Raw genomic sequence first — 57,671 nt, 5'->3', positions numbered from 1 at the left:
ATCAGAGACCCACGTGCTCGGTTTTTGATTTGGTTGGCCCTGATACATCTTGCTTATAGGATGGGTCATAGTTCCAATGAATACTATCCGTCAATACTTTTCCGTCTTTTTGCGTTAGCTGAGCTTCAATCTTGTTTGCTCCCTTCGTAAGTTTGACATTGTCAAAGATGTAATGCACATCTGTTTGCCCTTTTCTAACACCTTTTATAATAGTTCCGTTAACCAGTAGTGTTGGTTCGCCTCTATTGGAATAGATGGTTACCGGGGTAATTTCATTGCCACGATTGATCATACGGCGTTGGGTGATATACAATACAGGTTCTTTGCTCCAGTTGGCTTTGTACCAATAGAAGCCATCTTTCTTCAGTTTTCTGTCAAAGGAAACCAAGCCTTTATAATTTCTGGGATTGACATTCAATGCCGTAATTGGTGTAGCAAAATCAAAGGTGTTCCAAACGTATGATCCAAGGAAAATAGGGCTTTTAGAGATGACGCCCCAATGGACTTCATGGAATTTTGTCGCATATTCTTCTGGAAAAAATGATGGATTGCTCCATTGATTTCCGAAATTGCCTACTTCTTCCGCCTGATCCTCTGGAACTGCTTCGGCACCGTATTCAGAAAAGATGATCTTGTAATCTTTGAACTCTTGGCTGATGCGTTTTGCCCAGGTCGCGACATCATCATCCTTTGCGGATTTGTCTTCCAGTTCACCATTATACCAGCCGAAATAATGGTTAATTCCTTGTACATCTGCATTGTTGTTAACCGGATGATCAATTACATTGTACCCGCTTACGGACACTGTGTAACGATCTGGGTCTTCAGATTTAGCGAGATCATTTAGTTTGGTCGTGAGTTCTACCGTGTAGGCAGATGGCGAGTAAACTTCGTTGTGCATCCCCCAGATATAGATGGAAGGGTGATTGAAATTTTGTCGAATTAATTCTTTCAACTGTTGTTGCGCGTTGTTGTCTTCGAATGTTGTCACGCGATTCACAAATGGGATTTCGGCCCAGATAACAAGCCCGATGCTATCGCATTTGGAATAGAAATATGCTGACTGTTGATAGTGTGCCAAACGGATGGAAGTGGCGCCCATCTCTTTGATGATCGCTAGATCTTCATCGTGGTCGGCGTTGCTCAGGGCTGAGCCCTTGCCCCAACGATCCTGATGTCGACATACACCATATAATGGATACTTGATATCATTTAAGAAGAAACCTTGACCAGTGCGCAATTCAAATTTGCGTATGCCTAAAGGTGTCGTCACCTCGTCAATGATATGACCATCTTTTTTGATCTGTGTGACAACCCGGTAAAGGTAAGGATCGTCCAATCCTTGCCATAAATGCGGATTTTTGACCGCAATCTGCTGTAATAGCATTTGCCGACCTTGAGGTGGTAAAGTATAAGCTGTATGCTGTTTTCCTTTTATTGTGCCATCTTTTTCAAAAATGGTCGTTAGCAATTCGATCGGTTGTATTTTTCCGGACTTGTTGTCAATTTTTATTTTTAAAGCTATTTCTGCAGCTTTCTTCGAAACATTTTGCTGCGTGATATAGATACCCTGGGAAGCAAAGTCATTCACAGCAACATGAATGTCATCAGTAACAATAAGTTCAACAGGACGATAAATACCGCCGTACATGGGGAATAAGGTGTGGTTGACCGGGATGACCTGTGGGCTAGCTTCATTGTTAACCTTGACCAACAGCTCGTTTTCTGCACCCAATTGCAACATATTAGTTAGTTCAAAGACAAAAGCAGAATAGCCACCCTGATGTCTGCCGACAAAATTGTAGCTACCATTTCGTTGCGAGTTATCGTAGGTAATATCATTTTTTCCTGCTTTGGCAGAAAGAGGTTTATTATTTAAGTAAACTTCGGTATTGGTATTCACACCCTCAAATCGGATAAAAACACGTTTACCTTTCCAATCTACAGTGGGGACAAATGTTTTGCGGTAATAGGCATCTCCAGTATAAAAACGTTCGTTCTTTCCAAGGCTGCCCGGTTTGATCTCTGCTGTCTGCATGTCTGACGCATTCCAGGTATGTGGCAGTGTGACTAATTGCCACTTTCCATCAAATGTCTGGTTATAATCTAATGCCGAGGTAGAAAATGGACCTTTTTTAAACGACCAGTTTGTGTTGAACGGAACAACTGTTCTGGCTTGTAGATTCAGAATAGTTATCCCAATAAAGAAAAGCGTATAAAAAATCCTTTTAATCATATGGTTTTATCTTAGGGTATTTGTTTCGTTTTCAAATATAACCAACAAAAAGACAATGCCTAATTAGCTTCTTTTTTGAGAAACGGTAAAATGAAAACAAATTTATTTTATGTAATTTATTTTTCCCTTAAGGTTTAATTTGTTTCTTTATTGTCTTGTTTGTAGGATGTACACTACAACGTTTTCGAGAATTGCGCAAACGATTGTGTGGGTTTAACCTTGGGTAATAACTTAATAATTTCTTTACAATTGCATTGGATATCAGACCAAAATGCCAATACAAACAAACCTTAGAAAATATAATATGGATAGATTTCAAGTACTTTCCTGTTTTTGTTTTCCGTGGATGATTAAATTTGACGAACCGTATTTACGGTGATAATATGTTGGAATATTGTTTTGGAACTTACTAAACCAAAAATTTGATGTACTTAAATAGATTTTTTCTCTTCTGCTTCTCTTTTTTTGTCATGCAACATGTTCAAGGGCAAGTTGACATTATTCCAAAGCCACTGTATGCGAAAGTCTCAGATAAACAGGTTGTATTAAAGAATACACTTCTCGTCTTTGCTGATCCGGTATTCGGGTCCGGAAGACAGTATTTTCAAAGACTTGTATTAGCGAAATATGCGCTGACCAGTTGTGTCACAGATCAGTTGGATGCGGCGAATATCTGTTTGATAAAAGATGATAAATTAGATGAAGAAGCTTATAAGCTATCAATTAAAGGTACATCCATAAAAATTTATGCTTCCGGTCAGGGAGGTATGCTCAATGCTGTGTCGAGTGTTGACCAACTGCTTTCTGCAGCTGAATATAATGGCGGTCAGATTCGATTAAACACCGTCGAGATCGAAGACAAACCGCAATTTGCCTGGCGCGGGTTTATGCTCGATGAATCACGCCATTTTTTCGGTAAAGAGAAGGTTAAATCTTTATTGGATTGGATGGCTTTTTACAAGTTGAATAAGTTCCATTGGCATTTGACAGATGAACCGGCGTGGCGCCTGAGTATACAAAAATACCCCTGGTTAACCCAAGTTGGGGGAATCGGCAACTATCTCGACCCTCACGCTCCGGTACAGTATTATAGTCAGGCTGATATCAGTGAGATCATTGATTACGCTGCTGAACGAAATATTGAGGTCATTCCGGAAATTGATATGCCGGGGCATGCTACAGCTGCGAACCGGGCTTATCCTTTCCTCTCTGGTGGAGGCAACGAAAAGCACCCCGATTTCACTTTCCACCCCGCGAAGAATACAACATATACATTTTTGACAAATGTTTTGCGTGAAGTGAAATCGCTGTTTCCCTCTCTCTATATTCATTTGGGAGGAGATGAGGTCGCCTTTGGCAGCGATGCCTGGGATAATGATGCCAAAATTCAGGAATTGAAACAGACGTTGGATCTAAAGTCCAACAAAGAAGTTGAAGAGTATTTTATTCGCCGTATGGCTGATTCTGTGGCTAGGATAAACGGAAAGATCATTGTTTGGGACGAAATGGTGGATGCAAAGCTGACTAAGGATCAGACAGTCATGATGTGGTGGCGTCATGATAAACCGGAGCAGCTAAACAAAATTTTGGATAAAGGCTATCAGACTATATTAACTCCGAGGCTGCCAATGTATTTTGACTTTGTACAACAAGAGAATCATAAGTATGGTCGTAAATGGGGGAAAGGCTTCAATCCGTTGCAAGATGTATACAATTTTGCCGGAAGTCAATTGGATAGTTTGGGCAAACGGAAAAAACAGGTTTTGGGTATTCAGGCTAACCTTTGGACAGAAACGGTGACCAATGTCAATCGTCTGGATTATCTTGTGTTTCCGAGAATAGCGGCGCTTGCGGAGGCAGCGTGGGTGCCCGGGGCAGGCCGTAATTTTGATGAATTTACGAAGAAATTGAAAAAGCATTTTCCCCTGTATCGCGATCAGGGACTTTATTACTTTGACCCATTTAAGGACAGTAACTCAGAGCCCGCGGTAATTAAGAAATCAAAAAAACAATATATAGATAATCCAAAGTGATGATCGGAGGAGCAATATATAATACTCGGTTAATATACACCGATTTAGCCTGTCGTTGGGAGGGTAATTTTCAAAGAAATTAATGATAAGATGAAATACAATAAATTGATCACAGCATTGATTCTCGGCAGCATATTGCTGGGGGTAAAAACTACTTCGGGGCAATGGACTGGTCCGCGTAAGAAAGTAGAAAACAAAGTAGACGTAAAATACGGACCTCTGACGCCCGCGCATCGGACAGATGAGGCCATGGAACGGTTTCGAAACTATGGATTGGGACAATTTATCCACTGGGGCTTATATGCGATTCCCGGTAATGAATGGGAAGGAGTAAGCGCTCGGAAAGGTGCGGCGGCATCTGAATGGATACGCACCTGGAGTGGGCCAACAGCACCGAAAGATTGGAAGCATACTTATGATAACCTCTATAAGCAGTTTAATCCTACAGGTTTTGACGCAAAAAACTGGGCTAAACAGGCAAAAGAAATGGGGGCGAAGTATCTTATTTTTACAACAAAGCATCATGATGGATTTGCGCTATGGCCGTCTAAATATACAGATTATACAATTAAGAAGAGTCCCTATAAAAAAGATATCGTCAAGCAGGTCGTAGATGCCTACACAGCAGAAGGGATAGATGTATTTTTGTATTTTTCAATTCTAGAATGGAATAATTCAAACTATATGGGGAAAGCGCCCACTACTCCCGAAGAAAAGGCTAAATTCAATAAATTCTTGGAATATACGCGTAATCAGTTGCTAGAGCTCCTACAAAACTACCCACAAATAAAAGGTTTTTGGTTTGATGGTACCTGGGATCAATCTTGGATCCAAGCATATGATTTTACCTATAAATTGGAGAAAGAGTTACGTGAAAAACATCCGGGATTGATTATCGGAAGCCGGTTTCGAAATGATGAATTTGGCAAGCGGCATTTTGACTCCAACGGTGAAATGTTAGGTGATTATGAACAGGGCTGGGAACGAAAAATGCCAAAGGAATTTGAGTGGCTGGAGGGGCGTGACTGGGATTGTGTTATGACGATTCCACCGAATGGCTGGGGGTATATGAAAGACTGGTCGGGGATTTATACCAAGACCTCCGATGATCTGATTGATATGCTGATGAACTGTGTTTCCATGAATGGTAATTTTGTGCTGAACTTTGGCCCTGATGGGAATGGTCATATGCATCCCGGAGAAGATAAATTGGCCAAGGAAATCGGAGACTGGATCAAGATAAATGGAGAAGCTGTATATGGTGTCAGACACGCTGGTCTTACTCCATCCAAATTGGGTTATTTTACAAAAAAAGAGGATAATCTCTATCTCACTGTATTTAATCGTCCCGTCAACAATATTGTACGTATTGCTGTTCCTAAGAACGCCGTGGAGGTTCCGGTCTCCGCAACAATGCTCCAAAATGGACAGTCTTTGGAATTAAACCATACGGATATCGGTTTAGATCTGGATAAAAATACATATTACGATATTGTACTTCCTAATTCCTTTATTGCAAATAAAGCCTTTGTGGTCAAAATGAAATTAGGAAAACCAAAATCACAAAGTGAAAAATTGATGGACGCAAAAATGTAGCCATCAGCAACATCTTGAAATAAAAAAGCTGGACTTAAATCCTATTTGGAATTAAGTCCGGCTTTTTTATTTTGATACAATGTGCAACAATTCATCCGGGGTGTGAATAATATGCTTTGCGGCGTGCTGTCTCAATTCATTCTCTTCGCGAAAGCCCCAAGTCACACCAATTGCAGTCACAGCAGCATTATTGGCGGTGTCCATATCAACGGAAGAATCACCAACATAGTAGCAGTTTTCTTTTGCTATGCCTAATGTTCGTAGGGTATCCAGGACAATGTCTGGATCGGGTTTGGCCGGATGTCCTGTGCGGTGGCCAAGGACCAGATCAAAAGCGATCGTGGGAAAATAGTGTTCAATCAAAGGAATGACCGCCTCATGATATTTATTAGATGCTACTGAGATCAAATAGCCTGAAGATTTGAGTGTTTTTAGTAAGGTTACAATCCCTTCGTATGGTCTTGTATGCGATATTGTCTGCTGTTCGTAGTAGGTTTTAAACGCTGTTAACAATGTCTCTGTTGTTTCCGTTGTTCGAGCATGATCGGGAAGTGTCCGCTCGATCAGTTTCTGTACTCCGTTGCCCACAAATTTCTTGTAAGCTGAAAGCGGATGTGTAGGATAACCATATCGTTGAAGAATAGCATTACAGCTGTCCCCAAGATCTTGCAAAGTATCCAACAATGTCCCATCCAAATCAAATATTATTAGCTTCATGGGCTAAAACTAATAAAAACTGCGATTGATTTATAGTGGTATTCATTGATAAAATGGTGTTTTTTTTAGGAATGTCGATTTTTTTGAAGAACAGTGGCAATACTTGTAAGTAAAAAGCCAAAGCGCGATTATTTTAGCTTTGGCTTTTAACAGTATATATCTTTCGGATTTTTTGATTTTATCAAGTTTGAGCGGTTATTTTAATCCGAATGGAATAGTATAATTAAATGATTATGAATTATTTCCAGATACGATTATCTATACTCCCTTTTTTGGAGTTATCTAAATCCGGGAAAAAAGTAAATCCTGTTGCTTTTTCCAGATCGCTTACCGTCAATCTGTAATTGTCAAAAGTACTTCCGGATGGAGGAGTAATATTGTCTATCTTATAGCCAATGGTATAGTATTCGTCCCCTTTTTTCATCGCCAAGGCTTTGAAATAGTATTTTGGCTTTGCAATATCTTTTCCGTCATTGTCCCGCGCAAAGTCAAGTTGGTTGTCCGTCTCGCTTGTCGGCATTGCTCCTGTTACAACATACATAGTGTCACACTGCGCGGTCCAGGTTCTCACCTTTGTTTCCAGGTTTGCCCAGAGCCCCTGATTGAGACGGGATGCTTGTGCCGTCATATTGGTGAAGTAAAATGTTGTTTTATTCTGCGTTATATTTAGGTTCCGGTCTGCACTGGGAAGTTGATGTCCGCGGTCATAACCTGTTGGTTGAAATCCTTTGAATAAAACTGGCTGGAATGCTGTTGATACCGCGGGGTCAAATCCCCACGCATCGGTGCGATTGCCAGAGCCTAAAATATCACGATATAATGGATAAGCAACCCAGTAAGCCATTTTTAGCGTTTTATTGTACAACATCGCATAGTTTCTTTCTGTTTTTGCCTCGGGAAGAAAGTGTTGTATAAAGACCTCATCATTACTCAGATCGTTCATTTTGGGGATTTCCAGATAAACTTGTGAATTGCCGGTTTCAGCACTCAGTTTACCCTTGTTAATGCTGATATTAAAACGATAAAGATTCCCGCCGATCAGTTTTTTTAACTGCTCATTTTGCGGTGTTGTCCAGGTGTAATGATCGCCATTCGAAGCTATAAATTTAATTGCCTTTCGGGTGATATCCTCTCCAGGAAGCAGTATGAATTCTATCGTAGCGGTTTGCTTGCCGCTCAATGTTACTTTTGTTTGAATATCTTTTTTTTCATTCGGATTGACATGCAACTTTCCCGTTGGGAGGTCAAATCCTGCTGTTGTATGTACCGATGGAATGCTGACTGTAATCGGACCGGTTTCCAAAGCGGCTGTATTGGTAATGGAAAGTTGAATGGAAATCTTGCTTAACTGCCTTACAAAATTAAGCGGGATGGTATTGTTCGTCCTGCTCATGCTTTTTGTCTTGCTCGCATACATGAAATCCAAAGCCGATAGATTTGTTTGATCACTTACATCGATGGGGTATTGAAAATCGCTGATGGATCTGTAAGGATAATAGGCAATAAAATCTACCTGTTCATTGGGTAAATAACTGGGTGATTTACTTTGAAATATATTGCCATTTATATTAAATAGACGATTGTTGATTCCATTCACAATTGAACTTGAGCTTAATGCCTGGCCGGATCTGACCATGTAGACCCCGATTTTATCATCCTTGTTCCATGAGGTTCCTGTCACATCCGTATTAATTTGGCCCACGATGATAGGCGTAAATTGTAGTGCAGTCTGTTCGATTCGGGAATTATTTTTTTGACATGAGTTGAAGATAAGCAATGCGGTCATCAGGTAAACTATCCGGCACATGGTATGCTGTGGAACAGCCATAAGCTTGTAAATCATATTGATCGTTAGTGTTTGTGAATAATAAGACGGCAAAAGTAGCTAGAAAAACTAAACAAAAAGGGCGCTAACCTGCATTTTTGCTTCAATAAATATTTCGCAAAAGTATGTGTTTGATTCTTAGGTATAATTCTTTTGTTTTTTGTGAATTTTTGATCGGTTTTTAATGTATTTCAACTCCTTCAAGCTGCGGTATTTTGGTCCTTATTTGATTTTGTGCAGGTTTACGAACAATGACGGAGAGTGTATTCATTGTTATTTGGAAGGTATATTTTAAGGACTTTTTATTGAAATTTTCCTAAAGCAAAGAAAATAGCACAATGTTTGCTGTTAATGCCCGAACATATATTGATTTGATAATTATTAATCTGTACAGATAAGAAATGAAAGGAGTATTTGAATTAAAAGGACAAGTGAACAGGCTTTGTGTGGTTTTATGTGCATTGGTAATGGTTTTTACATTGTCCAGTTGTTTTGACTTTGTCGAACAGATTGACCTTAAGCCTAACGGTTCGGGGCATATCGCAGCAACATTGAACCTAAGTAAAAGTAAAACAAAAGTCTCGTCCTTGATGAAGATGAAAAGTGTTAAAGGGATACAGATACCAACGCAAGCTGAAATGGAAAAGGAGATTCGGGCTGCGGTTCAGTTGCTTAAACAGACGAAGGGGATCTCTAATGTACAGTATCAAACAGATTTCACAAACTTTATTGTCAATATTTCTTGTGACTTTAGTCAGATCGAGTCGTTAAATGCTTTTTCTGATATATTGGCCAATCGGTTTAAGACGAAGATCTCAAACTCAAATCGATATTATTATAATGCGCAGACCAACATATTTGAACGTAAATTCGTAGCCTCTAACACTTGGAAGGCTAAATTCAATCAGTTGGGAAGCGATAACACGGCGCAATTTGCAGATGCTTTTTATACCCAGATCATTCGATTCGAAAAACCGATCGTATCACAGGAGAATAATAAAGCAAAAGTTGCCGCAAACAAGAAGGGAGTACTATTAAAGTTATTATTTACTGATCTGGTCTACGGTAAATCTACTTTGGCAAATAAAATCACATTAACAAAATAACCTATATGAAATCAAAAATTTTATTGACTGGACTGGCATGTTTTTCCCTGATGGGGAGCGTGAAGTCGCAAGATCTAATTAAGCTCATTCCCGAAAATGCTGAAATGATCGCAGCCTTTAATGTGAAGGAAATTGTTGAGAAGGCAAATGCAAACAAATTGAACGAGTTGCTTCAGAAAGCCGGCCTCTTCAAACAGATTGAAAAGTCGGGTGGTTCAGTTGGGAATGATATCAAAAACCTAGGTATTGACCTTACGCAGACGTCTTATTTCTATAGCAGAAAGACAGATAGCGTGAGTTTTATCGAGTTTATATTTCCGCTGTCCAATAAAGGTCAGTTTGAGAAATTATTACATGATGCAGGGGAGTCTAAACCCTTTGCCAATGGTTATTCAAGCATAGGGCTGAAACCGGGGAGTATGGTGGTTTACAACGACCGAATGGCGCGTTTTATTTCCTCGACAATGAATACTACTTTCTTCGACAACGACTCTGTTGCAAACCGCTACGGGATAAAAAAGGTAGCCTATATGGCTCCCGCGGCTGATGCATATTCTCCAGAGATAGATGATTCTGTGGCGGCAGTTGTGGATTCGACTGCGGTTGCGGTAGGTTGGGAAGAAGGCGAAAAGGAAATACAGCCACTGAGCCCGCCGGCAATTATAGAGAGCGTGCCCGATACGCTCGTGGCAAGTGTGGAGGAAGCTGTGCCAGTGCCAATGGATGTCGCTCCGGCGGAAATGCATGACCCAAGTTATTATGATTCACTCTATACAGCCTATGAGGATCAAAATCGGAAAAATGATTCCATACGTAATGCGCTTCGTGATCAATGGCTGACAGGAGAAGCTACGCGTTTGCTGTCTACTTCTTATAAACCGCTGTCTGTTTCGGATCAGAATAAAGTGCTCAAAAACCTAGGATTGATCCGTCTATATGTACCGCATGTTGAAGAACTTTACCGCGGCCTTATGCCTTATAAATCGATTCCTTATCTCTATATGGGCATTAATATGGATAAGTTTAGAACAGGATATCAGGATGGTGTTCTCGATTTATCGCAGGAAGGGAATGTATTGAAATTAAAAGGCTCGATGGGCTTAGATAAGGATCTAGCTGAAATGTCCAAACGGTTTTATGCCAGAAAGCCAAATGGAAAATTCAGTAAATATTTGACCGATAAAACGCTTGGGTTCTTCAATTTTAATATTAATTCAGAAGCATATTTACGTGATATGCCTAGTTATATGGCCAAATACTATGGCGGATTATTGGGGCCTCAGCAAGATTTAGTTGAATGGGGACTGATGGCGCTTGAAGTTGCGCTAGATGAGAAAGCAATTGCACAGGTAATGCCGGGAGATCATCTTTTTGTGGTCAATGGTTTGCGTAAATTTAGAAAAGAATACATTGATTATACCTATGACGATGATTATAACGCAACGGAAGTGAAAAAAACAAAGGATGAGACCTTACCGGTATTTATCTGGATGTTTACTTCGAAGGATCAACGTCTGATCAAAAAAGGACTGGATCTTGCGATTGCCAAAGCCTTAGGCAAAACACAAGATGGTATCTATGCATTTTCTTCAAAAAAAGCACTGGATTTCCCAATGTACGTGCTACTGAAAGATGATTTGGTGATGGTAAGCAATGATTCTTTATCGCTACATGATATCCGCCAAAATAAGATGGCTGCCCCTGCGAACAAAGATTTTATTAAGTTGATGAAACAAAATAAAATGTCAGCAGCTTTTGACCTGCAAAAGTTGCCCGCCATGCTTCAGGAGATGGGCGTTAGTCCCGGAAGACAATGGGACAAAACTGTTGCACAACTGAATCAATATGGCAGTACGGCAATTACCTCGAAAGGAATTGTGGGCAACCGTATGGAGGCAGAGATGTCTTCCAAGCTGCCACAGACAAAGGATGGAGCAATTAGTTATATGATTGACCAGATTCTATTGGAGATCGATAAATAAGATGGTTATACCGAGCATCAAACAATTTAATTGTAAAATTGTTTGATGCAAAGTTTGTAATATTATGGTTATATTTTTATAATGTTAATATAATGTTGCGCGATTTTAGACGAATAGTGGTATTTTTGTAGTTTGTTATTTGCAAATAATAGAGTAAAAAAAGATTTATACTATAATATGGGGATATTTTCAAAACTGTTTGGAAACAAAACTCAAGATTCAAAAATAAAGGTTGTAGGTACACTCGCCTTTTTAGAAGTGGATATGCATAACCATATCCTCCCGGGAATAGATGACGGAAGCCAATCTGTTGAACAGTCAATTGATTTATTGAAGGGCTTGGGAAGAATGGGATTTGAAAAATTTATCTGTACGCCGCATATTATGGAGGGGGTGCATCCGAATTCAATCGAAACAATTGAGGATGCCAAAGACAAGCTGCTGAATGGTATAAAACACCTGCCTACTATTCCTGAGATTTATCCTGCTGCTGAGCATATGATAGATGACGGAATTGCAAGGTTGATCGATACCAATGAGCTTTGTGTGATGCCTGGGGGATATGTGCTCATTGAAATGTCTTATCTACAGGAATCCAAAGCGTTATTTCAAACTATTCTTGATATTCAAAAGCTTGGCTACCAGCCTATATTGGCGCATCCGGAGCGTTATAATTATTACCACTATAATTTTAATATGTACAAGCAGATTAAAGATGCTGGTTGTATGTTGCAATTAAACCTACTGTCGATCAGCAGATATTATGGTGTTGAGGTGAAATCGGCAGCTTTAACGATGATTAAATCAGGTATGTATGATTTTGTCGGAACGGATGTACATCATAATCGTCATTTGACTGCGCTGGAGGAGATCGTTGCGAAATATCCCGTACGCGACTTATTAAAAACATGTAATATCTTGAATCCGACGCTTCAGAATCATTTGGGAAGCAATAATAATGTCATTGCTGCAGGATAAAGGAAATAAAATTGTACAATACAAAGATGCTCATAAGGCATCTTTTTTTGTTTCTGTTAAATGCTTATGTATGCCGATAGGACGGATTTATCGTGTGCTCCTTTGACCTTAATTGGTTAGCTGGATTGGTCGAAATTATTTTCGTTTATGCATGTGTTTTGTAATCATGGAAATTTCGAAAATTTGGCTACTTTTGGATTTAGCATTTTTCATATGAGAGGAAACAGAATTTTTATTCAAGATTGGATTGCACACCATACTTACCAGAAAGCAAACGATATAGATAGTTATTACTTAAAAGTTGCCAATCAGATCAACGATAATTTATCGACATTGTGGTTTGAAGAGCCGGAAACGAATGACCTAATTCAGACTGATGCCTTAAAAACATTAAGTATTTACCTGACCTGTTATTTGGAGGATGTAATTGCCAATACAGGGATATTTGCAGCTTTTAGAACCATTCATAAGGGACTGTACAATGAGTTCCTTCCTTTCTACAAGGACAGCAATCTGTTGGATTACTATCCTGAGGATATCAATAGCGAAGATGTTGCTGTATTAACCTGGTTATTTTTTAGTGAACGCAATCCCCACTTGTTTATCGATCCTCATGGCCGTTTGATCCAGTTGATAACGGATCTTACCTATGCTATTTTGGAGGAACATTATGAAGTGGCTCCTGAAAATCCAAAGTTAAAATTGGAATATACACTAGATGAAAATGCGAATTATTTTGAGGTTCGTAATTTTATCGAAAAACTTGTCGCAACAAACTATCTGACAGCAGGTGAGTATAATACCAATCTTAACCATCTGATGCAGGTTGCAGAATTGGGCAGATATCAGCATGATCAGGCGCAATTGCAGCAAATGATCTATCGTGTCCGTGATAATCACTTCAACAACTATAGACTGCACTTATTTGCCCTTAAATCATCTGAATTTGTTGCGGAAGTGGTTGGTAAGGGACATGTGCTCTATAGTTCCATCAAAACGCTGGAGAACCGCATCCATAGTTTTTTTGATTATGTAAAAACGGATGAACAGTTTGTTCATGTAAAACATATCCATACAAAAACGGTATTCAAGATTTATAAAGATTCAATCCAGGAATTTGTGGAGCCTACTGCGGCACTGTCTTTTTATATGGAAATCGTTCCTTGGAAAGATGCTTGGAATCTATCTGGAATAATGACGGTGGTCAATCCGGAAGAAGTGAATTTCGATCTTCCGGAACAATATGAAATGACCTACCGCATTGAAGCGATGAACGGCAAGGACAAGAGCTTGAAAAAAACGGAAAAGCAATTGAAAGATATGGGTAAATTATTCCAGTCTGAGCAAAATGCCGCTGTAACTTTTATGGAGGGACGAGAGGTGAAAGATTTTGCAAACAAATTCTTTCAAAGATATTTGCAAAAGTATCCAAGCAAAGAGGAATCATCACTTCCAGAATCGAATTTGGATCTGACAGCGGATGCGAAAGTAACTGTTTTCTTCAATCCAAAGACAGGTTTAGAGGTATTTGGTGGAATAGAAGAATTTTTTCCGTTGGAACATAATCCATTTATTGAAAAGCAAAAGGAAGAGGAAGGAGCTCAAGCAGAGGTCCCATTTGCCCGTTATTTCTTGAATCTTTTGGTTGAAGACTTCTTTCCTAGTGAATTACCAAAGTACTACGCCAACTTATTCAAAACGGAAGTAGACAAACAATTCTTCTTCCCGTTGGAAGAGCCGGTACTGGATTTTTTCCTTCGTTTCTATAAAAGAGGAAGTTACTTTTTGGGCCCGTTCCCGCTCATAAAATAACGTTATCTATTTAGCGAGTATACATTTTTTAATCCCATTGGAGATCCCAATGGGATTTTTTATTGAATTTAATCTTGTTGCAGGAATCGACTTCCTGACCTCACAACAATACGTTTATCAAAACTTCTGGAATCTGCAATACAAGAGTTAATTGTATGTAAACTAATTGTAGTTAAAATGTTATGATTACTGACGGCGGCACGGAGCTTTGAGCGATGGAGCATTTTCATTCAAATATTTTGAAAAATTCTCCCTAAACTTGTAGCATCAATTATAAGTGATGAAGGATGCCTATTGAAAATAACAATATCCCAGATTTTAAAAATTTCTTTTTGTCTTATAAAGACAAGGTATATAAATATGCCTTGTTACATCTGAAAGAAGAGAATGCCGCAGCTGATTTAGTACAGGAGGTATTTTCTCGTATTTGGAATAAATGGAGGGAGTTGGATGAAACCAGAAATCCTCAGTCTTACTTATATACCGTTGCCAAAAATCTTGTATTTGACGAACTAAGGAAGCAAAAAGTGCGGTTTCAGTTTAACCTTGATGGGATTGATGCTTCCGCTTTGGTGGATAATTCAAACGAAGAATCCATCCGTTTTAAAGATTTGGAGCGTGTATACCGGGAAGCAATCGGAAAACTCCCGAAAGCGCGTTTGGAGATATTTCTGTTGAGCAAGGAAGAGTTTTTGGATAATCATGAAATTGCCGAACGCTTGGGTATTTCTGTCAATACCGTCCGCGATCAATTGGTCAAGGGCAATAAGTTTGTACGGCAGTATATTCTGGATAATTTTGAGATTTCAACCGCTCTATTAATCTTCTTAACTATTTTTTAGTGTAGCATCGTCTTACCATCTTTCAGATACGTATATGTATTTAAAAGATCGCGAAGATGATGGATCCCAAATTAGCTGCATTATACAAAAAATATTTACTGGGGGAATTGACCCCACAGGAAAACGCCATATTTTTAGATTTACTGACTTCTTGCGATAAGGATGATTTACCCGATTTGGAAGAGGTAATTGCATTGGATGACAGTACCTGTGATTTGGGTAACTCTATATCGGATGATATTTTTTATGCGATTACTGGAGCTGAATTAAATCCTAAAATTCAACCAATTTGGCGGCGCAAAAGGGGCCTACTTGCGATCGCAGCAACATTATTACTCGCAGGTTTTGTTTTTCTTTTTTCTCTTGTATTTAAACCGATACAGCGGGAAGCTAAGTTTACTACAATTCAATATTCGAATCCAACAAAATTTGTTAAGCGTATTATTTTGTTGGATGGCACGCATATCTCCCTGCGTCAGGGAGCTAATATTTCGGTGTTATCTGATTTTGCTGTTGACAGCTTACGAAAAGTGAAATTGTCCGGAGAGGCATTTTTTGAAGTCGCCAAAAATCCCAACAAGGCATTTGTTATTGTCAATTCAGGCGATTTTGACGTGCGGGTTTTGGGTACCGCATTCAATTTGAAATGTTCTCCTAAGCAGACACACCTGGTTTTAAATCATGGTAAAGTTAAGGTTAAGCATGGTGAGCAACATACTGTTATTCTTCCTGGGCAGCGGGTAGATTATGACATGCTTCATAAGCAATTTAATGTCACTGCTGTTGATACGGTAACAGCATCCAATTGGAAAAGTGACTTCTTATCCTTCAATCAAGTTCCACTTTCGCAGATTGTGAATGACCTGAACAATCTCTATCCGAATTATAACTTAGAATTGATTGATTCCTTTCAAACAAAAAGTTTTACCGGCTATCTGCCGGCAAGTGATCTAGAAAAATCATTGAAAATTCTCAATACAGCGTTTAATCAAATAATTATCCATAAAAAGTAATTTATGAAAAGAACCAATTACTATTTAAAACTTATGGGAGGAGCACTGCTATTTCAATCTTTAGCGCTTCAGAGTATGGCTTCCCAATTTTCTACCAGTGAAGGTATAGGAAAGATCCTCGCCCGAATGGAACAGAAATTCAATGTCAAATTTGGTTATGATGCATCTATATCTGATCAAAAAATCAATGCGGCCGCTAATGTTGATCACCTCAAAAAAGATCAAATTGTGCAGTTTATACAGACGATTTCAAATGGAAATCTTGAGGTGAAGAAAATTGATGATAAACTCTATGTCGTTTCTAAGAAAAATATATCGGCTTCCAAGGATGAAAACGGACGGACAATAAACGCCCAAGAGGAGGTACGTGGCAAGGTTGTCGATCAGGAGACTGGTTTGCCTATTGCCGGAGTGACTGTCCGGGTCAAAGGTTCGAGCGTCGCTTCGACAACCGACCAAAATGGGTTATTCAAGTTGCCATCTGTAACAGAGGGTGCCATGCTTCAAATTTCCTATCTGGGATATGAAACAGTTAATATTCCAGTGTCGCAGGCGGGCACAATAAAATTAGCTAAGTCATCGGAAGCACTGGAAGAAGTTGTGGTAACAGCCTTGGGGATCAAGCGTGAGCAACGGGCTTTGGGGTATGCAACGCAGAGTGTAAAAGGTGAGGACCTAACGCGTGTAAAAGGCGTCGATGTCGGAACGACCTTAACCGGACGTGTTTCGGGCGTACGGGTATTAAATAGCACAGAATTTAATAAAACACCTGAAATACAAGTGCGCGGACTGACTCCAATTCTAGTAATCGACGGTGTGGCCTACGAAAATATGGATTTGAGGGATGTCCCTGTGGATAACATACAAGACATGAATGTCCTGAAGGGAGCAACTGCTACAGCACTTTATGGTAGTAAAGGAGAAGGTGGAGCAATTATGATTACCACGAAAAAAGGACTAGCTGATAAAGGAACCGAAATAACGGTTAATACCAATAATATGTTCTTTTCAGGTTACCTTGCACTGCCCGAAGTTCAACATAGTTATTCCTCTGGCGAATCCGGAAAATTTAACAACGATGATTATGTATGGGGGGATAAATTGGATATAGGCCGTACAGCAGAGCAATGGAACCCGATTACAAAAGCCTATGAAGTACAAGAATTGACATCCCGTGGGAAAAATAATTTTAAAAATTTCCTTGAGCCAGGGTTTATATCCAATAATACGGTAAGTTTTACAAATCAAGGTGAACATGGTAGTATACGGACGTCAATTAATCATATTTACAACAAGGGACAGTATCCGAATCAGAAGCTGAATTTGACAAATATTTCGGTGACGGGGACTACTAAAATAAATGATAAACTTGATTTGGAAGCTAGATTGGGTTATAATCGTAGTTCTTCCTCAACCAATTTTGGATCGGGTTATAATGATCAGGGATATATTTACAACATCCTTGTCTGGACTGGTCCGGAATACGACCTGAGAGATTACAAGGATTATTGGCTCGTTAAAGACCAGTCGCAAAATTGGATGTATAAAGGTTGGTATGATAATCCATATTTGATTGCTCATGAGAAAATCACGCCAGAATTGATCAATAAGATGAATGCTGCGGTGACCTTGAATTACAAAATAAATGGCTGGGCAAAATTTATGCTGCGGTCGGGCTATGACTATTATGGTAAAAGTAGAACACAGCGCAATCCAATTGGTATTTATGGTACTCGCGGAGGTTTTAGTGATTTTAGGGATGATCTGTCTGTTTTTGGAGGATTTGATAGCAAGGGGAAATATGTAAAAGCTAACGATAATGGCTTTAGCACAACGAATGACGCAATCTTAACTGGTAAGAAGAGTTTTGGCGATTTTGGTATAGATGGCTTGTTGGGGGGATCTGTTTTCTATAGCTCGGATCAGACACTGGTTGCGGGTACAATGAATGGACTTTCCATTCCCGGATTTTACTCTTTGCGTAATTCGATCGGTCCAGTGAGTTCAGTAGAAATCCGCCCGCGTCAAATGCGCAATGGTATTTATGGCCGGTTATCACTTTCGTGGCGAAATGCGCTTTTTCTGGAAGCAACCGGACGAAATGATTGGGTTTCAACATTAACAAAAGAAAATCGCTCTTATTTTTATCCATCATTATCTGCAAGCGCCGTAGTAACTGATTTGCTTGCTTCAAAGCCTATGTGGCTAGATATGTTTAAGGTGCGGGCATCATGGGCGGTAACTAAATCTGTCTTGGATCCTTATGAAGTTCATTCGGCTTTTACAGTGAAAGGCAATGTTTGGAATGGGATGCCTACAGCTTCTTACCCGAATATTATCAAGGACTATTCAATTTCTCCAACTCAACGTGATTTAACAGAGTTTGGGTTTGATTTTGCTATTCTGAAAAACCGGATTTACGGTAATTATACGCGTTATTATCGATTGTTACATAATCAGATCGTTAAGGCAAAAATATCAAAAACAACAGGCTTTGAAGAGCGCCTTATTAATACAAAAGAAGAAGAAATGACCAAGGGGCATGAAATTACCTTGGGAACAACAGCGATCAAAAGGGTGAACTTTCAGTGGGATGCTACAATTAATCTTTCTCAGAACTTACGTTATTTTCACAAATTGGATCCAGAATATTCGAAAGATGCTTTATATGTAAAACAGGGGCTTCGTGCTGACTATATTGAATATAAAGATTGGGAGCGCGCACCTGATGGGCAGTTAGTTTTGAATAGTTCGGGTATGCCAATCTCCGCGCAATACGCGAATCAGCTGGTCGGTTATACTGCTCCAAAATGGTTTTGGGGGTTTTCCAATCAGTTCCGTTATAAGGACTTTACATTTGGTTTCAGTCTCGACGGTCGTATAAAAGGAATGTCTTATTCAACAATGAATGCCCGCTTGTGGCAGACGGGCTCACATCCGGATTCTGATACTGAATTCCGTTATGAGGAAGTTGTTAATGGTAATAAGACGTTTATCGCTCCGGGTGTGAAGATTGTTTCGGGAACCGTGAAATATGATAAATATGGTCAGATCACTGAAGACACACGTGTGTTTGAAAAAAATGATCAGGTTGTATCGTATGAAGGATACTATAAAAGGGCTTATTCTGGTCGTTGGAACTACTGGGATGAAACATTCATTAAGTTGCGGGAGCTTTCTTTAAGCTATCGTGTATCGGATAAATTTGCTTCTAAATTGAAGGCAAAAAAGGCGAGTGTTGGTTTAACTGGGCAGAATCTGCTGCTGTGGACAAAAGAATTCCGTTTCTCGGATCCCGATACCGGATCGGAAGACTTGAATTCGCCATCGATGCGTTATATCGGATTTAACGTGAACCTTACCTTTTAACATTTTAAACACTTGTGAAAATGAAAAAAATATGGACATATCTAGCGTTGGGAGGGGTATTACTTTCAACAGGCTGTTCTAAATTTGATGAAATAAATACAAATCCTGAAACGCCTTCAACGGTACGGCCATCAATGTTGGCGACACGAATCGTTTTAAATTTGGCACGTCAGTCAAATACCAAAGGCTTTATGCAGCCATACATGCTTACTAAGGAGATCGCATGGACGGAGTTGACAGAAAGTTATCAATATAATAGTCTAGGTGAGCGGGACATTTCGATGATGGCAATTAATGATGCGCATTTTATGGCAAAATTTGCGACAAACGATGCATTAGCGAATTCCTATAATGGCCTAATGTACTTTGCCCGTGCCATGAAATTTTATGACGCAACGATGAGTGTTGGAGATATTCCCTACAAAGATGCCTTAAAAGGTGAAACGGAAAAGATATATTTCCCCAAATACGATACGCAGAAAGATGTATTTCTTGGGATCCTAAATGAATTGGAGCTAGCTGATAAATTATTTTCTGAAGGTGTAAAGTTTGACGGGGATCCAATTTTCTCCGGTGATATTGTAAAATGGCGGAAATTAGTAAACAGTTTTGCTTTGAATGTACTGATTCAATTAAGCAAAAAGGAAACTGATGGAGAGCTGAAAATAAAAGAACGTTTTAAATCCATCTTAGCAAATAACCCGATTTTCGAGGGGAATGCGGATAATTTTCAAGTCACTCACGAAGACAAGGCTGATCAGACATATCCATTTTATAAGGTGAGTAATAGTTTTGTAATCTATCCCATTGTGTCGACGGAGATCATCGACCGGTTAAAACAATATCAAGATAGAAGGTTGTTTTACTATGCAAATCCTTCTTCGTTGCAAATCGCTAATGGGAAACAGTCTAACGATTTTAATGCGTATGTGGGGACAGACCCCTCCCTCTCTTTCAGTGAGATTGCTGAACTGAAAAAGAAGAATGATTATTCCAAATTAAATGACCGTTATACGGAGTTGGTGAGTGGCGAACCCACACAACAGTATAGCTATGCCCATTTATGCTTTGTTATCGCAGAAGCTGCTGCACGAGGCTGGGTTGCGGAATCCCCTGTCAATTGGTATAAGAAAGGCATCGCTGCTTCAATGAAATTTATTGCGGATAATACGCCTAATACAGCTCAATTTACACATAATATGCCTTTAGATGAGGGCTATATTAATCTAGCAGTGACAACCTATGGAAACCAATTTCCCGTTTCTCCTGAAGGGCAACTGGAGGCGATCATAACACAGAAATATTTAGCAAGCTATTTGCAGGGAGTGATGACACCCTATTATGATTATAGACGAACAGGTTATCCAAAATGGAAAATTAATCCGGCATCGAGTTTGAACTCCGTAGCGCCACAAAAAATTCCTGTACGCTGGCGTTACCCGGCTCTGGAGTATAACTACAATGCACCAAACCTGGACGAGGCAATGAAACGTCAGTATGATGGTAACGATGAAATCAATCAATTGATGTGGATCTTAAAATAGATAATGCCCTGATTTATTGATTTTTTATTATAAAAGCTATCCCCGTGCACCATATCAATCGTGTGCGGGGATTTTTGTTAAAAACGTTACATAAAAAGCGGTGGCGAATGAATATATTCGCTGATAGACCATTGAATTTATAGGAGATACAAGAAATATTTTTATGGATAGTAGAAGAGATTTTATCAAAAAAGCATCCCTATTGGCCGGTATTTTTGGCTTACAGAATGCTGTTCCAGATGCGATACAACGTGCTCTGGCAATAGAACCAGTTGCCGGGAGTTCATTTTTAGATGCCGAACATATTGTTTTATTAATGCAGGAAAACCGATCCTTTGACCATAGCTTTGGTACCTTACGTGGCGTACGGGGATTTAATGATCCAAGGGCCATTCAATTGGATAGCGGAAACCCCGTATGGTTACAAGCTTCCAAATCGGGAAAGACATATTCTCCATTCCGATTGGATATTAAGAATTCAAATGCGGCCTGGACAGGAAATCTTCCCCACTCCTGGGAAAATCAAATGGCAGCTCGTAACCAGGGTAAGCACGACAATTGGATCGAAGCCAAACGTCCCGGAGGAAAGGTGCTGAGTGAGATCCCGCTGACTATGGGGTACTATACACGTGAAGATATCCCTTTCTACTATGCGATGGCCGATGCGTTTACAATTTGTGACCAACATTTTTGTTCTTCCATTACCGGAACGACTACCAATCGCCATTTTTTCTGGACAGGAACTTGTGTGCCTCATAAAGGTGCGAAACCGCTAATTCGTAATTCAGATATCTATTTTAACCGATGGGCACATTGGAAAACTTTCCCTGAGCGCCTGGAAGAAGCAGGTATTCCTTGGAAAGTATACCAGAATGAAGTCAGTATGGAGAGTGGTCTTGGTGGAGAAGAATGGTTAGGTAATTTTACGGACAATAACTTAGAGTGGTTTTCACAATACCATATTGAATTCAAGAAAAGTCACTTGGCATTTATGCGTAAGCGTGTTGCCGAACTGCCGGCGGAGATTCAGGAACTTGAAAAATCCTTGGCAAATAATGGAACCGAAAGTATACAGAAAACTCAAAATAAACTTAAGCAAAAACAGGAACAGCTTAGTAGTTATAAAAAGCAACTAGAGCGATTGACTGAACAGGCCTTTGAACGACTTCCCAAAGAACAAAAAGCATTGCATGAACGTGCTTTCCAGACCAATGAAGATGATGCATGCTATCGAGAGACGGCTTCCGTCCTACATGAAGGGGAAGAGATTACTGTTCCGAAAGGAGATGTACTCCATCAATTCCGGAAAGATGTCAAGTCAGGCGAGCTGCCTGCTGTGTCCTGGCTCGTAGCACCACAATGTTTTTCAGATCACCCGAGTGCTCCGATGTATGGTGCATGGTATGTGTCCGAAATCCTGAATATTCTGACTGAAAATCCTGAAGTGTGGAAGAAAACGATCTTTATATTGAACTACGATGAGAATGATGGTTATTTCGATCATATTCCACCGTTTGTTGCACCTAATCCGGCAGATGCACGGTCAGGAAAGACTTCCGCCGGATTGGATTATAGTGGTGAATATGTGAGTTTGGAGCAGGAACTTGCCAGTGGTGAGAAAAAGGAGCATGCCACTGAAGGACCGGTTGGTCTGGGCTATCGGGTACCTTTGATCATTGCGTCTCCTTGGAGTAAAGGCGGCTGGGTTAATTCGGAGGTCTGCGACATCACTTCGACCATTCAATTTATGGAGTATTTCTTCGACAAGAAACTTGGGAAAGATGTGAAAGAACATAATATCAGTTCGTGGCGCCGTGCCATTACCGGAGATCTGACTTCGGCATTTCGACAGGCAGAAGGCGGAACCGCTGTGAAATTGCCGTTCTTGGATCGTAATCAACAGATTTATGCGATAGATCAGGCCAAATCTAAACCCCTGCCGAATAATTTCCATGTATGGACTCCTGATGAGATGCAAGCCTTACAAAATACTGGAAAGGCTGCACAATTGGCGAGTCAGGAAAAAGGTCAGAAAAATTCCAATGCGCTGGCCTATGAGTTATATGCAACTGAATCTATGGATAAGGGCAGTGTAAAACTGACGATGTCCGCTGGGAATAAGCTATTCGGAACGAAATCCTTAAGCAGTCCTTTTAATGTGTATAGTGGACCGAGCTATAGAGATGGTGTCAGCTTTTGGCCTTTTGCGGTAATTGCTGGTGAAGAATTGAGTTTTGACTGGAATCTAGCTGACTTTAAAGATGAATATTATGATTTAACAGTATATGGGCCAAATGGATTCATGCGTAGCTTTAAAGGGAATAGGGAATCTTTGTCTGTCGCCGCAACGTATGAGATCGGTAAAAAAGGTATTCCCACAGGAAACCTGATTTTGGAAGCGCGCAATAAAGAAGATAAAGTACTTCATGTGCAGGTGAAAGACAATGCCTACAGTTCCTGGAAGAAAGATATCGTATTGGGTGCCGGTAAAACCATCCGGTGGGTTGTCGACTCTCAGAAGATTAGCGGTTGGTATGATGTTACTTTACAGATTGTGGGAAGTAGATTTGTCCGCCAATTTGCCGGTCGCGTGGAGACAGGAAGTCACTCGAAGACTGATCCACAATTGGGGTAATGAGTATATCAGCAATTGCGCGAATAGGCCAGCCCTATTCGCTATATAAAGAGAAAAGATCCCGGTTTTATTTGAACTGGGATCTTTTTCTGTTTACATCGGTTGATATTCGGTTTTTATTTTTTAATCCATTCGTCAAGCAAAGCTTTTAACTTTGGATCGCTTGGCCTTGGGCTATCTGCGGTGATGAGGTTTCCGGCTTTATCTATCAAGATATAACGTGGAATAGCGTTGACCTTGTAAGCATTGGACAGTTCATTGTCGGAACCTGCATGTAGCTGAATCCCCTTTAATTTTTTCTCTTTGACATAGGTGTCCCATTTGGGTTTGTCCTGATCGACTGAGATACCGACAAATGCCACTGGTTTTCCTTGAAACTCTTCATTTAATTTCTCCCAATGGGGTTCTTCTGCCCGGCATGGTCCACACCAGGTAGCCCACATATCAATTAAGACGACCTTGCCTTTAAGATCTGTAAGACTAGTTTTCTTACCATTGATATCTGAATAATTAAACTGAAAAGCCGGCACGCCTGTTTTCGTTTCTACCAATCGTGCTTCTACCACTTTTGCCCGTTCGGTTTGCTCAGGTAGCGTAAAATACTTTTTGTATTTCTCATTCATTTCCTGAAAGTCGCCATAAGAACGCGCTCCCTCAAGCCGCTGCAATACATATTGTCCTTTAAGCACATCCGGTCCGATTGCAGCTACTTGTTGATCAAATGTTGGTTTGGAGGAAAGATCCAGCTTACGATAGATCATATTGCTCATAAAGCGGTCGCCATACGGAAATTTTAATAATTCGGTCGTCAGATAACGATCGGCGTTGAACTGGGTATAAAAATCACTCATCTCCTCTTTGCTTGGGTGGGCTGTACGTGGCATATACAGATAAGAGATTGCATAATATGCAAAATCATAATCTACTAGTTCAGGAAAAAAGTTGTCAAAATTGGAGTTTCCTGTTTTTGCGCTCTTTTTGATGGCGTCCAGTTTTCCTTTGAATTGCTCGACTTCAGGGAAGAAATCGACATAGGTGCTCATTCCCCCGGGAGTGGTACCTTTATCGTGAAAAGTTTTTGATTCTTTGTCCCAAGCAAATAAAACCTCGTTTTCTGGACTATTTTTGCCTGTTAATTCATAATCATTTTGACTTAATTTTAGATTTAAGTCTTCATTTCCCTTGAAGTAAAAGCGGAAAAGTCCCTGCTGATTCTGGGCATTCCCGCTGCCAACAGCATACAAGCCTTCATATTCAGGCGTAAAACGAAATGCAAATCTTCCTGATGCGTCGGGAATGGATGTTGCTATTTCCTTCAACCGGCCATTCAGTACTTTAAATAATCCGACACGTTTTACTTTAGCGGGATCTGTCGTTCCGGTGATGTTACTTGGCTCTTGTGCGAATGCGACAATCGAGCAAGTCAGTGTAACGAGCAATAAAATGGTTTTTCTAATCATGATATAGAGGGTTAACTTAATTTAAATGGAATAATTTTCTTAATATCCTTAGCCTTATATAAGCTAGCATCTTTTCTTTGTATGGCCTCACGTAAGTCTTGTAGGTCTTTTTTGTCGATGTTTAGGAATGGAGATATCAGGTCTGATTTCAGTAGCTTTTCCATCCCTTTGGAAGCCTGATCAAAATCTTTCAAATAGTAATTTAATAGTATCAGCCGATAACTATCCACCGGATCCAGTGTGTTTCGTTGTGCTGCGGCTAGATATTCAGCTCGTATAGATCTCAGGATTGCCGGGTTTTTTGACTGATCTATAATGACCGGTCCGAAGGCATTGCTACGTTCGTCCCAAGTAGGGTAAAGTTTATATTCGTCAATCAGCGCAAAATAGCTGGCCGCATTTTGTGAGCCCGCATAGTAACTCGTAACAAACCCAGGTAAAAACACCTCCCATAATTTATCATTGAACGTAGGACGTATATAGGTCAACATGGTCTTTAGGCTATCCAATTGCTGCGCTGCCCCATATTGTTTACTTTTTACTTTGGCAATTGTTGAAATTTTGTTGCGGAGTAGATTTCCGCCGTATAGTTTAATCAGTTTTGGAAGATTGTTATAAGCCCAGTTATTATATTTTGTAAAGGAAGTAACGCTATTGGCCAAGAAAGCTGTCTCATTGAAGAGATCTTTTTGTTGCTCGAGATATCCTTCGAGTTCCGCAAAATCATGTTTTTCTCCGGTTTTGATAAAACGCTCGCTGTAAGCAGCGGGGAAGTCGTTGTCCAGCGTACTATTAAAGGCTAAATACTGCTGCGCTTTATTCAACCGTACGGCTTCTTTCAATAGTGGAACAAATCTGTCTACACCAAAGAAACCAGATTCGGTCATTATGGTTTTACCTTCGGGGCTTACGATGACATAGGTGGGGAAACCTGGAGCACCGTACTTACGGGCTAACTTCTTCCCGTCGGTCTCTTTCATGACATCTGTTTTGTATAAAATGTAATTAGTGCTTAGCTCCTGGGCCACTATAGGATCCGGAAATACTTGTTTATCCATCTCTGCACAGGGCATACAGCCAACAAAATAGAGATCGATTAAAATGAGTTTGTTTTCTTTTTTTGCCTGTTCCAGGCATGCTGCATAGCTGCCCTCGAAGGCTTTTTCCTGTGCGTTTGCCGTGCTTGAAAAGAATATTCCATAACAGGCAGTGATAATATAAAAAATAACCTTTTTCATATAATTTGTTTTGAAAGTTAGGGTGAGTACATTTTTTTTAGCCGACTAGATATTGACGATATTTTTGTCAACCGTAGTAACAGAAATTGACTCTTCGGCTGATCTTACTCGAATCTCATCTATCAGCGTTGGATTTTTTTTCAGCTGATCGACTGTATATTTGTCAATGCGTTGGATTAAAGTACCTGCTTTCAGACCGGCAGGATTTTCGGCAGCACCGACGGCGCCCAAAGCTTTCAGTTGCCCGGAATTATCCCAGCCAAACTGGTAATTCTTTACTAGGAAGTCCTGCGGATGAGCATGTAGTCTATTGGGGGAAAAGTAAGCCTCACTTTCGGCAAGATTGATGGTAATATTATAGCGGCTTAATAGGCGAACACCAATGGATCCATCGAAACCAGGTTGCCATTGTTCATTTCCAGCACTGCCGCCCATTAATGTCACAGGTAAACCCTGCATTGGGGGGAGGGGAGAAATGGCAAATTGGTAACTTTTGCCCGAGAAGGTGGGGGAGGAAACACCCATGCTTACGGTCGCTGCCTGCGCTTCCGGTTTAAATCCGCTGACCAGCAGCTTATTCTGACGTACAAAAGGACGGAAGCAGATCAGATCATAGGAAGCACCGGTATCGAAAACAAAATGTCCCGCATAACTCTTATGCTTGACAATCTCCAGCTGTCCAGGCAATATCATGACCCCTGCAGGCATTGTAATCGGTACCACAGTTCCCTTGCCTTTGTATTGAAAATCTCCGAAGTCGTACAATGAAAGGGTATTTTTATCGTAGTCGATATGCGTGATAAATTGGCGTATCAACGTATTGCCGATAATGCCATCGCCTTCTTTGCCCATTTCGGGAAAGATAGCAATTCCCTGTCCAGCCAGCTTAAGTGTGTCCAATAGAACACTATTGTTGTCAGATACCTGAATTTTTGTGTTGCCACCGACTACTGAAGCGTTGTTCTCACGGGTTACCTTTAGACCAATAGCATCAGCAAGCTGCTGGTTCACGGCCATTCCATCTGCTCCGGTGTCAAAAAGGAGCCTTAAAGGTTTTTCGTATGCGTTGATTTTCACCTGTAGGTAGATGGATCCGTTTTTGTTTTCAAATGGAATTACAGCTCGTAATTTGGGTTTATTTTCCCTTTTTAATCCATAAAGCTGATCAAAAAGGCTGAAGTAGATAAGCTTTCCTTCCTTGTCAACTAAGGCCTGATTGCTTGTTGTCTTGCCTTTGGCATCTGTGACCTCTATTTGCAGCAATGTTCCTCTATTTGTTTTCTTGTCTGATAGGATATGTACAGCTTTTAGTGAATAATTTTTGACAATTTGGTTTAAACGGAAGCTGGCACCTTGACCTGTATGCCCTGCTACGGAAAAATTTGGTGCGAGCTCACCGGTTATTAAAGAGGTGTCTTTTTGTTCAAAGCATGTGAGTAATTTAGCTGGGAGGATATTGTAAATTTGTCCTAATACGACAGCACTGTTTACAAGATAAAATCCTAATATGATCAATTTTTTTATAATGATATTCCACATAAAGATTAGTTGTGTGTTATTTTTTCATTAGATAATGGTGTATTAAACAACCAACTCGATGAGAGATCTGGTTGGCTGTTCAAATAGATGTTAACTTGATATAGCTATATTTAGCATTTGTTTACATGTGCCGATTCCGCGAAAAATATGCCTGTTGATTTTTCTCGAGTTATTCACGGTAAGACACATCGACGATCTTGCCAAAACCGTTATATGATTCGGTCAGCTTTGGTGTTCCTGATAAGCTAATCTCGTAGAAATCCATTTTACCACTGGTATTTGGATTGGCAGGATCGTAACTACATACCATCAGTTTCTTTGCAAAATCATTGTATCGGTTACTTCCTATATTGTAAACCAATCGTTGGAATTTAACTTTGGAAATGCGGCGGGTGCCAAGATCGACTGCAAGCCCGTGTTTTTTGTTAAACGGATCATATTGGTATACTTTGCTGCCGATCGAATAGTAGATGTAACCAAATGTTGGATCTGCAGCAATATTTTCAGCTGACTCCATTCCATATGGATTCTCAATGTCATCAACGGCTAATGGATTGAAGATAGCACCCTCATGTGTAAACCGGACTAATCTTAATTTATTGCTTGTCGGATTTTTCAATAATGCGTAGAATTGGTTTGTTGCGGTCAATACGCGTTCCATATACAACAAATCCATTTTCATCGCTTCAGGACTGAAGATTTCAGGATCACTGGAGCCTGGGATCAACAAGGTATAATTTGTACTATTGTGAATTAAAAAACGTTGGTTCTTTTCATCGTACACAACTGCATAAGCCACTGAACTTCTATAGTTCACTGCAATAAATTTGGAAATCTTTAATCTGATACCGGCATTTAAGCGATTAATTGTTGAGCCATAAACCATGTTTTGTGTTACATTTTGATGCATAAGAACTCCCTCGTCGTCTAGTATGTAAACTGGATCTCCGCCTCTACCCATTGGTTGTATTATTTCAGCATGAAAGCCTGTTGAAGTTGTACGAAAGATTTCTTTTTTCAGATTTCGAAAATCTGTCCAGGTATTTTCCTGATTGTTAAAACTCACGGTCGTTTTGTCTGTACCAACATAGACCCTATGGGCATATTTATTTGTTAAAGCATCTCTATCATTTAAATACATCACTAATTTTGGAGTTCCTTCCAGATCAATCCTTGCGAAATTTTTAAGAATATCCTGATAGAGATCATATTTGAATGTTGTTTGATTGTAGTTTAACATGTCTAGCCGAGATTTGCCATCAATATCATTCAGGACAAGCCAGCCATCGCTCAGTTCAGAGGTTACGTTGATTTTGGTGACAAATTCTGTTATCGTATTATCTGTTTTACTTGTGACCCTCAGGTGTAGCAGGTACTTCGCTGGGGACAAGCTTATTATGGTATCTAGTGCTAATTTGTGTCCCAGAACTTTCTTTTTTTCTGCATTTAAAATAGCAACGCTTGGGTTGATCGTATACCATTCGTAAGTATAATGGTTCGGGTCTACTTTTTCTCCACTGATCAGCGCCAAATTAGGTTTGATCTGAAATGGTTTCTGATTATACGCGAGATAGGACGTGTCTATTCCGCTGATTTTTAAACTGTCAAAATTAGAATAGGTATAATTCCCGAGATCTTTTTGACAAGATTGAAATACATTCAATATACAAATGCAAAGTATCGTAATAAATAGTAATCTTTTCATATTGAGTTTACATTATTGGACATAAATCCCTAATTCCATAGGTTTCCCATCTTCATCCATAATCGGATTCCCAGAAGCCGTCTGTTCATCCAAATAAGATTTCATTCCATAAGACCAAGCGAAAATACTAGCCACAGAAGGTGCATAAGTAGGAGCGGTGAGTTCTTCAAGGCTCAAATCATATCGTTCGATTAATAGTTTAAATTTCAATCCAGAGAACTTTCCAAGATACCCAATGATTAACGATGCATAGGAAGACCTGGCCGGATTCCAGAAATCAGGGACACCTGGTATGTCATTGGCTTCTAATAAAAATCGGGTAAAGTAGGCTGTATATTTATTGGTTCCAGTACCGATCTCCTGACTATTCATCGACGTGGAAAAGTTGTCATTTGACTCCAGTTTAAATAGCAAGTTTAGATTTTCCTTTTTTAATTCAGCGTTGCGGAGCAAGCGGATGTGCAAGGTGTCACTGACCTGACCTGATTTAATGGTGAAATTATCATTGACAATATCATAATCACGACCTTTTACTAGGGTTGACGCTGGGTCTATCAGCAGTTTATAAGGTCTGTCTTGGTTTGATTTACCTCCTGTCGTCATAACGATAAGGGGAAAAATCGCTTCTGTGATTTCAGGATCTACATAACCAAAAGAATACACGCCGTAATCTACTGGGATATAGGTGCCATTGCTTAATTTGTTTTCAAAATAAATATTGTTTTGTCCGGAATATGTTTCAAGACTACTTTTCTTGCAACTTATGCATACACCGATAGCTAATAGGCAAGAAATTATTAATTTTAATGTTTTCATGATCGTTACCTTGGGTCAGTTTCAGATTGTGGAATTGGAAATGTATAGTTTTCTACTGCCACAGCTTTGTTTGTTGTGGTTGCTCCATTGATCGTCCTGTTATCATTGCGTTTGTAGTAATACCATAGCTGGCCTTCACCGTAAAATTCTTTACGATATTCTTTCTTGATATTATCAAGCAATCCTGTTGAGCTGGCAAGAATATCGCAATTTCTATTTTTGCGCAGTTCATTTAAATAGGCTAATGCTTTTGTTTGATCAGTTTCGCATTCGGATGCGATTAAATACATCTCGCTGATACGCATGCCGGGGACGGTATATCTAAAGTTTCGATTATTATCTGAGGGAATATCTGCGTATTTTAAGAAGACAGGGTAGGACTTCCCACCGTTGGAACGCCAATTGGAAGCGTATCTAAAATCATTTTCCCAATTTTCATAAACCACGTTAATAAATCTGTTGGTTGTCCCTGCGCTGAGAATATTTTTATCTTCGAGTGCGGGGCTAAACAGTTCATCATAGTTTTTATATAATTTCGGGCTTTCAAATGCCAGTAATAGCTCCATACTAAATACGCGATTGATTTGAGACAGTACACTCAAGTCGGCTGCTTGTATCCATGGAAACTTGGATTTTGCGGCAATAACCGCTTCGGCTGATTTCAAGGCATCTTGTTTGTTTCCCGCCCATAAGTTTGCTCTCGCTTCCAGACCTTTGGCAGCAAAATAGTTAAAATGATAATTTCTGAATTGAAGGAAAGGTTTGGATCCTAATTGCACCTCCCCGAATGTTTGGTCCACTCTTCCCATATTTAGGACAGGGTCATACTTGAGCAACAGCTCCGATGATTTTTTCAAATCCGCTAAAATATTGGCCATGACTTCCGTACTCTTAAAAAAAGGAGCTGCCTTATAGGTTGTATTGGTGTAATAGGGAATTGTTTGTGCCTCTTTATCAACTGAAAATGCTGGTGCGAACATCCGGAGTATATCCAGATAAAGATAAGCTCGAGCCGTTAGGGCTTCACCCTCCATCAACCCTTTCGTTTGGGTGTCTAAAACATGACCATAGGTGTCTAAATTCTCTAAGAATCTATTGATATTGGTAATATTGACATACAGATTGGTCCAAATGCCATCCAATTGGGCTTTGACATCCTTGTCTCCGTAATTGAAACTGTTGAGCAGCTGACGTTTTTTGTCATGGGCCCCCGAAATGTAATAGGTCTGCGCGAGTAGATCCAGTGTTTCCAGGTTTAGCATCCGGCCATACAAATTATCTCCGCTGATGCTTAAATAAATGCCATTTAAGGCATCATGAAATCCTTGTGGCGTTTTAAAAACCTCTTCTTCAATAAATTTATCTTCCGGTTTGACATCTAACCATTTATTGCAACTAGTCAGTCCAAGGCTAATTGTAAGTATAGTGATCGTAATTATGTTTTTCATCTTATTTAAAGGTTGCGTTGAGACTAAACGAAACGGATCGAGAAAAAGGATATGCTATCCCGCGTTCCCTTCGTACAGTTGAGCTATAGAATATATCATTCAATATACTGTTGATCCTTACAGTAGAGAGATTTAAACGGTCTAACCAAGTTTTGTTTCTAAACTCATAACCAAAGCTGATACTTTCGCCACTGAACGAATTTTCACGTTGTATAAATCTGGATGACATTGGTGTTATGTCTGTGATACTTATTCCTCTGAATTGGGCGATGTCTCCTGGATTTTGCCAACGATCGTATAATGCACGTTTATCTTGATTGTTTTTTACAATTTCTTCTTCGGACATATTCTCGACTTTATCATACAAAGCATTATTGAAATTGTCTTTACGAAGGATGTAACGCACCAGGACATTGGTAGTAAAACCTTTATATGAAAGTGTGCCTCTCAATATACCTTCGGCGAGTGGTTGAGCATTGCCAACTGCAACTAAATCATCGGCGTTATAATTAAATGTCTGTTCGCCAGCTTTTGTCAAGAATACTTCCCGACCGGAAGAAGGGTCTATTCCTTGAGACTGAACAGCCCATAGCGTATTTGGACTATAACCGTCTCGATATCGGATGAGGGCATTGCTCTGTTTCATTTCGTTATTCAGTGCGCTCAATTTATTGTCAAAATGCGCATACTTGGCTTTTAACATGGAACCTGTTAATCCAAACGTCACTATGAACTGATTTTGCGGTCTATAAATAGGAGAGTAATTGATTGTCGCTTCAAGTCCTTTGTAATCCAGCGTTCCGGCATTAAATGGATAAGCTGATAATCCGGTCGAAGAGGGTAGGGTGACAGCTACCACCAATGGATCGGTGAATTTGTCGTAGGCATTGATCTGAAAATTCAGTTTATTATTAAATAATGTCGCGTCTACACCCACGCTGGTCTGTCTGGTTCGTTGCCATTCCAAATCTGGAGCACCCAGTGCAGATAAGACAATACCCTGCCCAAATCGGTTTACATCTGAATTATAGTCAAATATCGATTGACTTACATTCCCAAAGTTTTGATTACCTGTAATACCGATGTTTGCTCTCACGCGTAGCATGTTAATCCAGTTAGCTGTTTTTGCAAAGCGCTCATTGTGTATATTCCAGCTTGTACCAAAGGAGTAATAGGGAGAAAATAAGTTGTTGGAACCAAAACTAGTGGAACCATCGAGATTATAGTTTATGTCAAAATTGAAACGTTGGTCATAAGAATAATTGATGGAACCGAGTATTGAAGTTCGACGTGAAATTCTCGTGCTTGCAGAAGGTTTGGAGTCCTGTTCAAAACCAAAAGCAAAACTAGGATTTCCATTACTCGCTGCAGGAAACCCTACTGCCTTATAGCCATTGAGCCGGTTTTGAGATTCGCTTATTTCTCCGCGAAGGTTTGCTGTAATTGTATGTTTATCTTGTAAAACTTTTGAGTACGTTAACATGGCATTTGCGGTATATCCAAAGGTGGAGGATTCTCTATGCGCCAAGGATCCCTTTTTGCGGTTTTCAACACCTTCAAAGGAAGAATGTAAAGGAGAAAGGAAATTATCTGTATTTGTCATACCCTTACTAATCTGTCCGCTCGCTGTTAACCGAAGTGCCGTATTGAAATCATATGTCATCATCAGATTATTGTTGATAACATAGTTTTTTGTCGTATTAAAACTTGAAAGATTGGCATCGTATATCGGGTTAAATACGTTCCATGAATAGTTTGAGGTGCGGGCATCCTCTTTATAGGTTAGAAATTTTTCAGCGGCAGATAGAGGTCTGTAATACGGATTTGTATTTGCCCATGTGGAGAAACTGCCATAGGGCGATTCGTTACCAGTATATCCCGTAACAAAGGCCCGATTGGCAATATTTAATTTCCCCGCACGGTAATTTAGATTCAGGTTTGCGGACCAATCGTCACGACCTGAACCTTTCATGGAGCCCTTTGTATTTTTGTAATTGACACCGGCATCAAATACGAGAGCACCTTCTCCACCACGCGCACTCAAAGAATGTCTATGGGAAAAACCTGTCTGAACAGGGATCTTTAACCAATAGGTGTCAACTCCACTTAATACTTCCTGAAGTCGGGCATTATAGATACTGTCGAGCAGGATCTGTTGTTCAATTAAATTACTTTTGGCGGTATAGCGTCCTGACAAGCGCTCAAATTCTAGTTTTTCAGGAGCATTCATCATGTTGTAACTGGAAAGGTCGGGAATTTGAGCTTGCATATCCGTCGTATAGGAGAGCATAATCTTTCCCGCTTTGGGTTTGATCGTTTCGACAACAATAACACCGTTGGAAGCTCTCGATCCATAAATCGCAGTAGAAGCAGCATCCTTTAGAATCGTGACATTTTGAATGATATTCATGTCAAGATCCATGATTGTCCTTAAATTTGTTTCAAAACCATCTAAGATGAATAACGGTTGATTGGGGTCTATTGAAAATTCATCGCGAAGAGCGGATGTCGAAATACTCGTTTGTCCACGTAGTTCGATTGTGGGTAGCATATTGGGGTTTGATCCCAGGGCATTGTTTTCAATCTGAATAAAAGATGGATCAAGTGCTCTTAAGCCAGCAATTACGTTTTGATTGTTAACCATCTTAAGTTCTTGGCCAGTAAATGATGCCGTTGCACCGGAGAAGCTTTCCTTTTTACGTGTCATCATACCTGTTACGACAACTTCTTCGACTTTGGATTCAATCTTTTTTAACTTTACCATTAGCAGATGGCCGCTAAATTTTGCCGAGAATTCATAAGGTTCGTAGCCTATTGAAGTGACAATAATGGTTTCTCCTGCGGCGGTTAAGGGGAGATTGAAAGATCCATCCATAGCAGACACAACTGCTTTTTTTGTATCGGATTTTAGGCGTAGTGTAGCGCCGGAAATTGGCTTACCGTCTTCATCTACAACTCTCCCCGCGATAGCTTGCTGTATAGCATTTATCTGACTAGGAAGGACAAACGACAAAGTATTGCTTTTCTTGTGGCTATCCATCAATTCTCTCCTGATAACTACCGTTTTATCAAAGAAATCGTAAGATAGATTAGCTTTATTAAAAATAATATTCAGCACTTGTTTGAACGGTGCTTCCTTTATATCGGCAGATAAATCAATGATCTGGTTTATTTCATTTTTCTTGTAAAAAAATGAATAACCACTTTGTTTTTCAAGGTTTTTCAAGATTGATTCCAAACTTGATTTCTGCTTTTTTAAGCTAACCTGTTGGGCATAGGTGTGTGCATCCACTTGTGACAGACCTAAACCGATCAGTAGGGTGATTAAGTTGATCCTCATGAGAGATCTGGATAAGGGGCGCGCAAAAAGAGGTTTTTGTTTTTCATAAATTCGTTGCACACCGGATGCTACATCAGCATCCAAATGAAACGAATGAAAATCTTTCTCCTTCTTAGTGAACGGAGTTAAGGTAAATTTCATTAAATTCGTTTGGTTTTAACGTGTTAATAATTTAGAAGTTAGACGATACTTTAATACCAATTAAGTTGGACGGGTTCTGCGCCAACAGGATCCGTCTTTTATTGATATTAATAATCTCCTGTCAGGGCGGGAATTTTTCGCTTTTCATTCTGTTAATAAGTTTGGTTATGTAATGATTAAGTTGATTCTATTGTTCTTCCCTACAATTGCCTTGGTCTTAATGTCCGCGTAATTCAAAAGTGCAATGAGCTTTTCTAGACTCAAATTCCTTGGAATTTTTCCACTATATTGACCAGCATTGCTCTTGCTATTATAAGTGATGTCGATGTCATACCATCGGGCAATCTCGTTAAATACATCCTCTGTATTGGTGCCATCAAAGTAAAATTGGCCACTTTTCCAACTAAGCACCTGATCAATGTTTATTGACTTTGATCGAAGTTTACCCTGTTCGGAAAATGCTTGTTCATTTGGTTTTAGGTGTACAGCACTATTCTGTTTGGAAACAATAACAGCCCCTTCTTCCAGACTTGTACGAATTCCAGCATCTCCTGAGTAAGCATTGATATTGAATTTTGTCCCCAATACTTTGATCTGTTGATTTCCAGTTTTTACAATGAACCCCCTGTGATCCTTCGTTTTCTGAACTTGGAAATAGGCTTCCCCCTCCAATTCAACGATGCGGTCGCCGTATGCAAAAGCAGATGGATAAGTCAATTTTGAATCAGCATTGAGGCTTACTAATGTACCGTCTGCCAGTACAATATCGTAAGTAGCACCTTTTGGTGTTTTCAGTGTATTTTGTTGGATAGCCACTTTTCCTGTTGCTGCATTCCGATAACTTACTTTGCCTTGTGCATCCTTTGTCAGAATTGTTTCTCCAATCTGCAGACTTTGATTTAAGTGCAATTCATCTAGATTGATCTGCTTACCATCTGCTAGTGTGATAATAGCCTTTTCGCTGCCTGGTGGAATGGACGCTAATAATTTATCGGAAGCGATATGTTCGGCTGCAGGCCAGTATTTGTAGGTGAAAAATCCAATTAATAAGATAGCCGCTGCTGTGCTGATGTAGTAAAAGTATTTTATTGTGCTGGTTTTTTTTTCGATCATGCCAACCTCCGCTAATAGGCGGTGCTTTGTGTTTTTCTGAATTGCAGAAAAATGCCCTTCCGGTATTTGGTTAGCAGTTTGTTGATCAAACCAATCAAAAAGCTGTTTACGTTCCTCAATATTTTCGGATCGGCTCAGAAAACTGCAAATCAGTTTATATAATTCTTTCACTTGCTTCATAAATCGCAACGTTATACTGGTTGGTTATAATACAAGTGATGTAAAAGAAGATGAGCTTCTACTCAAAAAGTAAAAAAAAATTTTTTTTATTAAAATCGACGATTACTGACAACTAAAAGAATAAAATAAAGTGGAAAAGATGGCTTGTTGCTGTACGTAGATGTCGGATGGCTTTGTTAATATGTTTTTCCACTGTGGATTCGCTAATACTTAATTTTTTTGCAATCTCTTTATTGCTCATATAATATTCCCGGCTCAATTTGAATACTTCTTTACATTTCTCCGGCAGATTTTCTATCTCTTTTGTCACCAAATCAATAATATAGCGGTAATAGAGCTGATCTTCAATTGGGATGGTTTCATCTTCAAATTCAAGATCTTCGAAATCTTGTGTAAGTTTGATTTTCATCTCTTTGCGGTAATGGGCAAGCACCAAATACCGGCAGGAACTGAATAGATAGGCTGGAAGAGATTCTATTTCTTCAATTACTGCTCTGTTCTTCCAAACCGAAATAAAGAGGTCATGTAGAATATCTTCGGCGACTTCGCTTTTGGATATTTTTTTTGCAATAAATGCAATTAGGTCGGGAGCAAACAAATCATATAATACTGCAAAAGCTCTTTGATCCCCTTGCTGTATAAGGGGGAGGAGTTCTTGGTATTGGTATGATTTATTGTTTCTCATAAGGAGCTAGTCGCCAGTAAATTTAAAAAAAAAATAACATTTTCATTACAAGATTGATAAAGAGGCTCTGATTTTCCTTTTACCTTTTGGGATTTTATTAAAACTCAACAAAAAATTAGATTTTTTAATATGAATTGGCTAACAACGCGTTGTTGGTGAAATAAGCTCCCAGTAGGTTTAAAGTATAGATTAAGTATTGTTATAGTAGTGTAGCGTAGCTACTTTAGCTAAATTAAATGTCATGAATTTGGGCGGTAAAAGTTTGGTAAATATGACTATGATCACCAAGAGCTCCCCATTATCGTAAAGAGGTTGTTTGTTATTGTACAATGTTGTCGAAACAACGAAATGTCTCTAAAATAAAAAGGTTAGATTGTTTAAGTAAGCACGATTATAGTTGGTATCATGTCTAAAAAAAGCATCCAGTTAATTCACGCAAACGATTGTGTTGATATTCATTTGCCTCAATAAGAGCATATTCTTCATTTTATTTTCTAATTTCACTTAATTTTATGAAATAGCTCGCATGGCCAAATCTATTAAAGAAATTGCACAGGAACTTAATGTATCCAAATCAACCGTTTCATTGGTGATCAATCATAAAGCGGAGCAGGCTCGTATTAGTAAAGAGCTTGAGAAGCGTGTGCTGGATTATGTCAAGAAAGTTGGGTACAAACCTAATTCATTGGCAAAGAGCCTGGCTACGGGGCGTTCGAATACCATTGGCCTTATTGTCGAAAATATTGGTGATTCCTTTTTCGGTCCTTTTGCGCTATATGTGGAAGAGCTTTTGCGCAAGAAAGATTACCATGTGCTCTATAGCAGTACATTAGGGGATCCTCAAAATGCGCAGGATATCATTGATTTTATGCTTGAAAAGAAAGTCGAAGGCATCCTCCTGGCACCTACTGTAGATCTGGAAGAACACCAGCGAAAGATATTGGAACATAAAGTCCCTTTGGTTGTTTTTGACCGAAATTCGCCAGAAGTAGCCACACATTATGTCCATATTGACAATGGAGACAGTAGTTTGAAGGCTTGTTCACATTTGAAGTCGATTGGATGTGAGAATTTTGGATTGGTCACAATTGATTCGGATCAACCTCAGATGCTGGCGCGTAAAAATGCCTATTTGCTATTTTGTGAAGAAACGGGTATGCAAGCACGGATATTACATTTGTCCTATCAGAACCTACGGCAGAAGGGTATGACAACCTTACAGAACTGGGTGGCAAAAAATATAGGATTAGATGGTTTATTTTTTACGACCAATTATCTGTGTATCCTTGGCCTGAAATCGCTTCGAACAGAAGAAGGAAAGAATTTTGATTTCCCGTTGTTTTCTTTTGATGATCATGAATTGTTTGATCTTTTGAATCCTAAGATCTCCTGTATCCGGCAACCTTTGGAACCTTTGGCAAAAACCTGTGTGAAGGTCCTGTTAAAAGAAATAGACCGAGGAATTTCCAGTCCCAAAGAATACGTAATTTCGACCGACTTGATTAAAAGATAGTCAAAATAACTGAAAAGTATATTCGCTTTGGCTTTGCCCCGAAGAAAATAAAGCCCTATTGTAAAAATCTTAAGACCTCCGCTTCGGAAACATAGCGCATATTTTGATTTAATAATCTTTTTTATATCTTTACTAATACGTTTTAGTAGAAATATTTATATATATCCTAAATAATGAATAAATCATTAAGTGTTTTTCTAGGGTCATTATTGTCCTTGGGTTTGTTTTGCGCAAAACCGGTTTTGGCTCAGAAGTTTAGAGGACAGCAAATGGAAGCTGTTGATCTGGTGAATCCTTTAATGGGTACAGAATCCAAATTTGAGCTTTCCAACGGGAATACTTACCCTTCCATAGCGAGGCCATGGGGGATGAATATGTGGACGCCACAGACAGGCAAAAATGGTGATGGTTGGCAGTATCAATATACAGCTGATAAAATCCGTGGATTGAAGCAAACTCATCAGCCTTCTCCCTGGATGAACGACTATGGTGTTTTCTCGATTATGCCGGTGACGGGAAAACCGGTTTTTGATCAGGACGAACGTGCGAGTTGGTTTTCGCATAAGGCAGAAATCGTGAAGCCCTATTATTATTCCGTTTATTTGGCAGATCACGATGTAACAGCTGAGATGACACCAACTGAACGTGCGGCGATGTTTCGAATCTCTTTCAATAAAACGGATGATGCCTATATCGTATTGGATGCTTATGAAAAAGGTTCAGAGGTGCAGATCATTCCGGAAAAAAATATGATTATTGGCTATTCTTCGAAATATGCGCGCGGACCTTTGCCCGAAAATTTTAAAAATTATTTTGTTCTTGTTTTCGATCAACCTTTTGCCAGCGTTGCGACTTGGGAAGGAAAGGAGAAGAAAGATGGTCAGCTTCAAATTAAAGGTGACCATACCGGTGCTATTGTTGGTTTTAAAGTCAAGGATAAATCAAAACCTGTTCAAGTCAAAGTTGCATCCTCTTTTATCAGTGCTGAACAGGCGCTGTTAAACTTAAACGAGCTTGGCAATAAGTCTTTTGATCAGATTAAAGAGGATGGTCGCCAGATTTGGAATACAACCTTAGGTAAAATTAAGGTAGAAGGAGATGATATCGATCAATTGCGTACATTTTACTCGACCATGTACCGTACGTTATTTTTTCCGAACAAATTATACGAGATCGATGCACAAGGAAAGCCTGTACATTATAGTCCGTATAACGGTAAGACGCTTCCGGGATATTTGTTTGGCGGAACAGGTTTTTGGGATACATTCAGAGCCTTGTATCCTTTCTTAAACTTTATGTACCCATCGATCAATAAAGAAATGCAAGAAGGGTTGCTCAATGCTTATCTGGAAGGTGGATTTCTACCCGAATGGAGCAGCCCGGGGTATGCAGACATCATGGTTGGTAACAACTCCGCTTCAGTCGTTTCAGATGCTTATATGAAAGGACTACGAGGCTATGATATCAACAAATTGTATGAAGCCTTGCAGCACGGTGCAAATAATGAGGGACCAATGACCGCAGTTGGCCGAAAAGGTGTTGAATATTACAACAGCCTAGGTTATGTTCCTTATGATGTTAAAATCAATGAAAATGCTGCCCGTACCTTAGAATATGCTTATGATGATTTCACCATATACCAATTAGCAAAAGCATTAAATCGCCCTAAGGCTGAGATTGACTTATATGCTAAGCGTGCTCAGAATTATAAGAACTTATTTGACCCTTCCACTAATCTGATGCGTGGTAAAAATAAAGATGGTAAATTCCAGACTCCTTTCAATCCATTGAAATGGGGGGATGCATTTACTGAGGGAAATAGCTGGCATTACTCCTGGAGTGTTTTCCATGATGTGCAAGGATTGATCAATTTAATGGGCGGCGAAAAAACTTTTGTCAATATGTTGGATTCTGTATTTGTTCAGGCTCCAGATTTTGACGATAGTTATTATGGTGGTATTATCCACGAGATTCGGGAGATGCAGGTTGCCAATATGGGACAATATGCACATGGTAATCAGCCAATCCAACATATGCCATACTTGTATAACTACGCCGGCCAACCTTGGAAAACACAATATTGGGTTCGTCAGGTCATGGACAGGATGTACAAACCGACGCCTGACGGTTATTGTGGCGACGAGGATAATGGTCAAACATCAGCATGGTATGTGTTTTCGGCCTTAGGTTTTTACCCTGTTTGTCCAGCGACAGATGAATATGTGCTCGGGGCTCCATTATTTAAAAAAGCTACCTTAACTTTTGAAAATGGCAAGACATTGACCATAGATGCGCCTAAGAATTCCAGTGAAAATGTTTATGTGAATACTTTGCAGTTTAACGGAACAAATTATGGTAAAAACTGGTTGAGTCACAAGGCTCTTCATGAAGGTGGAAACCTGAATTTTGATATGGCCGCTAAACCAAACTATAATAGAGGGGCTACCTTAAGTGCAGCTCCCTATTCGATGACGAATGAATTGAAGGTGGGTGTGAAATCAACAAAGTCAAAAAAGAAAAAATAAGCAAATTATAACTCTGATTATGAACTTTAATTTTTTGAAACAAGCATTGGCCATCGTAAGCCTACTGTATTCTTGCTCAGTTGTGGCACAGGACAATTGGCAACATACCGAGAATGACCGTAAGGTAGCGGTGGATGTTGATAGCATTACCAAAAATGGATACACCTTGATCTGGATTAATAAAGACAAGGGTTTTAGTGCAGCCTTAAAGGATAGATTGGTAGCGGCGTATTTTACTAATTACCCTAAGCTGGCGAAAAAATATAATAACAAGACCATAAGAGAAGTGTCTTTTGTCATTGATCCGGATTATAAGGGTGTAGCGGCTACAGCAGGGGGAATTGTACGCTATAGTCCGGAATGGTTTGCTAAAAATCCGGGCGATATAGATGTTGTTACGCATGAAGTCATGCATATTGTTCAGGCTTATCCTGACGGAGCCGGTCCGTGGTGGATTACCGAGGGAATAGCAGATTTCGTTCGGTTTGATGACGGAATAGACAACGCCGGTGCAAATTGGAAATTGCCAGACTTTACGGAGAAACAAAAATATACGGATTCATATCGTACGACGGCACGATTCCTTTACTGGATTAATAAAAATGTGAAAAAGGATTTTGTTAAAAAACTAGACGGAGCAATGCGAAATAAAACATATACCGATGATTTCTGGAAAGCACAGACAGGCAGGACGATTGATGAATTATGGCGTGCTTATAGTCAAAACCCTAAGATCTAATCCTGAAGTGATGAACGTAAGAAGTTTAGTTTGTGTCGGTTTACTATGTATTCCATATTTTTTAAGGGCACAGGAAACCAAATTAATTCAATATGTCAAACCGCTGATAGGAACGGCACGAATGGGCCATACCTTCCCTGGTGCGACAGTCCCTTTTGGGGCAGTGCAGCTCAGTCCAGATACAGATACGTTATCGTATGCCATAAATGGACAATACAATGGCGATGTGTATAAGTACTGCGCCGGCTACCAGTATGGCGACCCAACGATTGTTGGCTTTAGCCATACCCATTTTAGCGGTACCGGCCATTCTGATCTTGGCGATATTTTGGTTATGCCAACCCAAGGTAAGGTACAGCTCAATCCGGGAACGGCTGATAAAGCTCAGGAAGGCTATAGGTCGCCTTATTCTCATGCAAATGAACGTGCAGAACCCAACTATTACAGTGTTTTGCTGGATAAACATCAGATTAAGGCCGAGTTAACAACAACAACTCGTGTCGGGATCCATCGATATACCTTTCCGCAAGCAGATGCATCGCATCTTGTCGTGGATTTGACGGCTGGAATTTATAACTATGATGGTAAAAATGTCTGGACGGTTGTCAAAGTTCTAAATGACTCGACCTTGGTAGGCTATCGCCAGACCAATGGATGGTCCCGGACACGTACCGTATATTTTGCGATTAAGACTTCCAAACCTTTCAAAAACTACGGTGCAAAATATGAAGATGGCAAGTCCGTATACAATGGTTTTTGGCGTAAGTTTGACCAGCAGCATAATTTTCCTGATCTAGCGGCCCATAATATCAAGTTACATTTAGACTTCGATACCAAAGCACAGGAGTCTATCCAGATGAAAGTTGCATTAAGCCCTGTAAGTATGAAGAATGCACTCAGCAACATGGAAGCTGAAGCACCGAATTGGGATTTTGAGGGTTACGTGCGTAAAGGGCAATTGGCTTGGGAAAAAGAACTTCATAAGATTGAAGTGGATATGTTGAACAAGGAGGATCTGGTTAACTTCTATACAGCGATGTATCATGCCAGTTTGATGCCTACCATTTATATGGATCAGAACGGCGAATATAAAGGATTGGACCAGGAGATACATCAGGCTAAAGGATTTACGAATTATACATCGTTTTCGCTTTGGGATACGTTTAGGGCATTCCATCCGCTGCTGAACTTAATTAATCCTTCCCGCAATTCGGACATTGTCGCTTCAATGATGGCGCATTACGATCAGAGCGTATTGAAAATGCTACCCATTTGGTCGCATTATGCAAACGACAATTGGTGTATGAGTGGTTATCATTCCGTATCCGTCATTGTCGACGCGATATTAAAAGGTGTTTATAAGGGCGATCCGGAAGCTGCTTTAAGGGCTTGTGTACAAACGGCAAATACCCGTAATTATGAGGGAATTGGCGCCTATATCGATAAAGGATATGTCCCGGATGATGTGTCAGGTACTTCGGTATCCAATACACTAGAATATGCTTATGATGATTGGTGTATTGCGCAATTGGCAAAGAAGCTGGGTAAAGAAGATATCTATCAGACTTTTTCAAAACGGGCAGAAAGCTGGCGAGCACTTTATGACCCGACAATCGGTTTTATGCGACCAAAAAACTCCCAAGGAAAGTTTAAGGAACAGTTTGATGTCCTAGATACACATGGACAGGGATTTATTGAAGGGAATTCGTGGAACTACAGTCTATATGTGCCGCATCAACCGAAGGAGATGATGGATCTTATGGGCGGCAAAAAGAAGCTGGAGACCTACTTGGATTCGTTATTTACGATGGAATTGCCGGATAAATATTTTGAGCATACCGAAGATATAACACGGGATGGTATCATCGGTAATTATGTACATGGAAATGAGCCTTCTCATCATGTTGCCTATTTATATAACATGACCCAGAATCCTTGGAAGGCACAGGAAAGACTGCGCCAGATTATTCGAAATCAATATCATAATGGCCACGCCGGCTTAGGAGGAAATGATGACTGTGGGCAAATGTCAGCTTGGTACCTGTTTACTGCACTTGGATTTTACCCTGTGGCGCCCGGTGAGGATGCCTATTGGATCGGCAGCCCATTGGTGAAATCTGCAAATGTCAATCTAGAAAGTGGTAAACGCATTTCCATCACTGCGCGTAATCAGTCTGAAAAAAATGTGTACGTCAAATCTGTAACATGGAACGGTAAAGTGCTGGAAAATCTAAAATTATCCTATGCGAGTCTGATGGATGGTGGAGAATTGGTTTTTGAAATGACAGATAAGCCCAAAAGAGGGAAGTCTTAATTCAGCTTAACTGACTTAATATAGATGAAAAGACCGATCGTTTACTGATCGGTCTTTTTTTGTGAATGCGTCATGTTGCTTGTCTTTGGCTGTTGTTATAACATAGGCTTATTTGCTCCCATTATGGACTACTTTTTCAATAAAAACATTTTATACGTATCCCGTATAAATAAGTGGGCAGCTTTTAGTTGCTAAGATGGAGCAGAGCGTTACAATTTGTAAAAAAAATAACTCATGCGTTATTTTAGCAAATCTTGATTTTAGCGGTCAGAAATCAAGTTTTTTAATATAAAATAGCTTAATGTTGCACACTAAACCAGTTTAGCAAAATAAAAAAAACGGAGAAAAAATTTTTTTTTCTCCGTTTTCTATATATCTTCAATATAACCAAGAGCGATAAGTGCTGACCAATTAAGCAATTAAACCAGTTTTGACAGAAGGATATTCCCTAGTATGCTAAAACGTTTTTTATATACACTTTAAACCTTAGATGATGATGGTAGTTTTATTTGATACTGCATAACGTGTTTTTTTGAGAAAGAATTGGCCAATTTTCTTATCTCAGAATAATCAACACCATTAGCCTCTGATTCAGGGGTAAATAACCAATTAAACTAGAAAAGTAAAATAACCTAATTATATATCATTCTTATGCACATGATTAAAAAGAGGTGTTTAAGTGGGCTTGTCGTCTTGGGATGGTCCTATGCTTGCTGTTCTTTTGTTTCTGGTCAGGATAATAAGCAATTATCTCCTTCAGATAGTCTTAAGCTTCAGATTGGAACTGTAAAATTAGATTCCATATTTCAGATCAAAGCTAGCCAGGTCAATCCTGTTGAAATTAAGAAACAAGGCTTGTTACCTTATACATCCCTTCAGCAGTACCTTAAGGGAAACAATACGGGAGTTTACGTGACCGAGCCATCTGGTGAACCAGGAACCAAACAACCCATGTATTTTCGTGGCGTTTCTCGACCATTGCTTTCTGATGTTGATGTGTTTCAAAACCAGCCTTTAGTGGTCGTGGATGGTATCCCATTGGTCGGAGAGCATCCATTTGCCTATGCTGTGCAGACTTACGACCTTGAACGCATCGGTCCAGCGACCAATCTTTTCGCTAATATCAATATTGATATGGTCAAGTCGATCGAAGTACTGAAAGACGTCGCTGCAATGGCTATGTACGGGCCCAATGCCGCCAATGGAGCAATTGTCGTACAGACAAAGGAACCTAAAGCGGACAAGACAAATCGTATTGCTGTCAACATGTATACTGGATTAGCGCAACGGCCGCAAGTGACCACAATCAACGGAGAATACGAAAATAGATTCAGAAAGCAGTTTTATGATCTGTATACATCCAATGGCCGATACGATGATGGCGATTCCTATCCTGTATACCTGAGCGATTCGCTTAACATGAACTATTTTGGTAAATCAGATTGGACAGATTCTTATTACAATAATGGCTTGGTATATAATTTAAATGCCAACCTTTCTGGAGGTGGGCCACGGGCGAATTTTCAATTTGCGGCGGGATCGACCCAGGATAAAGGTGTTGCGGAAAAGGTAAAACTAAATAAATATTATGCGTTGTTTGGTTTAAACATGCGACCTCTTACCTGGCTGACCTTCTCGATGCAGGCCAATATTACCAGGTTGGACCGGAATCGTAATCTCAATATGAGGGACAGATTTGCCCAATTGGCTTATTTTCCGGATCTGTCTGCCCCTCTTTCACCAAATAAAGAGGTGTACAATGAGTATTTAAGTTACTATAAAAAAGGTTTCGATAACAATAAAACCAACGTTGTACAGGGATATGGAAAGCTGCAATTGGATTTTGGAAATTTCCATTTTCTAACGACGGGCATGGTCGATTACAACGAGGGCTACAGAGACCAGTTCTACCATAGTAAATTGATGGAATCCAATAATTTCGCATCTAATTATTATGGTTATAACCAACGTGCGATTTTTGACAATAAGGCATACTATGATTGGAAAATTGATGATAAAAACAACCTGAATCTTTTAATCGGAAATAGTCTGCAATGGGATACTTATCGCTATAATTATGCATATGCTTACAAAGGAGTAAACGATTTTATTAAGGTGAATCTTTTGGAGGATGATTCCAACAAGTCAAATTATTTGGAAGCTACGGCTTACCCTAAGGCACTTATATTTAAGTTTTTGGACCGTATACGCCATAATCTGGTCTCCTTTTATGGCCGGGCAAATTATAATTATGATAAGAAAGTGGATGTTTCACTTCTGTTGAGAACAGATGGTTCTTCCAATGCACAGCCGGATGCACGCTGGATTTTTACACCTTCGCTTTCAGCGAATTGGAATATCAAAAATAGCTATTTCGTTTCCGATAATGGCTTGAAAGATCTGACCGCCAGATTTAGCGTTGGACGTATCGGCCTGAGTAACGTGTTTGATGATTTTGCGCAAGGGCCCAATTATGTTGCTCAAATGGGGTTTACAGGTAACCAGCTAATTGCAGGATATAATGCCATCGCTGGACTGGTACGTCCTTATGAATCGGGATGGGTAGGCTACAATATTCCCTGGGCTTACACCGATCAGGGCAATTTAGGTCTTGACTACGCAATTGAAAAAAGGAACTTTCATGTCTCCTTGGATGTGTACCTGAAACAAACTAAAAATCAGCTTATTAATATTCCGTCTTATAGCGAATATGGCTATAAATCCAGTTACATGGCAGGAATGGACGTTCAAAATGCAGGTATTGAATTTACTGTTGGGCTTGATCCAATCCAGTCCGATCGGTTTAAATGGTCCACGGCGCTCAATGTATCGCACAATCAGAATAAGCTCAAAGCACTACCCAATGGTCTAGAACAGCTGGTTATTGGCAACAGTCTATTGGAAGTCGGAAAATCCCTTGACCAATACTGGTTGCTTTCCAATACCGGGATTTATAAAACGGATGCCGAGGTGCCGCAAGGAATGACTTATAATTCTATTCAATTACGTGCCGGAGATCCAATATGGAAAGATCAGAATGGGGACAATAGGATCGATGATAGTGACCGGACGCTGCAGGGGCACCGCTTACCCTTATTGTTTGGTAATTGGTCTAACAATTTTGTCCTTGGGAAATGGGATTTAGGGATCAATATGTACTACAATATCGGACGAGAATTAATTAACCAGGAAATGGCGACCCGATTTGACTTTATCAATAATGAAGGTGCTAAAAAATTAGATGCGATCAAGGAGATTACGTATTGGGAAAAAAGAGGCGATTATAGTAAGTATCCATTATACAATCCTTGGAGTTCTGTCATTCCTTACCAGGCGGATCAGGATCTTTTTTTAGAAAATGCGTCTTTTCTGAAAATACGTGCTATTACCCTGGGGTATGATCTGACTTCGCTTTTGGGCGGGCGGCAACAACGTATCCAGCGTGCCTATGCCTATGTTTCTGCGAATAATGTAGCGACAATAACGTCCTATAGTGGCGTTGATCCGGAGATTGTGGATTATACCGGCTATGATATTGGGTCCAAAATGCAGATACCACGGATCTATACCCTAGGTATTAAAGTTGACTTTTAAACGAAAAAAAATGAAAAGATACCATCTTATAATTCGTTTTTTACCATTCTTCTTACTCACTCTGGGAGGGTGTAAGAAAATGTTGGATATTGATTCTTCCCGTACAGTCAAAGAGGAGAATATGTGGAATGCCCTTGAAGATACCCGAGCCGGTCTGATGGGGATCTATGGACTAACCAAAGCTGCGTTGGACGACAATAATGCGTATTGGCTCTATGGAGAAGTCCGCTCGGGCGATTTCGAAAGTCCAAACCGGCAGGATTTAAAGGCTATTATTAAAAATGACCTCAAGGCAAATTACGAATCTTTAGGCGCATTGTCCAATTGGAGGCGCTGGTTTGCCGTAGTCAACGCGGCCAATATATTTATGGAACGCGCTCCGGAAGTACGGACAAAAGATCTGCGCTATACCGAAAATAATCTGGTAGTGGATGTCGCCCAGGCAAGATTTTTACGTGCCTATGCCTATTTTAATATGGTGCGCATCTGGGGTGATGTCCCTTTGATTTTGAATTCCCACGATGGAAATTTTGAAAATAAAGCGCGGGAGGATCGCCTAAAAATTTATGCCTGGATCGAAAAGGAAATGTATGATGCCGCACAGGTATTGCCTTATTCATATAGTACAGGTGATGAACAGCAAATAGGCAATTATTACAATGAAGCCTCCTCTAGGTGGAGTGGTGCATTGGTCCGCAAGCTTTCTGCTTATGCCATCTTAGCACATTTAGCCGCATGGCAGGCAAATTATGCGGATGCAGCCGCATACACACAATTTATCATGAATAATTATTCAAAGGGGGGAGCCTATTATTTATCAACTTCATTTTTAACAGATGGTAATGGATTTTTCTTTGAGAAAAGATCAGAACAAATGTTTGCTTTCCCCTATATCTGGGCACACGTTGAAGCATCATTTACAGGGCATATTGAAGAACTTACACTTGCTTCTCCTGTGGTGAGTAAATCTGTTCCAGATATTTATATGCCCAAGGAGACGATCCTAAAAACCTTTAACGAGAAAAAAGATCAACGCTTTAGCATCGATACACTCGGAAATCCGAATACGGAAGTCTATTTCCGAAATTTTAATAGCAAATATCCCATTTTTAGCAAAATCAAATGTATCATGGGCGGTTCGTCCGATCCGACATTCCGAATTTTTACCAGTGCGACAATTTTGACCCGACTGGAAGATATCACTTTGTTGCGCGCCGAAGCGCTTGCTGTACTGGGGGAGAAATCTACAGCGATTGAACTATTGAATGAAATTCGGGAAAGGAGAGGCCTCAAAGTTTATAGCGAAACGGTCAATGGCGATTTAATTGATGCAATTTTTTTGGAGCGGAAAAGAGAATTGATGGGAGAGGGGCATCGTTGGTATGATATGATCCGTCGTGAAAAGATCAAACATGATAACCCGCAGTTGGCCGGACTAATCGCAAACGATGGAATCTATTGGCCAATTGCCAAGGAAATTCTGGCCCAAAATAAGTTGATAGCACAAAATTCTTACTGGAAGTAAAGGAACAACAAAAATGAGAAAGAACCTATTTGTACGCTGCATATATGCATTTTTAGTTTTGGTCTTGCTGTATGCCTGTGCCAAAGATAAAGGCTATTATTCGCCGATATCGAAAGAGCCAGTTTATAAGGGCAATTTATACAGTTATCTGAAAAGTAAACCTGGGGTCTACGATTCGCTGATTAAGGTGATTGATCGGATCGGCTTACAAAAAAAACTGGAGGACAGCACGGTGACTTTGTTTGCATTGACCAACGCAAATTTTCAATTGGCTATTCAGAATCTAAATAATACGTTGAGTGTTTCGGATAAGCCAGCGCAGTATCTGACCTCGGTAAAATACGAAATACTTGACTCATTGATGTGCCAGTATATTGTCCAAGGACGGACCTCGAGTGATTCACTTTTAAATCAAGACGGTAAAGATGTTCGAGGTATCCGCTATGGTTACCCGATGCATATTGGATTGAATCGACAAGCTTCGTCCGGATTCTTGGATGGTGGACCAACTATCATCGACTTTTCTGATACCAGAAGATCTGTTTTCAATCGTAACTGGGTGACCACGGAGACGAGTTCACTAAATATACAGACCGACAATGCGGTGGTGCATGTGTTGAATCCAGACCATGTTTTTGGTTTCAATAAGTTTGTCAGTCAAATTATATATATCCCGCCACCAGAGAATCTATTTGTTACAATTGGTGGAGTGGGATCAGCATCAAAAGAAGCCTCTGGCGGGCCAAATGCCGTGGAAGCTTCCAAATATGTATTTGATGGTAATCCGGAGACCAAGTTTTTCCTTTCAAATCCAGGACAATTCTATCTGCAATGGGATTTTCTTGTCGCAGTGGCGGCCAACAGTTACACGCTGCGGTCTGCCAACGATATTCAGTCGCGAGATCCAACAGACTGGACTTTGCAGGGACTGAACGAGCAAACAGGCAAATGGGAACTTTTAGATACCAAAAAAGACGAAGTATTCGACGAACGGTTTCAGTTACGTGTATTCTTCTTCAATAATACTACAGCCTATAAAACCTATCGTTTGAATATTGCCCGGATGTATAGTGGGGGTGATTTCCAGTTGGCAGATTGGACGATGAACCGCAACCAATAAACCAATTTAACAAGATATAGACATGAAAATTTCGAAAAGAAATAGTACGATATATAAACATGCATGCTCCTGGGGTTTATTGATCTCGTTGTGTGCGGGCTTAAGCGGGTGTAAAAAATTATACAATCTACCGGAAGAAAAGGAATTTTTGAGTGTGAATCTGACCTATGATGGAAAATCATTTTATCCCATTTTGGGGCGTACATCTCTTATGGGGACGGTCAATACAGATCACTCAACCACACCATTGCATTTTGAGATTATCAATCCACGCTATGGCGATGGTAGACCTTACAACGATCTTTTTCAGGTCAAGCCTGTATACCAGTGGATCACACGTTATGATGGTACGGAAAAGAATCTGGAGGAAATTGAGGCCAAGCGCAAGCTGGTCAATCGTCCACTTTTTGAAGTGGATTCTACTGGGACCTTTATCCTTTGGAATTCTTCTACCAATGAGTTGATCCCACCCCGTTCTAAAGATAGCATTGACCTCGTTCAAAATATACGTTATTTTGATCTCAAAGTCTCTAATTCCGGTGGCTCGACCATCGTTAAAGATTTTATGATTCTTCCCTGGCGGGTGCAGGATTATGAACCTTATTCGGACAAGAATCCCTATAATGGTGAAGTTGCTCCCGATCCACAAGATCCCAAAAACCCGAAGAAGCAAAGTTACATTTGGCCCGCTTATATGAACAACGTTTATGGCGAGTCTTCCAACCAGCTTTTGCGGACAAATGATGAATTCAAGGATTTAGTTATTTATATCCGCCGTTTCGATGGAGGCAATGGACATAATCTGCGATTTGTTTTTTGGGATAAAGACAAGAAGCCAATTAATCCTGAAAATTTTAATGAAACAAATTGGGCTGAACTTGTGCATGGTTTCAACATAAAGAAAACACCTACGTATGTGCAATATGATGTGGCATATCCAATTCCGTTGACCAATTATCCGACCAAATACACCAATGGAAGTAGTGCAAAAATTGATTTTGGCTATTCTAGAGTTGGATTTGGTGGAATATTGATCACGGCAGGATTTGGTTTAAACTTCAAAATTTTTACTAAAGGTGATTGGGAGATTGTCTTCCATTTTCAACGGGAAAATCCACGATTTGATAATGAATAATAGCGGAAAGTTATGCAATTAAAAATATTTTATAGCAGATTTATTTTACTGGCGTTGTGTATGCTTTTGTCTGTTGGGGCTTTTGCACAAGCAATTATTATGTCCGGCAAAGTAACGGATGATAAGGGGCGGGCGCTTGCCGGGGTAACTGTGCGTTTTGGAAAAAGCTCACGTGAAGTAACCTCGACGAATTCTTCGGGAACATTTAGCGTGACTGTTAGCGCCGGCACATCAATCGCATTTCGATTGATCGGTTACGAAGGGGTTACGATGACAGCCCGGGCAGACCGCACGGTAACTGTTCGTATGAAGGAACTGGACAATCAGATGGATGAGGTTGTGGTACGGGGCTATGTCAAGCGGCCTAGAGAGACAACGACAGGCGCTTCGACCAAAATTAGCGGGAAAGAAATTCAGGATATTCCTGCAGCCAATGTTGAAAACCTGCTGCAAGGTAAAGTGGCTGGGTTAAATATACAGGTGAATACCGGGGCTCCAGGGTTTAGGGGCTCAACGCAGATCCGGGGGCTTTCGACCATTAGTGTCAGTGGCAGTGGAGAGCAATCGTTTTTGACGCCAACCTCACCCTTATATGTCATTGACGGAGTACCCATGGATGCTGACCGGGCAAATGAGTTGGGGCTCAGTCAACAGGGGCCTGGTATTAGTCCGTTGTCATTGATTCCGCCAGAAGATATTGAAAGTATTGAGGTTCTGAAAGATGCACAAGCAACATCGTTGTATGGTTCATTGGCCGCTTACGGTGTTATTATTATCAATACCAAGCGCGGCAATTCTGAAGTGCCAAGGGTACGGTATACGGGTAATTTCTTTTTGAAAACACCACCAAAACTACGGGAGACTTTGGGCGGAAATCTTGAACGTCGCCTTAAACTGATGCAAATTTACGGCAATGCCTTATCTCAGTTGGATCTGGACCAAATTTCGCAGACCCCCATGTTGTCCGACAGTTTGAATGCTTATTATAATAACTCGACTAATTGGCAGGACTTATTTTATGCAACAACTTATAACCAAACGCATAACGTCGCCATTGATGGCGGTAACCAGAAGTTGAACTATAAAGCAAATCTGAATTATTATAATGAAAACGGGATCATCAAAAATACCGGTTTTGATCGTTACATGGCCAATATGCGCTTTGAGTACTATCCAAATGAAAAATTTAGGTTTACAGCGCAGGTAAATGCATCTCTTGGGTCTAAAAGTAAAGGAAATGGCTTAGGTATATTGCAGTCTGGAGTTGCAACCAATGGAACATTCTCGACCTTACTCCCTGGGCCCTCCTTTTATCTGGCATCATCGGGATATAACTCGGCTTTGCAAACAAAGAATGATAATTCCTCCAAGTCGATCAAACCATTTATCGAAGCTTCCTATGAATTTCTGTCTGGCTTGCGTGCAACAACGACTGTAAGCTATGAGTCTACTTCTGACAATGAGAATACCTTTACGCCTGCTGCTGCGAACGGCCAATTTGCGCAGGTGTATGCCTACTACGGGCGCTATAATTCCCTTTATAATCGGAATTCGATCAACTATAGCCATACGTTCAATGAAAAACATACTGTGTTCTTCAATTTGTTCAATGAAATCCGCACCTTAGAAAAGCAGGCAAATGCGGCATTACAGGCACGTACGCCAAATGATCAATTTGAAGGACCTTTGGGTTTTGACGGGTATTTCTCCAAAGGCGGGGGGCTATTGCGGCGCGGGTTTGGAAAAGAACGTGGGCTATCTTTTGCGATTGCAGGTACCTACGATTACATGAAGCGCTATGTGGTAGATCTTTCCTACCGTAGGGATGGATCTTCTCAAAACGGATTTGGAAATTTGTACACCAAAAACCCAGCGGTAGGTTTCCGCTGGAATGCCTACCATGAAGAGTTTTTAAAAGAGGTCGATTGGATAAACCTACTTTCCCTGCGAACCAGTTGGGGGGTAAATGTGATGCCAAATAGTACGCTGGAACGAGTTTATGGCAAATACGACATTACCGGTAGTTACAATGACAAGATCGGTATCGGGATCAATTATGAGCAGATTCCAAATCCCAATCTAAAACCTACGACAACGACACAGTATAATCTTGGATTAGACCTCGCTCTCTTCAATAATAGGTTTGAAATGACTTATGACACTTATTATAAAAAGGTGGACAATATCCTTTTCGAAGAGCGCCTATCTTCTTCCTTGGGTTTTGAAAAGGTCAATAGTAATTCTGCTGCAATCGCCAATTATGGGCATGAGCTTTCCCTGATGTTCAGGCCTTGGACCGAAGGCCGCTTTACCATGTCAATTGGTGCAAATGGGGCCTATAATAAAGATGTATTGCTCAAGTTACCGGAACATTATGGTGGTCAGTTTGTTCGTTGGGAGAATGATGACAAGTATAAGCAGCATATTGTTTTTCGGGTTGGAACATCAACCATGTCCAATTATATGTTGCTAAACCGGGGGGTATATAGCACAGATGCAGATGTACCTGTAGACCCGGCGACCGGCCGACGCTACCGGATGGCAAATGGTACCGAGTTTCAGGCCGGAGATCCTATTATTGCCGATCTTGATGGCAACTATATCTTAGATGAAAATGATTATGCGCGTACAGGGAATTCTCAACCATTGATCACAGGTGGGATGCAATTGAATTTTAATTACAATCATGAGACTTTGGGCTCATTTGGTTTAAATGTATATGCATCTTATACAGCCAAACGTACAATTTTAAATAATGCCCTGGCGGAACGACTCCAATTGATGAGTGATCCTTATGGAGATAAGGCAGTAGTCCCATTGGATGATATCAACATGTGGATGAAACCTGGTGATGTAGCAAAGTATCCCTATGCTTATGATTTTAAACGGTATGCGAACATCAACCCTTTCCGAATGGATCAGGATCTATGGGCTGAAGATGGGTCTTACTTTAAATTAAACAGTGTAACGCTTTCCTATATGTTTACAAAAAATGCGGCAAGACGGTATGGTATGGAGCGTCTACGCGTGTTTGTATCGGCAGAAAATTTAAACACATTTTCGAAATATAGTGGTCCCAATCCTGAGAATGTTACAAGTATGGGAAGGGATGGTTCTGGTGGATATCCCGTTCCAAGACAATATAATGTAGGTGTTAATATTGATTTCTAATAGGTTGATGTCATGAAAATTAAAATGAGTTTAGGAAAAATCACAGTTATGATATGCCTATGTGTATTTGTTACTGTGGGCTGTAAGAAATTTTTGACAGTTGAGCCCATTGATCGGCTTACAGGGAACAATTTTTATCAATCCAAAGAGGATGTTGAAGCGAATATTGCCCGTATCTATAGCCAGTTTTTTGAAAAATTGAATGAATCCTGGGTGATGGGTGCCATAGGAGAGGCTCGGTCTGGTGAAATATTTCCATCTCCGACCTCTTCAGGCGACCGGATGATTCTGCGGGATCTGGGAACGAATAATATGAACATGGTTTATATCAATAGTTCTCCTGGAGGTCGCTCAAGTGGCTACCAGATGTATAAAGTCGGTATCTGGGATACCTACTACAAAGTGATTCAAAGTTGTAATATTCTTATTTCTAAATTGGAGGAAGGTATCCCCGGACTTTCGGCCCCCGATAAAGATCGCTATAAGGCGGAGGCGACATTTATGCGCTGCCTCAGCTATTTTTGGATGGTTAGGCTGTATGGTGATGTGGTTTATTATACTGATCCCTATTTTGCGCAGCAATTGGGTAGAGAGGACATGGTGTCCGTCATCGACAAGTGCATCGCTGATCTGGAACCGGTCAAAGATATTATGCCCTGGACTTTTGGCGATGCTTCACAACGTGGAGCTAGGGCGAGCCGTGGAAGTATTATCGCTTTGTTGATGCATATGAAAATGTGGAATGCAAACTTTAATCCATCCATTGCAACGAAATATTATGAAAGCGTTGCAGCTCTAGGCAAGGAGTTGCGGGGTAGTGGCGCACATTATTTGTATGCACTTACACCGGAAAATTGGGCTAAAGTCTCCAAAGGCCGTACCGAAGAATCACTTTTTGAGTTTTATCGTACAATCAATTATGGCGACCAAAATAATGCCTATGCTCCCTTATGGGACCACTTTTTGAGGTGGCCATATAAGTTCCCACGCTACAACCAGCAATTTAGCATTGCTTATTATTCGTCTGTGTTTATGTCGCGGATTTATCCCTTGAACGGACCGGCCGATAAACGAAAAGAAATCTGGTATGAGGATATGTATGCAAATGACGGTCAATTTGTACTTAAAAAATTTGCAGCCAACGTATTTGCTTCTGGAAATGAGGATTCAAACCCGGACAATACCTTTATGATTTTTCGCTACGCTGATGCACTTCTCTTGGAGGCTGAAGCCTTGGCTAATCTTGGATCGGCACGTGAGGCCGAAGCAATCAATGTATTAAATATTGTTCGGGATAGAGCTGAAGCCACGAGGTATACTGGTGGTGGTACTGAGCTCAAGAACTTCATTTTTGAAGAACGCTGCCGAGAATTGATCGGTGAGGGGGTACGATACTTTGATCTGATCCGAACACGACGGATATTGAATCCGCAATGGACAATGGCGCCCATGACAATCGATCAGTATAATCGACGTGCGTGGACATGGCCTTTGGACGCTTCGGCCAAGAATTTTAATGCTAAAATCGTATTGAACGAATATTGGACTAGTGGAAATTAACGATGTGTATTATGAGAAGTTTAAAAAATATAAGCTACGTAATTTTGATAACCCTAGTGTTTTTTTGCACGGGGTCATGTAAGAAAGATGATTATTACAAAGATGGCGGATTGGCGCAGGCGAAATTTGAGGGATCAATTATGGCCTATCTGGATTCAAAACCGAGAGAATTTGACTCCATTGCACAGATCGTCCGTTTGGCTGGATTGGAAGAAGATTTCAAAACCAAAGAATTTACCTTCTTTGCACCAAGAGACGAGAATATCAAAAGGTTGATTGGTCTGGCAAGGGGAAATGCACAAAATGGGCCTTCGGGTGCCAACATGTTGCTGTACCAATTGGGGAGGGACACAATTAAAACACTGGCGGATATAGATAGTACGATTTGGCGTAAATATCTTTTGCGGTATATGTTTAATGGAAAACGTAAACTGATGGATTATCCGCAGATTGATTTCGACTTATTGAATGTCTATAAGGGACAGAATTATACGTCGTTTGGAAATACTGTTTCCAATATCGGTGTGGTGTACAATGACGCCATCAATGACTCGGATAAAAATAACATTACCAGACTAAAATATATGGGGTATAGACAGCTTCATATTTCTTATATCCCAGATATCAGTAGACCCAGGGAATGGATTTCTTGCCCCGTTGCCTCTTCTGATATACAGCCTGATAATGGTGTTGTACACGTTATCGATTATACAAAAGCTGAGTTTGGATATGGAAGAGGAGAAGTTATGGTTGATATTTTGGAAAGTAAACGTTAAGAACCAGTTGTGAATTAAATTATGGACGTTATGTATAGAATCATGTGGAAATATATTGCGCTATTGTTTGTTGTCTTTCTCTTTTTCGGATGTAAGAAGGATAACAAAACATTTTCTGCACCCTATGAGGAAGGGCTACCTCCTTTGGATATCGAGATTAATCCAACAGATAAGATGCAGCCAGAGTCTGGGAAAACTGGTACGGAAACAACTATGCGAATCAAAGGATTGGATAAATATAAAGATAAAGCGGTTATTCGATTCAATGGGGAAAAAGCCGATGTGATTGAACTGACCGCAGATCATGTCAAATTGAAGGTACCTCCGTATGCAAGTACAGGTGTAC

Annotated in this window: 35 protein-coding genes (1 of these 35 only partly in view); 23 read left to right on the top strand and 12 right to left on the bottom strand. The window is 40.1% G+C overall.

Annotated elements, in window-relative coordinates; genetic code table 11:
- Position 1 precedes the first annotated feature (1 nt).
- Entirely contained in the window at positions 2-2,236 is a 2,235-nt protein-coding gene (locus HMAT_RS24150) for a glycoside hydrolase family 2 protein (RefSeq protein ID WP_104385389.1), read from the bottom strand.
- 425 nt (positions 2,237-2,661) lie between these two features.
- Between HMAT_RS24150 and HMAT_RS24145 the strand changes: the two genes are divergently transcribed.
- Both HMAT_RS24145 and HMAT_RS24140 read left to right on the top strand, forming a co-directional pair.
- Positions 2,662-4,269, top strand: coding sequence for a beta-N-acetylhexosaminidase (locus HMAT_RS24145; RefSeq protein ID WP_233789561.1), 1,608 nt, complete (start codon positions 2,662-2,664; stop codon positions 4,267-4,269).
- 90 nt (positions 4,270-4,359) lie between these two features.
- On the top strand, positions 4,360-5,865 hold the full coding sequence (locus tag HMAT_RS24140) for an alpha-L-fucosidase (RefSeq protein ID WP_104385387.1): 1,506 nt from the start codon (positions 4,360-4,362) through the stop codon (positions 5,863-5,865).
- 66 nt (positions 5,866-5,931) lie between these two features.
- On the opposite strand, the gene HMAT_RS24135 is transcribed toward HMAT_RS24140, so the two are convergent.
- Positions 5,932-6,582: an HAD family hydrolase gene (locus HMAT_RS24135; protein WP_104385386.1), complete on the bottom strand. Its 651-nt coding sequence runs from the start codon at positions 6,580-6,582 to the stop codon at positions 5,932-5,934.
- A 238-nt stretch (positions 6,583-6,820) separates the two neighbouring features.
- Complete coding sequence (locus HMAT_RS24130) at positions 6,821-8,425, bottom strand: DNA/RNA non-specific endonuclease (RefSeq protein WP_104385385.1); 1,605 nt, start codon at positions 8,423-8,425, stop codon at positions 6,821-6,823.
- Positions 8,426-8,808: 383 nt separating this feature from the next.
- On the opposite strand from HMAT_RS24130, the gene HMAT_RS24125 reads away from it, so the two are divergent.
- From HMAT_RS24125 to HMAT_RS24085, 9 genes are all read left to right on the top strand, one after another.
- Positions 8,809-9,513 carry a hypothetical protein gene (locus tag HMAT_RS24125; protein ID WP_104385384.1) on the top strand — a complete coding sequence of 235 codons (705 nt, stop codon included), beginning with the start codon at positions 8,809-8,811 and terminating at the stop codon, positions 9,511-9,513.
- A gap of 5 nt (positions 9,514-9,518) precedes the next feature.
- Positions 9,519-11,495, top strand: coding sequence for a DUF4836 family protein (locus tag HMAT_RS24120; RefSeq protein WP_104385383.1), 1,977 nt, complete (start codon positions 9,519-9,521; stop codon positions 11,493-11,495).
- 177 nt (positions 11,496-11,672) lie between these two features.
- Positions 11,673-12,473, top strand: coding sequence for a tyrosine-protein phosphatase (locus HMAT_RS24115; protein ID WP_233789557.1), 801 nt, complete (start codon positions 11,673-11,675; stop codon positions 12,471-12,473).
- A gap of 213 nt (positions 12,474-12,686) precedes the next feature.
- The gene (locus HMAT_RS24110; protein ID WP_158656097.1) at positions 12,687-14,285 is read left to right on the top strand and encodes a DUF3843 family protein; all 1,599 of its coding nucleotides are present in this window, start codon (positions 12,687-12,689) and stop codon (positions 14,283-14,285) included.
- Positions 14,286-14,572: 287 nt separating this feature from the next.
- Positions 14,573-15,127, top strand: coding sequence for an RNA polymerase sigma factor (locus tag HMAT_RS24105; protein ID WP_104385381.1), 555 nt, complete (start codon positions 14,573-14,575; stop codon positions 15,125-15,127).
- A 56-nt stretch (positions 15,128-15,183) separates the two neighbouring features.
- Positions 15,184-16,140 carry a FecR family protein gene (locus HMAT_RS24100; RefSeq protein ID WP_104385380.1) on the top strand — a complete coding sequence of 319 codons (957 nt, stop codon included), beginning with the start codon at positions 15,184-15,186 and terminating at the stop codon, positions 16,138-16,140.
- A gap of 3 nt (positions 16,141-16,143) precedes the next feature.
- On the top strand, positions 16,144-19,509 hold the full coding sequence (locus HMAT_RS24095; RefSeq protein WP_104385379.1) for a SusC/RagA family TonB-linked outer membrane protein: 3,366 nt from the start codon (positions 16,144-16,146) through the stop codon (positions 19,507-19,509).
- A gap of 20 nt (positions 19,510-19,529) precedes the next feature.
- Positions 19,530-21,053, top strand: coding sequence for a SusD/RagB family nutrient-binding outer membrane lipoprotein (locus HMAT_RS24090; RefSeq protein WP_104385378.1), 1,524 nt, complete (start codon positions 19,530-19,532; stop codon positions 21,051-21,053).
- Positions 21,054-21,216: 163 nt separating this feature from the next.
- On the top strand, positions 21,217-23,688 hold the full coding sequence (locus HMAT_RS24085; RefSeq protein WP_104385377.1) for a phosphocholine-specific phospholipase C: 2,472 nt from the start codon (positions 21,217-21,219) through the stop codon (positions 23,686-23,688).
- Between the two features lie 116 nt (positions 23,689-23,804).
- Here the strand turns inward: HMAT_RS24085 and HMAT_RS24080 are convergent, their stop codons facing one another.
- From HMAT_RS24080 to HMAT_RS24040, 9 genes are all read right to left on the bottom strand, one after another.
- Positions 23,805-25,148, bottom strand: coding sequence for a TlpA disulfide reductase family protein (locus HMAT_RS24080; protein WP_104385376.1), 1,344 nt, complete (start codon positions 25,146-25,148; stop codon positions 23,805-23,807).
- Positions 25,149-25,159: 11 nt separating this feature from the next.
- Positions 25,160-26,386, bottom strand: coding sequence for a thioredoxin family protein (locus tag HMAT_RS24075; protein WP_104385375.1), 1,227 nt, complete (start codon positions 26,384-26,386; stop codon positions 25,160-25,162).
- A gap of 45 nt (positions 26,387-26,431) precedes the next feature.
- Positions 26,432-27,925 (bottom strand): retropepsin-like aspartic protease, encoded by a 1,494-nt coding sequence (locus tag HMAT_RS24070; RefSeq protein ID WP_104385374.1) that lies wholly within the window; start codon positions 27,923-27,925, stop codon positions 26,432-26,434.
- 169 nt (positions 27,926-28,094) lie between these two features.
- Positions 28,095-29,630, bottom strand: coding sequence for a PKD-like family lipoprotein (locus tag HMAT_RS24065; protein ID WP_104385373.1), 1,536 nt, complete (start codon positions 29,628-29,630; stop codon positions 28,095-28,097).
- A 12-nt stretch (positions 29,631-29,642) separates the two neighbouring features.
- The gene (locus HMAT_RS24060; protein WP_104385372.1) at positions 29,643-30,446 is read right to left on the bottom strand and encodes a DUF4843 domain-containing protein; all 804 of its coding nucleotides are present in this window, start codon (positions 30,444-30,446) and stop codon (positions 29,643-29,645) included.
- A 5-nt stretch (positions 30,447-30,451) separates the two neighbouring features.
- Positions 30,452-31,894: a RagB/SusD family nutrient uptake outer membrane protein gene (locus HMAT_RS24055; RefSeq protein WP_104385371.1), complete on the bottom strand. Its 1,443-nt coding sequence runs from the start codon at positions 31,892-31,894 to the stop codon at positions 30,452-30,454.
- Between the two features lies 1 nt (position 31,895).
- The gene (locus HMAT_RS24050; protein ID WP_104385370.1) at positions 31,896-35,375 is read right to left on the bottom strand and encodes a SusC/RagA family TonB-linked outer membrane protein; all 3,480 of its coding nucleotides are present in this window, start codon (positions 35,373-35,375) and stop codon (positions 31,896-31,898) included.
- A 165-nt stretch (positions 35,376-35,540) separates the two neighbouring features.
- Entirely contained in the window at positions 35,541-36,668 is a 1,128-nt protein-coding gene (locus HMAT_RS24045; RefSeq protein WP_104385369.1) for a FecR family protein, read from the bottom strand.
- A gap of 112 nt (positions 36,669-36,780) precedes the next feature.
- Positions 36,781-37,353 (bottom strand): RNA polymerase sigma factor, encoded by a 573-nt coding sequence (locus tag HMAT_RS24040; RefSeq protein WP_104385368.1) that lies wholly within the window; start codon positions 37,351-37,353, stop codon positions 36,781-36,783.
- 526 nt (positions 37,354-37,879) lie between these two features.
- Here HMAT_RS24040 and HMAT_RS24035 point away from each other — a divergent pair.
- The 12 genes from HMAT_RS24035 to HMAT_RS23980 all read left to right on the top strand — a co-directional run.
- Positions 37,880-38,866: a LacI family DNA-binding transcriptional regulator gene (locus tag HMAT_RS24035; protein WP_104385367.1), complete on the top strand. Its 987-nt coding sequence runs from the start codon at positions 37,880-37,882 to the stop codon at positions 38,864-38,866.
- A gap of 173 nt (positions 38,867-39,039) precedes the next feature.
- Positions 39,040-41,391: a GH92 family glycosyl hydrolase gene (locus HMAT_RS24030; RefSeq protein WP_104385366.1), complete on the top strand. Its 2,352-nt coding sequence runs from the start codon at positions 39,040-39,042 to the stop codon at positions 41,389-41,391.
- A 19-nt stretch (positions 41,392-41,410) separates the two neighbouring features.
- Positions 41,411-42,130, top strand: a complete 720-nt coding sequence (locus HMAT_RS24025; RefSeq protein WP_104385365.1) for a basic secretory protein-like protein — start codon at positions 41,411-41,413, stop codon at positions 42,128-42,130.
- Between the two features lie 10 nt (positions 42,131-42,140).
- On the top strand, positions 42,141-44,444 hold the full coding sequence (locus HMAT_RS24020) for a GH92 family glycosyl hydrolase (RefSeq protein WP_104385410.1): 2,304 nt from the start codon (positions 42,141-42,143) through the stop codon (positions 44,442-44,444).
- Positions 44,445-45,101: 657 nt separating this feature from the next.
- On the top strand, positions 45,102-48,038 hold the full coding sequence (locus HMAT_RS24015) for a SusC/RagA family TonB-linked outer membrane protein (protein WP_158656095.1): 2,937 nt from the start codon (positions 45,102-45,104) through the stop codon (positions 48,036-48,038).
- 10 nt (positions 48,039-48,048) lie between these two features.
- Entirely contained in the window at positions 48,049-49,563 is a 1,515-nt protein-coding gene (locus HMAT_RS24010; RefSeq protein WP_233789555.1) for a RagB/SusD family nutrient uptake outer membrane protein, read from the top strand.
- Positions 49,564-49,576: 13 nt separating this feature from the next.
- Positions 49,577-50,683: a fasciclin domain-containing protein gene (locus HMAT_RS24005; RefSeq protein WP_104385363.1), complete on the top strand. Its 1,107-nt coding sequence runs from the start codon at positions 49,577-49,579 to the stop codon at positions 50,681-50,683.
- 22 nt (positions 50,684-50,705) lie between these two features.
- The gene (locus HMAT_RS24000; protein WP_104385362.1) at positions 50,706-51,818 is read left to right on the top strand and encodes a DUF5007 domain-containing protein; all 1,113 of its coding nucleotides are present in this window, start codon (positions 50,706-50,708) and stop codon (positions 51,816-51,818) included.
- 12 nt (positions 51,819-51,830) lie between these two features.
- Complete coding sequence (locus HMAT_RS23995; RefSeq protein WP_233789553.1) at positions 51,831-54,989, top strand: SusC/RagA family TonB-linked outer membrane protein; 3,159 nt, start codon at positions 51,831-51,833, stop codon at positions 54,987-54,989.
- A 12-nt stretch (positions 54,990-55,001) separates the two neighbouring features.
- Positions 55,002-56,549: a RagB/SusD family nutrient uptake outer membrane protein gene (locus HMAT_RS23990; protein WP_104385360.1), complete on the top strand. Its 1,548-nt coding sequence runs from the start codon at positions 55,002-55,004 to the stop codon at positions 56,547-56,549.
- Between the two features lie 11 nt (positions 56,550-56,560).
- Entirely contained in the window at positions 56,561-57,325 is a 765-nt protein-coding gene (locus HMAT_RS23985) for a fasciclin domain-containing protein (protein WP_158656093.1), read from the top strand.
- Positions 57,326-57,355: 30 nt separating this feature from the next.
- Positions 57,356-57,671, top strand: partial view of a DUF5008 domain-containing protein gene (locus tag HMAT_RS23980; protein WP_158656091.1) — the 5' portion only. The gene runs 1,301 nt beyond the window's last position; only the first 316 of its 1,617 coding nucleotides appear in the window; its start codon is at positions 57,356-57,358; its stop codon lies off the right edge, out of view.

This window comes from Sphingobacterium sp. HMA12 (assembly GCF_002933815.1).
Taxonomy (GTDB): Bacteria; Bacteroidota; Bacteroidia; order Sphingobacteriales; family Sphingobacteriaceae; genus Sphingobacterium.
The sequence above is the reverse complement of the archived record's forward strand: the minus strand, read 5'-3'. Positions and strand labels throughout refer to the sequence as shown.

What these genes read in the sequence shown, in the direction of transcription:
- HMAT_RS24150 (WP_104385389.1), bottom strand. Translation starts at nt 2,236, where the DNA reads ATGATTAAAAGGATTTTTTATACGCTTTTCTTTATTGGGATAACTATT.
- HMAT_RS24145 (WP_233789561.1), top strand. Translation starts at nt 2,662, where the DNA reads ATGTACTTAAATAGATTTTTTCTCTTCTGCTTCTCTTTTTTTGTCATG.
- HMAT_RS24140 (WP_104385387.1), top strand. Translation starts at nt 4,360, where the DNA reads ATGAAATACAATAAATTGATCACAGCATTGATTCTCGGCAGCATATTG.
- HMAT_RS24135 (WP_104385386.1), bottom strand. Translation starts at nt 6,582, where the DNA reads ATGAAGCTAATAATATTTGATTTGGATGGGACATTGTTGGATACTTTG.
- HMAT_RS24130 (WP_104385385.1), bottom strand. Translation starts at nt 8,425, where the DNA reads ATGATTTACAAGCTTATGGCTGTTCCACAGCATACCATGTGCCGGATA.
- HMAT_RS24125 (WP_104385384.1), top strand. Translation starts at nt 8,809, where the DNA reads ATGAAAGGAGTATTTGAATTAAAAGGACAAGTGAACAGGCTTTGTGTG.
- HMAT_RS24120 (WP_104385383.1), top strand. Translation starts at nt 9,519, where the DNA reads ATGAAATCAAAAATTTTATTGACTGGACTGGCATGTTTTTCCCTGATG.
- HMAT_RS24115 (WP_233789557.1), top strand. Translation starts at nt 11,673, where the DNA reads ATGGGGATATTTTCAAAACTGTTTGGAAACAAAACTCAAGATTCAAAA.
- HMAT_RS24110 (WP_158656097.1), top strand. Translation starts at nt 12,687, where the DNA reads ATGAGAGGAAACAGAATTTTTATTCAAGATTGGATTGCACACCATACT.
- HMAT_RS24105 (WP_104385381.1), top strand. Translation starts at nt 14,573, where the DNA reads ATGCCTATTGAAAATAACAATATCCCAGATTTTAAAAATTTCTTTTTG.
- HMAT_RS24100 (WP_104385380.1), top strand. Translation starts at nt 15,184, where the DNA reads ATGATGGATCCCAAATTAGCTGCATTATACAAAAAATATTTACTGGGG.
- HMAT_RS24095 (WP_104385379.1), top strand. Translation starts at nt 16,144, where the DNA reads ATGAAAAGAACCAATTACTATTTAAAACTTATGGGAGGAGCACTGCTA.
- HMAT_RS24090 (WP_104385378.1), top strand. Translation starts at nt 19,530, where the DNA reads ATGAAAAAAATATGGACATATCTAGCGTTGGGAGGGGTATTACTTTCA.
- HMAT_RS24085 (WP_104385377.1), top strand. Translation starts at nt 21,217, where the DNA reads ATGGATAGTAGAAGAGATTTTATCAAAAAAGCATCCCTATTGGCCGGT.
- HMAT_RS24080 (WP_104385376.1), bottom strand. Translation starts at nt 25,148, where the DNA reads ATGATTAGAAAAACCATTTTATTGCTCGTTACACTGACTTGCTCGATT.
- HMAT_RS24075 (WP_104385375.1), bottom strand. Translation starts at nt 26,386, where the DNA reads ATGAAAAAGGTTATTTTTTATATTATCACTGCCTGTTATGGAATATTC.
- HMAT_RS24070 (WP_104385374.1), bottom strand. Translation starts at nt 27,925, where the DNA reads ATGTGGAATATCATTATAAAAAAATTGATCATATTAGGATTTTATCTT.
- HMAT_RS24065 (WP_104385373.1), bottom strand. Translation starts at nt 29,630, where the DNA reads ATGAAAAGATTACTATTTATTACGATACTTTGCATTTGTATATTGAAT.
- HMAT_RS24060 (WP_104385372.1), bottom strand. Translation starts at nt 30,446, where the DNA reads ATGAAAACATTAAAATTAATAATTTCTTGCCTATTAGCTATCGGTGTA.
- HMAT_RS24055 (WP_104385371.1), bottom strand. Translation starts at nt 31,894, where the DNA reads ATGAAAAACATAATTACGATCACTATACTTACAATTAGCCTTGGACTG.
- HMAT_RS24050 (WP_104385370.1), bottom strand. Translation starts at nt 35,375, where the DNA reads ATGAAATTTACCTTAACTCCGTTCACTAAGAAGGAGAAAGATTTTCAT.
- HMAT_RS24045 (WP_104385369.1), bottom strand. Translation starts at nt 36,668, where the DNA reads ATGAAGCAAGTGAAAGAATTATATAAACTGATTTGCAGTTTTCTGAGC.
- HMAT_RS24040 (WP_104385368.1), bottom strand. Translation starts at nt 37,353, where the DNA reads ATGAGAAACAATAAATCATACCAATACCAAGAACTCCTCCCCCTTATA.
- HMAT_RS24035 (WP_104385367.1), top strand. Translation starts at nt 37,880, where the DNA reads ATGGCCAAATCTATTAAAGAAATTGCACAGGAACTTAATGTATCCAAA.
- HMAT_RS24030 (WP_104385366.1), top strand. Translation starts at nt 39,040, where the DNA reads ATGAATAAATCATTAAGTGTTTTTCTAGGGTCATTATTGTCCTTGGGT.
- HMAT_RS24025 (WP_104385365.1), top strand. Translation starts at nt 41,411, where the DNA reads ATGAACTTTAATTTTTTGAAACAAGCATTGGCCATCGTAAGCCTACTG.
- HMAT_RS24020 (WP_104385410.1), top strand. Translation starts at nt 42,141, where the DNA reads ATGAACGTAAGAAGTTTAGTTTGTGTCGGTTTACTATGTATTCCATAT.
- HMAT_RS24015 (WP_158656095.1), top strand. Translation starts at nt 45,102, where the DNA reads ATGATTAAAAAGAGGTGTTTAAGTGGGCTTGTCGTCTTGGGATGGTCC.
- HMAT_RS24010 (WP_233789555.1), top strand. Translation starts at nt 48,049, where the DNA reads ATGAAAAGATACCATCTTATAATTCGTTTTTTACCATTCTTCTTACTC.
- HMAT_RS24005 (WP_104385363.1), top strand. Translation starts at nt 49,577, where the DNA reads ATGAGAAAGAACCTATTTGTACGCTGCATATATGCATTTTTAGTTTTG.
- HMAT_RS24000 (WP_104385362.1), top strand. Translation starts at nt 50,706, where the DNA reads ATGAAAATTTCGAAAAGAAATAGTACGATATATAAACATGCATGCTCC.
- HMAT_RS23995 (WP_233789553.1), top strand. Translation starts at nt 51,831, where the DNA reads ATGCAATTAAAAATATTTTATAGCAGATTTATTTTACTGGCGTTGTGT.
- HMAT_RS23990 (WP_104385360.1), top strand. Translation starts at nt 55,002, where the DNA reads ATGAAAATTAAAATGAGTTTAGGAAAAATCACAGTTATGATATGCCTA.
- HMAT_RS23985 (WP_158656093.1), top strand. Translation starts at nt 56,561, where the DNA reads ATGAGAAGTTTAAAAAATATAAGCTACGTAATTTTGATAACCCTAGTG.